The 57,671-nt window shown below is 41.1% G+C and carries 49 protein-coding genes and 2 pseudogenes (1 of these 51 running past the window's edge); 24 read left to right on the top strand and 27 right to left on the bottom strand.

What is annotated here, in order from left to right; genetic code table 11:
• Nucleotides 1-607, bottom strand: a pseudogene (gene nrdJ, locus I8748_RS14010) (ribonucleoside-triphosphate reductase, adenosylcobalamin-dependent); its annotated part reaches 623 nt to the left of the window's first position; the annotation flags it as partial.
• A gap of 754 nt (nucleotides 608-1,361) precedes the next feature.
• Between nrdJ and I8748_RS14005 the strand changes: the two are divergent.
• Entirely contained in the window at nucleotides 1,362-1,508 is a 147-nt protein-coding gene (locus I8748_RS14005; protein ID WP_198125186.1) for a hypothetical protein, read from the top strand.
• 150 nt (nucleotides 1,509-1,658) lie between these two features.
• Here I8748_RS14005 and hrcA read toward each other — a convergent pair whose 3' ends face one another.
• Both hrcA and I8748_RS13995 read right to left on the bottom strand, forming a co-directional pair.
• Nucleotides 1,659-2,744 (bottom strand): heat-inducible transcriptional repressor HrcA, encoded by a 1,086-nt coding sequence (gene hrcA, locus I8748_RS14000; RefSeq protein ID WP_198125185.1) that lies wholly within the window; start codon nucleotides 2,742-2,744, stop codon nucleotides 1,659-1,661.
• Nucleotides 2,745-3,173: 429 nt separating this feature from the next.
• A complete protein-coding gene (locus tag I8748_RS13995) occupies nucleotides 3,174-3,533 on the bottom strand; it encodes a rhodanese-like domain-containing protein (RefSeq protein WP_096558412.1) in 360 nt (119 codons plus the stop codon).
• A 255-nt stretch (nucleotides 3,534-3,788) separates the two neighbouring features.
• On the opposite strand from I8748_RS13995, the gene I8748_RS13990 reads away from it, so the two are divergent.
• From I8748_RS13990 to cysE, 3 genes are all read left to right on the top strand, one after another.
• The gene (locus I8748_RS13990) at nucleotides 3,789-5,450 is read left to right on the top strand and encodes a DUF3352 domain-containing protein (RefSeq protein WP_198125184.1); all 1,662 of its coding nucleotides are present in this window, start codon (nucleotides 3,789-3,791) and stop codon (nucleotides 5,448-5,450) included.
• Between the two features lie 256 nt (nucleotides 5,451-5,706).
• On the top strand, nucleotides 5,707-6,195 hold the full coding sequence (locus I8748_RS13985; RefSeq protein ID WP_198125183.1) for a hypothetical protein: 489 nt from the start codon (nucleotides 5,707-5,709) through the stop codon (nucleotides 6,193-6,195).
• Between the two features lie 363 nt (nucleotides 6,196-6,558).
• Nucleotides 6,559-7,323 (top strand): serine O-acetyltransferase, encoded by a 765-nt coding sequence (cysE, locus tag I8748_RS13980; RefSeq protein WP_198125182.1) that lies wholly within the window; start codon nucleotides 6,559-6,561, stop codon nucleotides 7,321-7,323.
• 271 nt (nucleotides 7,324-7,594) lie between these two features.
• On the opposite strand, the gene I8748_RS13975 is transcribed toward cysE, so the two are convergent.
• Nucleotides 7,595-8,176 (bottom strand): Npun_F5749 family FMN-dependent PPOX-type flavoprotein, encoded by a 582-nt coding sequence (locus I8748_RS13975; RefSeq protein WP_198125181.1) that lies wholly within the window; start codon nucleotides 8,174-8,176, stop codon nucleotides 7,595-7,597.
• Nucleotides 8,177-8,232: 56 nt separating this feature from the next.
• On the bottom strand, nucleotides 8,233-8,442 hold the full coding sequence (locus I8748_RS13970) for a hypothetical protein (protein ID WP_198125180.1): 210 nt from the start codon (nucleotides 8,440-8,442) through the stop codon (nucleotides 8,233-8,235).
• A gap of 315 nt (nucleotides 8,443-8,757) precedes the next feature.
• On the opposite strand from I8748_RS13970, the gene I8748_RS13965 reads away from it, so the two are divergent.
• Nucleotides 8,758-9,435, top strand: a complete 678-nt coding sequence (locus I8748_RS13965) for a DUF2834 domain-containing protein (RefSeq protein WP_198125179.1) — start codon at nucleotides 8,758-8,760, stop codon at nucleotides 9,433-9,435.
• Between the two features lie 92 nt (nucleotides 9,436-9,527).
• Here I8748_RS13965 and I8748_RS13960 read toward each other — a convergent pair whose 3' ends face one another.
• The 3 genes from I8748_RS13960 to I8748_RS13950 form a co-directional block, all read right to left on the bottom strand.
• Entirely contained in the window at nucleotides 9,528-10,229 is a 702-nt protein-coding gene (locus I8748_RS13960; RefSeq protein WP_198125178.1) for a DevA family ABC transporter ATP-binding protein, read from the bottom strand.
• Between the two features lie 88 nt (nucleotides 10,230-10,317).
• Nucleotides 10,318-11,496: an ABC transporter permease DevC gene (gene devC, locus I8748_RS13955; RefSeq protein WP_198125177.1), complete on the bottom strand. Its 1,179-nt coding sequence runs from the start codon at nucleotides 11,494-11,496 to the stop codon at nucleotides 10,318-10,320.
• On the bottom strand, nucleotides 11,493-12,785 hold the full coding sequence (locus tag I8748_RS13950; protein WP_198125176.1) for an ABC exporter membrane fusion protein: 1,293 nt from the start codon (nucleotides 12,783-12,785) through the stop codon (nucleotides 11,493-11,495). The genes devC and I8748_RS13950 overlap by 4 nt, the downstream gene beginning before the upstream one ends.
• Nucleotides 12,786-13,075: 290 nt before the next feature.
• On the opposite strand from I8748_RS13950, the gene I8748_RS13945 reads away from it, so the two are divergent.
• On the top strand, nucleotides 13,076-13,960 hold the full coding sequence (locus I8748_RS13945; protein WP_198125175.1) for a TetR/AcrR family transcriptional regulator: 885 nt from the start codon (nucleotides 13,076-13,078) through the stop codon (nucleotides 13,958-13,960).
• A 382-nt stretch (nucleotides 13,961-14,342) separates the two neighbouring features.
• On the opposite strand, the gene I8748_RS13940 is transcribed toward I8748_RS13945, so the two are convergent.
• Nucleotides 14,343-14,618, bottom strand: coding sequence for a hypothetical protein (locus tag I8748_RS13940; RefSeq protein ID WP_198125174.1), 276 nt, complete (start codon nucleotides 14,616-14,618; stop codon nucleotides 14,343-14,345).
• A 269-nt stretch (nucleotides 14,619-14,887) separates the two neighbouring features.
• Here I8748_RS13940 and fni point away from each other — a divergent pair, with 269 nt between their 5' ends.
• The 3 genes from fni to I8748_RS13925 all read left to right on the top strand — a co-directional run bounded on the left by fni (nucleotide 14,888) and on the right by I8748_RS13925 (nucleotide 18,431).
• On the top strand, nucleotides 14,888-15,934 hold the full coding sequence (gene fni, locus I8748_RS13935; protein WP_198125173.1) for a type 2 isopentenyl-diphosphate Delta-isomerase: 1,047 nt from the start codon (nucleotides 14,888-14,890) through the stop codon (nucleotides 15,932-15,934).
• Between the two features lie 95 nt (nucleotides 15,935-16,029).
• A complete protein-coding gene (gene sppA / locus I8748_RS13930; protein WP_198125172.1) occupies nucleotides 16,030-17,865 on the top strand; it encodes a signal peptide peptidase SppA in 1,836 nt (611 codons plus the stop codon).
• A 326-nt stretch (nucleotides 17,866-18,191) separates the two neighbouring features.
• Nucleotides 18,192-18,431 carry a hypothetical protein gene (locus I8748_RS13925; protein ID WP_198125171.1) on the top strand — a complete coding sequence of 80 codons (240 nt, stop codon included), beginning with the start codon at nucleotides 18,192-18,194 and terminating at the stop codon, nucleotides 18,429-18,431.
• Nucleotides 18,432-18,623: 192 nt separating this feature from the next.
• Here I8748_RS13925 and I8748_RS13920 read toward each other — a convergent pair whose 3' ends face one another.
• Nucleotides 18,624-19,397, bottom strand: coding sequence for a GDYXXLXY domain-containing protein (locus I8748_RS13920; RefSeq protein ID WP_198125170.1), 774 nt, complete (start codon nucleotides 19,395-19,397; stop codon nucleotides 18,624-18,626).
• 87 nt (nucleotides 19,398-19,484) lie between these two features.
• Nucleotides 19,485-20,912, bottom strand: a complete 1,428-nt coding sequence (locus I8748_RS13915; RefSeq protein WP_198125169.1) for a DUF2157 domain-containing protein — start codon at nucleotides 20,910-20,912, stop codon at nucleotides 19,485-19,487.
• Nucleotides 20,913-21,145: 233 nt separating this feature from the next.
• Here I8748_RS13915 and I8748_RS13910 point away from each other — a divergent pair, with 233 nt between their 5' ends.
• Nucleotides 21,146-22,099, top strand: coding sequence for an RsmB/NOP family class I SAM-dependent RNA methyltransferase (locus I8748_RS13910; protein ID WP_198125168.1), 954 nt, complete (start codon nucleotides 21,146-21,148; stop codon nucleotides 22,097-22,099).
• Between the two features lie 227 nt (nucleotides 22,100-22,326).
• Here I8748_RS13910 and I8748_RS13905 read toward each other — a convergent pair whose 3' ends face one another.
• From I8748_RS13905 to I8748_RS13895, 3 genes are all read right to left on the bottom strand, one after another.
• Nucleotides 22,327-23,019: a PEP-CTERM sorting domain-containing protein gene (locus I8748_RS13905; RefSeq protein WP_198125167.1), complete on the bottom strand. Its 693-nt coding sequence runs from the start codon at nucleotides 23,017-23,019 to the stop codon at nucleotides 22,327-22,329.
• A 373-nt stretch (nucleotides 23,020-23,392) separates the two neighbouring features.
• The gene (locus tag I8748_RS13900) at nucleotides 23,393-24,019 is read right to left on the bottom strand and encodes a class I SAM-dependent methyltransferase (protein WP_198125166.1); all 627 of its coding nucleotides are present in this window, start codon (nucleotides 24,017-24,019) and stop codon (nucleotides 23,393-23,395) included.
• A gap of 26 nt (nucleotides 24,020-24,045) precedes the next feature.
• A complete protein-coding gene (locus I8748_RS13895) occupies nucleotides 24,046-24,453 on the bottom strand; it encodes a PPC domain-containing DNA-binding protein (protein WP_198125165.1) in 408 nt (135 codons plus the stop codon).
• A 96-nt stretch (nucleotides 24,454-24,549) separates the two neighbouring features.
• On the opposite strand from I8748_RS13895, the gene I8748_RS13890 reads away from it, so the two are divergent.
• From I8748_RS13890 to I8748_RS13870, 5 genes and pseudogenes are all read left to right on the top strand, one after another.
• Entirely contained in the window at nucleotides 24,550-27,009 is a 2,460-nt protein-coding gene (locus I8748_RS13890; protein WP_198125164.1) for a dynamin-like GTPase family protein, read from the top strand.
• Between the two features lie 243 nt (nucleotides 27,010-27,252).
• Nucleotides 27,253-27,549: pseudogene (locus tag I8748_RS13885) on the top strand (KGK domain-containing protein); the annotation flags it as partial.
• Nucleotides 27,550-28,093: 544 nt separating this feature from the next.
• Nucleotides 28,094-28,393: an RNA recognition motif domain-containing protein gene (locus I8748_RS13880; protein WP_198125163.1), complete on the top strand. Its 300-nt coding sequence runs from the start codon at nucleotides 28,094-28,096 to the stop codon at nucleotides 28,391-28,393.
• Nucleotides 28,394-28,555: 162 nt separating this feature from the next.
• A complete protein-coding gene (locus I8748_RS13875; protein ID WP_198125162.1) occupies nucleotides 28,556-28,861 on the top strand; it encodes a P-II family nitrogen regulator in 306 nt (101 codons plus the stop codon).
• A 180-nt stretch (nucleotides 28,862-29,041) separates the two neighbouring features.
• Nucleotides 29,042-29,332, top strand: a complete 291-nt coding sequence (locus tag I8748_RS13870) for a hypothetical protein (RefSeq protein ID WP_198125161.1) — start codon at nucleotides 29,042-29,044, stop codon at nucleotides 29,330-29,332.
• A 161-nt stretch (nucleotides 29,333-29,493) separates the two neighbouring features.
• Here I8748_RS13870 and trxA read toward each other — a convergent pair whose 3' ends face one another.
• A complete protein-coding gene (gene trxA / locus I8748_RS13865) occupies nucleotides 29,494-29,820 on the bottom strand; it encodes a thioredoxin (RefSeq protein ID WP_198125160.1) in 327 nt (108 codons plus the stop codon).
• Between the two features lie 165 nt (nucleotides 29,821-29,985).
• The gene (gene infC / locus I8748_RS13860) at nucleotides 29,986-30,453 is read right to left on the bottom strand and encodes a translation initiation factor IF-3 (RefSeq protein ID WP_318781221.1); all 468 of its coding nucleotides are present in this window, start codon (nucleotides 30,451-30,453) and stop codon (nucleotides 29,986-29,988) included.
• A 298-nt stretch (nucleotides 30,454-30,751) separates the two neighbouring features.
• Here infC and I8748_RS13855 point away from each other — a divergent pair, with 298 nt between their 5' ends.
• The 3 genes from I8748_RS13855 to I8748_RS13845 all read left to right on the top strand — a co-directional run bounded on the left by I8748_RS13855 (nucleotide 30,752) and on the right by I8748_RS13845 (nucleotide 31,680).
• Entirely contained in the window at nucleotides 30,752-31,015 is a 264-nt protein-coding gene (locus I8748_RS13855) for a hypothetical protein (protein ID WP_198125158.1), read from the top strand.
• Nucleotides 31,016-31,134: 119 nt separating this feature from the next.
• Complete coding sequence (locus tag I8748_RS13850; RefSeq protein ID WP_198125157.1) at nucleotides 31,135-31,380, top strand: HNH endonuclease; 246 nt, start codon at nucleotides 31,135-31,137, stop codon at nucleotides 31,378-31,380.
• 30 nt (nucleotides 31,381-31,410) lie between these two features.
• A complete protein-coding gene (locus tag I8748_RS13845; RefSeq protein ID WP_198125156.1) occupies nucleotides 31,411-31,680 on the top strand; it encodes a hypothetical protein in 270 nt (89 codons plus the stop codon).
• 593 nt (nucleotides 31,681-32,273) lie between these two features.
• Here I8748_RS13845 and I8748_RS13840 read toward each other — a convergent pair.
• Nucleotides 32,274-34,985, bottom strand: coding sequence for a DUF3536 domain-containing protein (locus I8748_RS13840; protein ID WP_198125155.1), 2,712 nt, complete (start codon nucleotides 34,983-34,985; stop codon nucleotides 32,274-32,276).
• A gap of 490 nt (nucleotides 34,986-35,475) precedes the next feature.
• On the opposite strand from I8748_RS13840, the gene cax reads away from it, so the two are divergent.
• Complete coding sequence (cax, locus tag I8748_RS13835) at nucleotides 35,476-36,561, top strand: calcium/proton exchanger (RefSeq protein WP_198125154.1); 1,086 nt, start codon at nucleotides 35,476-35,478, stop codon at nucleotides 36,559-36,561.
• A gap of 506 nt (nucleotides 36,562-37,067) precedes the next feature.
• A complete protein-coding gene (locus I8748_RS13830) occupies nucleotides 37,068-37,742 on the top strand; it encodes a peptidoglycan-binding domain-containing protein (RefSeq protein WP_198125153.1) in 675 nt (224 codons plus the stop codon).
• Nucleotides 37,743-37,908: 166 nt separating this feature from the next.
• On the opposite strand, the gene I8748_RS13825 is transcribed toward I8748_RS13830, so the two are convergent.
• Nucleotides 37,909-40,329, bottom strand: a complete 2,421-nt coding sequence (locus I8748_RS13825) for a sucrose synthase (protein ID WP_198125152.1) — start codon at nucleotides 40,327-40,329, stop codon at nucleotides 37,909-37,911.
• A gap of 513 nt (nucleotides 40,330-40,842) precedes the next feature.
• On the opposite strand from I8748_RS13825, the gene I8748_RS13820 reads away from it, so the two are divergent.
• The gene (locus I8748_RS13820) at nucleotides 40,843-41,064 is read left to right on the top strand and encodes an addiction module protein (protein WP_198125151.1); all 222 of its coding nucleotides are present in this window, start codon (nucleotides 40,843-40,845) and stop codon (nucleotides 41,062-41,064) included.
• Between the two features lie 338 nt (nucleotides 41,065-41,402).
• Here the strand turns inward: I8748_RS13820 and I8748_RS13815 are convergent, their stop codons facing one another.
• Both I8748_RS13815 and dacB read right to left on the bottom strand, forming a co-directional pair.
• On the bottom strand, nucleotides 41,403-41,777 hold the full coding sequence (locus I8748_RS13815; RefSeq protein ID WP_198125150.1) for a hypothetical protein: 375 nt from the start codon (nucleotides 41,775-41,777) through the stop codon (nucleotides 41,403-41,405).
• 1,017 nt (nucleotides 41,778-42,794) lie between these two features.
• Nucleotides 42,795-44,267, bottom strand: a complete 1,473-nt coding sequence (gene dacB, locus I8748_RS13810) for a D-alanyl-D-alanine carboxypeptidase/D-alanyl-D-alanine endopeptidase (protein ID WP_198125149.1) — start codon at nucleotides 44,265-44,267, stop codon at nucleotides 42,795-42,797.
• A 210-nt stretch (nucleotides 44,268-44,477) separates the two neighbouring features.
• On the opposite strand from dacB, the gene I8748_RS13805 reads away from it, so the two are divergent.
• Nucleotides 44,478-45,089 carry a hypothetical protein gene (locus I8748_RS13805; RefSeq protein WP_198125200.1) on the top strand — a complete coding sequence of 204 codons (612 nt, stop codon included), beginning with the start codon at nucleotides 44,478-44,480 and terminating at the stop codon, nucleotides 45,087-45,089.
• A gap of 71 nt (nucleotides 45,090-45,160) precedes the next feature.
• Here I8748_RS13805 and I8748_RS13800 read toward each other — a convergent pair whose 3' ends face one another.
• The 4 genes from I8748_RS13800 to I8748_RS13785 form a co-directional block, all read right to left on the bottom strand.
• A complete protein-coding gene (locus tag I8748_RS13800; protein WP_198125148.1) occupies nucleotides 45,161-45,634 on the bottom strand; it encodes a tellurite resistance TerB family protein in 474 nt (157 codons plus the stop codon).
• A 265-nt stretch (nucleotides 45,635-45,899) separates the two neighbouring features.
• The gene (gene ilvB / locus I8748_RS13795; protein WP_404800308.1) at nucleotides 45,900-47,840 is read right to left on the bottom strand and encodes a biosynthetic-type acetolactate synthase large subunit; all 1,941 of its coding nucleotides are present in this window, start codon (nucleotides 47,838-47,840) and stop codon (nucleotides 45,900-45,902) included.
• A gap of 288 nt (nucleotides 47,841-48,128) precedes the next feature.
• Nucleotides 48,129-49,406, bottom strand: coding sequence for an MFS transporter (locus I8748_RS13790; RefSeq protein ID WP_198125147.1), 1,278 nt, complete (start codon nucleotides 49,404-49,406; stop codon nucleotides 48,129-48,131).
• A 252-nt stretch (nucleotides 49,407-49,658) separates the two neighbouring features.
• Nucleotides 49,659-50,213, bottom strand: coding sequence for a hypothetical protein (locus I8748_RS13785; protein WP_198125198.1), 555 nt, complete (start codon nucleotides 50,211-50,213; stop codon nucleotides 49,659-49,661).
• Between the two features lie 398 nt (nucleotides 50,214-50,611).
• Here I8748_RS13785 and I8748_RS13780 point away from each other — a divergent pair, with 398 nt between their 5' ends.
• A complete protein-coding gene (locus I8748_RS13780) occupies nucleotides 50,612-51,727 on the top strand; it encodes a ferrochelatase (protein WP_198125146.1) in 1,116 nt (371 codons plus the stop codon).
• Nucleotides 51,728-51,829: 102 nt separating this feature from the next.
• Here I8748_RS13780 and I8748_RS13775 read toward each other — a convergent pair whose 3' ends face one another.
• Nucleotides 51,830-52,375: an NADPH-dependent FMN reductase gene (locus tag I8748_RS13775; RefSeq protein WP_198125145.1), complete on the bottom strand. Its 546-nt coding sequence runs from the start codon at nucleotides 52,373-52,375 to the stop codon at nucleotides 51,830-51,832.
• Between the two features lie 539 nt (nucleotides 52,376-52,914).
• Between I8748_RS13775 and ftsH the strand changes: the two genes are divergently transcribed.
• On the top strand, nucleotides 52,915-54,771 hold the full coding sequence (gene ftsH / locus I8748_RS13770) for an ATP-dependent zinc metalloprotease FtsH (protein WP_198125197.1): 1,857 nt from the start codon (nucleotides 52,915-52,917) through the stop codon (nucleotides 54,769-54,771).
• A 299-nt stretch (nucleotides 54,772-55,070) separates the two neighbouring features.
• Here the strand turns inward: ftsH and I8748_RS13765 are convergent, their stop codons facing one another.
• Both I8748_RS13765 and I8748_RS13760 read right to left on the bottom strand, forming a co-directional pair.
• On the bottom strand, nucleotides 55,071-55,766 hold the full coding sequence (locus I8748_RS13765; protein WP_198125144.1) for a M23 family metallopeptidase: 696 nt from the start codon (nucleotides 55,764-55,766) through the stop codon (nucleotides 55,071-55,073).
• 833 nt (nucleotides 55,767-56,599) lie between these two features.
• The gene (locus I8748_RS13760) at nucleotides 56,600-57,481 is read right to left on the bottom strand and encodes an aspartoacylase (protein ID WP_198125143.1); all 882 of its coding nucleotides are present in this window, start codon (nucleotides 57,479-57,481) and stop codon (nucleotides 56,600-56,602) included.
• Nucleotides 57,482-57,671 lie beyond the last annotated feature (190 nt).

Raw genomic sequence — 57,671 nt, 5'->3', positions numbered from 1 at the left:
TAGAAAAGCGTTCATCCGTGGAAAGTTCTAATAAAGTTTGATAGGATTCTACCCAACCTTCACGACTATCTCCAACGTGAATAGTGACACTATTACCTTCTATATGGATTTCAGTATATTCACGCCGCAAGTGCTTAGGAGTACTACCAATTTCACCTTGTACAGTGACATGCAAGTGATTACGTATGGGGGGTAACTGATTAATATATTGTGGTTCTATGACAGCTCCTGTACCACAGCCCATCATTGCTAGATCCATCATTAACCCGAAGGCTTTCCAGTCCTGTAAGTTGGTGGAAGTGCAATTGTAAGCCCCGGAAAAGTTTTTTGGTTTGGCTACCCAATCTGTACCGCCAACCCATAACCAGCGGCCACTGGGCAAAGCTTTCAGGTTTTGTTGCATTTCCTTGAGTATGGCTACTTCATCTGGGCGTAGCTTACCCAACTCTATCAAGCCTTGGAGAGTGCGATCGCATACCTCATCCCATGTTTCTCTCAAGCCTGCCTTTGTACGGCGACTATAAGTTCTAAAAAATACGGGATTAGCAGCAGGTGCAGTTTCTGGAAACTGTGTACTCTGACGTTTTCTTTCAAGCTCTCGAACCATATATCAGGTCTTGTTGCGTGCGAACAGATTATGACTATACGCCAAGTAGATTTAGGATTAAAGATTGTCAAATTGTCCACTTTGCGCTACCTCTACAAAGGTACTAATTGCAACATAACTTTATGATGTATAATATCAGCCACCCTGAGGTAAGCTGATATCTCAAGTTGCAATTAGTACTTTATAAGCGACAGTATAAGGAGTAAATTCTTTTCATGCTCCTATCTGCGGGGGAATTTATAAGTAAATCTTAAGTAAGTAATTTATAATTCCTAATTACTAAATTTAGATTTTATTAAGGTTGCTCAGTTTGAATCTAAAACCGACTTTATCCAAAATTCAGAATTTGGTTGTCCTGATGTGTTAAAACTTAGGTTTTTGACAAAAGCCGGAAATTTTGCCAGCTTAGCTAGCTAATTGCTTTATATTTGTGGAATATTGATGTATTATAGGTAAAAATAACTGAAAATTAAAGCTTAAGTACTAAAACACTAAAGATAAAATTTTTAATTATTAATTTTTATTCATTTTTAGTGAAAGTTGAAATTTAAGTTTTAATTTCTTAGCTTTGCTGATGCACAAATAGGAAAATCAAATCATGGTTAGCGATTTTAAAAAGCGGAAGTTGGCAAATCTATTTAAATTGTAGGATAGAGACAATAGCCAATTTTTAGAAGAAAAAGACTTTACTGAAGGTGCAGCACGCTATGCTCAACGAATAGGAATAGAGCCTGAATCAGATCAAGGTCAAAAATTGCTTGAGATAGAACTAATAATTTGGAATAACATCAAGAGATTTGATACAGATGGCGATGGTAAAGTAAACCTCGATGAATATGCTGAAGGTGATGAAGCTATAATTAACGAAGGAATTTTGGTATCGTTGAATAGGCTGTGGTAGCACGACCTGGCTAAAATAGTGTATTGATAAACCACAGAGGCACAAAGACACAGAGATATTCAGAAAAATTTATGCACTAAATTAGTCCGGTCATGCTGGTTAGTTTCAGCAAACGGCGATCGCGTTGCGAGAAAATGGATTAAGTCTAGCTCAAGGATTGAAGTAACTAAAAGTTTCTGAGAGGTAATCAGCAGCAGCAGCTACAACTGCGATCGCACTTTCGTAGTCTAGACGTGTTGGGCCTAAAACTCCTACACTCCCTACTGGTACAGAACCTCGGCGATAAGTAGAAGAAATTAAGGTGCAGGTACGTATCGGTTCTAATGGGTTTTCTGCGCCAATGCGAACCGTTACCCGTGGCTTACGCGGTTCTTCCACTTCTGGCTCTTCAAAGATTAATCGCCACAGTTGGTCTTGTTCTTCTTCCAATAGCTGGATCAGCGTCTGCACTTGCTGTAATTGAGAAAATTCTGGCTGACGCAAAACTTCTGCTACACCGCGAACCATAATTTGTGTGGCATTCGGCGCAAGGCTACGACGGCTTAATTCTACAACTGAATTTTTCAAGAATTCGCCGTAACGTTGGAACTCCCGATCTAATTGACTCCAGTCCAGATTGGCTATTTCTAACAAACTCCGCCCCCGCAAGTGGCTATTCAAGAAGTTAGAAACAATCTGTAACTCCCTGTCTGTCACATCTTTTTCCAGTTTGTCTTCCTGCCCTGGTGGTAAATCCAGCAACTTGGAATGGGTTTCATAACTATCTGTTACCACAATTAGCATGATCCGCCCTGGTTCAATTTGCACTAATTGCAGATGTCGCAAACTTGCTGTTGTGGTTTGTGGCATGGTAATCAAGCTAATGCACCCGCTCAAGGTTGCTAAGATTTGGGCGGCTCCTTGCAATAGGGCTTCTAAACTCCAATCCTCCCAATGAAGTCGCTGTTGCAGTGTTAGTTCTGCCTCTTTTGCCAATAGTTCTGAAGGTGTAATTAGCTGGTCAACATAAATGCGGTAGCCTGAGTCTGAAGGTACTCGTCCAGCAGAGGTATGCGGTTGGTAGAGTAAGCCAGATTTTTCTAACACGCCCATCACATTACGAATTGTTGCTGAGCTAACACCTAGGTCATACTCCTCGACTAGAGCTTTTGAACCAACAGGCTCAGCCGTAGCGATATAGTGACGTACCGTTGCCCAAAGTATATGCTGTTGTCGATTTGTCAACTGGACTTCCATAGGGTATGCTTTGCTTGATGCAAAATTTAATCAAACTTAAAAAAAATTGAGTTTTTAAACGAAAAAGATTAATATTGGTTAAATAAGATAGCAAGATATTTAGTTATATTCTAGTTTCTAACAAGAAAAATCTGATATTGCTATCTCATCTAATTCAACTGCTGTCAGTAAAGCTACTACTGCAATCTACAATTATTCAGTTTATATAAGTACTATTGCATAAATTTATCTATTAAAGCTGTATTTTAAGATACTGATTTCTACTGCCACTTAGGTGTATTTTAGTGATAGAGACATTCCTTTGCAGAAGATGAGAGCCTTTTGCAAGGTAACCTAAAACTTTTAAGTGTTGTATTAAATATAGCATTGCTCAGACGGAAGAGTCAGTTTTGGATGAGCAATGCTATTTTTGATGGCTGCCCTGATGTACTAATATTTGGGAATCGAAGGGTCTACTAATTGAGAGTAGGCATCAATGCCCCCTGCAATATTTTTAACATTCGTAAATCCTTGAGCAACTAACCACTGACACATCTGGGCAGAGCGCATACCGTGGTGACACAGCACAAGAGTTTCAGCATGGGGATTAAACATGGTTGGGACTTGTTCGCCCCATTCGGCAAATTCACTCAATGGTAGGTTGACAAAGCCCTCAATGCTAGCGATCGCCAACTCTTGTGGTTCTCGCACATCCACTAACTGTATACTCGCATCACCAGTAGCTAGACGTTGTGCTAGCTCCTGTACACTAATCTGAGTAATGGGTTGATCAAAAGAGTTCGCTGTCATGAGGTTTTTGTAGACAATCCGATATTATTTATGGTGACAGAAAATCTGTACCCTGGCATAAGCATTTCTTGAAGATGACTGATGACTAATGGCTGTTGGTCTGGAGTTGATGTGTAATACCAATTGGAAAAATGATTACCACAGATGGATTGACAAAAACCTAACACAAAGGGTGATTCCCAATCCCAAATCTCAAATCCATAATCCAAAATGGTATGAGTTTTCAGAGTGTATCCTTTATACTTTTTTTTGATTATGTCTAATGTCAATAGGCAACGCTCATTATTTGGTTTTATAGTAGCTGGTGCGATCGCGCTGCTAGTGATTGTTATTTTTGGCTTTTATTGGATTTTTGCCAAAAGTCCGGTTAACGTGATCACCTCTAATTCTCAACCTGGTGCTGCCATATTTGTGTCAAAACTTGCTCCGGCGATGGTGTCGTTGCTGGTAAATCCTGACCGTTTACAGACTTTAGATGGTAAAGGAGAATTATCTCAACTTAAAACTAGCTTATTAGCTAAGAGTGGCATAGATTACAAACAAGACATTCAACCCTGGTTAGGTAATGAAATTACATTGGCTGTCACCACTGAAGATATGGATCGCGATTTAGAGAACGGTAAACAACCAGGGTATTTAATGGCACTAGCAACTAATAACTCAAAAGCAAGTCAGGAGTTTGTAGAGTTGTTATTTTCTAAGCGAGTGTTAGCTGGAACTAACTTAGCGGTGGAACAATACGAAGGTGTAAAACTGCTTTACGAAGATTCTCAACCACAGCAAGAAGGACTTGCAGGCGCAGTTGTTAATAACTTTGTGTTATTTGCCAACGATCGCAAAGTGCTGCGAGATGCAATTAATAATGTCCAAGCACCCGATCTGAATTTAACCAGTTCTCCCCGATACCAAAAAGCTACGGAAAAATTGCCTAAAGGATCTGTCGCGGCGGCTTTCCTCAATCTTCCCACAGTGGCACAATGGCAAGGATTAGAATTGCCACAAGCAACTTACGACAGCGAAATTATTGCTTTGTCATTGAACCCTAAAGGCTTGTTAGCAGAAACTAGTTTTCTCAGTTCATCAGCAACTGTTCCGCCATCTCAACTACTAACTAAACCAGTAAAAGCACTGCAATATATTCCAGCATCGGCAGGTTTAGCAATTTCTGCCTCAGATTTGAGTAATTTAAATGACAGCAATTTAGCTCAACTTTGGGCACAAGTGAAAACAGCAATATCTGGTTCCAAAACAGATGTAATTTCCAGATTGGTACAACCTTTAGCAGATATCGAGAAAAGCAAAGGCATCAACTTAAAAGAGGATATCTTTAGCTGGGTAAAAGGAGAATACGCCATTGCATTGTTACCTCGTGAGGGTCAGATAAATCCCGATTGGATTTTTGTAGTAGAAAAAATAGAGGGTGTACCAGAAGGGATTTCTCGTTTAGATGCGATCGCTACAGCAAATGGACTTAGCAGCAGTTCCTTCAATCTCGGTGAACAGAAAATCTTTGCTTGGACAGATTTAATCGCCACTACTAAAAGCGATACCAAAGACCGACCATCATACAACATTGCAGCCAAAGTACAAGCAGTACATACAACCCTAGATAATTATGAAATTTTTGCCTCCAACCTAGAGACAATAGATGAAGTCTTGACAATCAAGAAAAATTCCCTAGTTGACAATCCTAGTTTCCAAAATAGTATCGCTGCCATTCCGCAACCTAACCAAGGCTATGTCTATCTCGATTGGAAAACAAGCCAGCCTTTGTTAGAACGTCAATTACCGATTCTCAAACTCATAGAAATTTTCGGCAAACCGTTTTTCAGCAACTTGCGATCGCTGACAATTAGTACTTACAACAGTGATACAGAATCACTCAAAGGCGGCGTTTTCTTGCAATTCTATGAATAATTGTTGCGCCTGTTGCCTGGTTGCAAGCAGGGAATGGGGTTTCAAAGGCTATCGACCTTTCGGGGAGAGGTTTGGAGAGGGGTTCTTAGTATAGTTTTCGACTTTCCAAACTTCCTCTAAGTAAATGAAGCCTAACCTTACAGGAAATTTGTATAACTAATGAAAAAGGTGGCACATAAATTAAAATTGCCAGATAATTTTTTTACTAAAATATGTATATGTCATTACAATTTTAAAAGCCCGTTGGAGGGCTACTATGAAATATTATCGCCCTCGACTTGATTATCGAAGTGGTTGCTTGTTAGCTGTAATAGCTGCTATAACTGCTACACCTGTGATAGCACAAACAACTAACTTTGGAACTTTTAGCTTGTTACCAGGCTTTGATCAAGCTAAGGGAAAAGTTGCAGGTTATACAGGTGGATCTTACCCATTGTCTGCCATAACTAACCGCGATCGCGCTCAAAACCCCTGTATTGGCTTTGCCGATCCCAAACCAGATCATATTATGATTTTGGAAAAAGACTTTTATCACCTAAAAATATTAGTTAACAGCAGCAACTACGATACGACTTTACTAATTAAAGGGCCAGCAGAAAACATTGTTCGTTGTGGTGATGACACTGGCAAGAAGAAAGATGCTAGCATTGATGACCAAAACTGGAAAAAAGGAACCTATCGAATTTGGGTTGGAACTTTTGCCCCTGGAGTTGAACGGAATTACACTTTGACAGTGCAGCAGTGAAGTGGAGAGTGGGGACTGGAGGTGCAGGGATGCAGAGGAGAATTAAGTAATTCCACATAACTAATTCCACATAACTAATTCCCCATTCCCAATTCCCCATTCCCCTTCGGGTGACGCTCCTGCGTCGCTAACGCTGCGAAGATCGCCAGTCGCTCATGGGGGACTCGGGGCCCCCACGACCGAAAGGGAGGAGCCACTGCGTTGGACGGGTTCCCCGGCTTGAAGCAAGTGGCGTTGGGGATTGGGGGAGAACCCCCAAGACCACGCTGGCTCACCAATTCCCCATTCCCAATTTTTTAGAGTGAACACTTGGGACGATAATATGGGAGAGTAGCTCGTTTTGCTTTCCGAGGGTATTATCTCGTGCTATCTACACTCCGTGCTGACTTTCGTATCATATTTGAACGTGACCCAGCTGCCCGTAACTGGTTGGAGGTCTTGTTTTGTTACCCCGGTTTGCAAGCCCTGGTATTTCATCGGCTAGCTCACTGGCTATATGATGTTGGTCTTCCCTTTATTCCCCGGCTGATTTCTCATATAGCTCGGTTTTTGACTGGAATTGAAATCCACCCAGGTGCAACCATTGGACATGGTGTGTTCATCGACCACGGTATGGGTGTGGTGATTGGGGAAACTGCGATTATTGGTGACTATGCTTTGATTTATCAAGGTGTTACCCTTGGGGGGACTGGTAAAGAAAGCGGCAAACGCCATCCGACTCTAGGTGAAAATGTTGTAGTTGGGGCTGGATCTAAGGTATTAGGAAATATCCAAATTGGTAATAATGTCCGTATCGGTGCAGGTTCAGTTGTTCTGAGAGATGTACCTTCTAATTGCACAGTTGTGGGTGTACCTGGTCGCATTATCTATCGTTCTGGAGTGCGGGTCGCCCCTCTAGAACACAACAACTTACCAGACTCGGAAGCTGAAGTGATTCGCGCTTTAGTTGACCGCATTGAATGGTTGGAAGAACAAATCCAAACTTTACAACGCGTGCATTCTCCTGAAAAAACTCCTGTGTTGGTAGGTGCTGCCAACTCTCACGAAGATCATTTATCCCCAGATGCTCCTGCGTGTAATCTTAGAGATAAAACAATACAGCAGTTTCTAGATGGTGCGGGTATCTAAAATAATTCGTAATTGATAATACCCTACCCTGCGGGAACGCCTGACGGCGAAGGGAAGCCGCTATCGCGTCTACGTAATTCGTAATTGAATTAATAGACATCAAAATACCCAACTAATTCAAGACCACCAATTTAAGAGTTTGATGGGGAACTTAAACCCAGAATTACGAATTAGTAATTAGTTAATCGCTTCTGTTTAGCTGCGACAAATCTGGGTTGATGATCACTGATGACTGATGACTGATAGCTGATGACTATTGACTATTGACTGTTCAAGGATTAACTTCTTTGCTAGACCACTGTTGATTTTCATCACGCTGATAAATTTTTCTATTTTGCGGTTCACCTCGTAATTCCAAATGGTCTACCTGCATTGGGTCAAGTAGCAATAGGCAAAAATTTGCTAGTGGTTGTGTGGGGTTTGGTGGTGGCGGTGCAAAGGCTTCTGGTGTTGCGTCTCTGGGTTTACCAGGATGGGGCCAGGCAAACTGTATACGACCTGCATCACTGAGTTCTTGCCAGCTAGTGATTCTGGCTGGCTGTAAATTAGGGTGATTGTCACTTCCTACTAAAGTTAAGCAGCCATTGATGCGGAATTGTTCTCTTGTATTGGGAAAGTACCAACAAATCTCTGCCCAAGGTTGTTGCTGTATGTGGTCAGCTTTCTCACTGCGGCTATCGGTGACAAATTTTAGCTGGTTGGTATCTTGGAGAAAACCACGAAAGACCACGGTACGATTAGCAGGACGATTGTTTGCCCCTATGGTTGCTAGTTGCAGGTAACGGGCGTAAACAAGACTACGGTTGCGATGAAGGGCATGAGCGATCGCACCTCGCCAAGGAGCAAGAGACATTGTAAAATTTCATTTCGGTGAATACAAACTAGTTATACCATTTTGGATTTGGGATTTTAGATTTTGGTGTGCTGGCTGCTTGATACCGGGAAACCCTTCCACTGTTTGGGTTTAGCAAAATTTATTACCCGCAACAGCCATTTGTTCAAGTTGGGTGCAAGAATTTGATCAACGCGATCGCTCACAATCAAACAATTAGCCTGATTGCTTGCGAGAAACACCAAAATGAGTGCGTGATCTACTGAAATGAGTAAGCATTCAAGCATATTGCTTGCGAGAAACACCAAAATGAGTGCGTGATCTACTGAAATGAGTAAGCATTTATAGTAAATGAGTAAGCATTCAAGCATATTGCCTGCGGAAAACACCAAAATGAGTAAGCAAACAGGCTAAACAAGTAAGCAAACAGGATAAATGCCTACTCATTTCGGTAAAATTAGCAAGCAAACAGGCTAAATAATAAAGTAATATAACTGATTGCTTATTAAAAGCAAATAATTTTCCGTTAATTCGCACAAGCAGGCTACCTTCTGCGGATTTCCCAAAGCAGAATCACCTCTTAAAACTAATTAGATGCAATTATGGTGAGAAAAATTACTTTTGGATTGATATGGATAGGAGTTCTTGCTTATGCGTTCCTGCTTGCTCCTCCCGAACAGCCTGGTACATTTGAGTTGATTAAAAACTTGTCAATTGGTCAGTGGGAAGGCATTAACCCATTAGTCATAGCACTATTTAATATTATGGGCATTTGGCCTTTAATCTACAGCGCAGTAGTTTTTATTGATGGTAAAGGGCAAAAAATACCTGCTTGGCTTTTTGCTACAGTTTCTTTCGGAGTTGGTGCTTTTGCTCTTTTACCTTACCTAGCTTTACGAGAACCAAATCAACAGTTTATTGGTAAAAAGAATGCTTTGTTAAAGCTGCTAGATTCTCGTGTAACTGGCTTTGTGCTAACCATAGCGTCAGTTATTTTAGTTGCCTTTGGATTACAAGGAGATTGGGGAAATTTCGTGCAGCAGTGGCAAACTAACCGTTTCATTCATGTAATGAGTTTAGATTTTTGTCTACTTTGCCTATTATTTTCAGCATTAATTACAGATGATATGGCGCGTCGTGGATGGAAAGATTTGCAGTTATTCCGGTTAATAGCTTTGATTCCACTCTTCGGGCCATTGATTTATTTGTGTGTGCGCCCACCTGTACTAGAGGTAGTTCAAGAGACTATACCTAATCAAGAACAAACAATTACTAAATAATCAAATTTGGGATTAGGGAATTGGGAATTGGGAATTGATTTAGTTATTCTCTCCCTCATCCCCCTCATCTTTCTCATCTCCCTCTGCTATTACTACTCAACAGCTACAGCACCTACACCATCTCTGACGAGATGACCATCTTCCATGTAGACGATGCGGTCGGCAATATCTAAGATGCGGTTGTCATGGGTTACAAGCAATATTGTACAGCCTTGCTCTTTGGCTAGTTTCTGCATTAATTCCACGACATCGCGCCCAGATTGTTTATCAAGTGCGGCTGTGGGTTCATCTGCCAAGACAATTTTAGGTTGACTAACTAGCGCACGAGCGATCGCTACCCGTTGTTTTTGTCCCCCTGACAAGTTATCTGGGTAATAATTCAGGCGTTGTCCCAATCCTACAGCTTCGAGCATGGCTTGCGATCGCCTGAGCATTTCTTGGGGCGAAATTTTTGGTTGCACTTCCAAACCCATTCGCACATTTTGAATTGCTGTCAGGCTACCATGCAGGTTATGGGCTTGGAAAATATAACCGTTGCTTCGTCGTGCTTGTGTCAGTTCTTTGCTACTAGCATGACAAAGTTCTCTGTCTAAAACTTTTAAACTGCCAGACTGGGCAGAACGCAAACCGCCGACTAAGGTCAACAATGTAGTTTTTCCAGAACCCGAAGGCCCAGTCATAATCACAATTTCGCCAGCATTAATTTCCAAATTAATATTAAATAAAACCTGCTTTCGTAGTTGTCCCTTCCCAAAAAAATGATCAAGATTTTCAATAGAAATAACAGCAGCCATAATAATTTTAGATTTTAAATTTTGGATTAAATATTATAAATTCAACCCATTCCCAATTCCCAATTCCCAATTCCCAATTCCCAATTCATTAAAACATATCCGCAGGGTCAGCAGATTGTAATTTGCGAGTTGCTATTGCTCCAGAAATACCGCACATAATAATTGTTAATATTAAAACAGTTAACGCTCTAGCTAAAGTCATATATACAGGTAAATCTGTAGCCTTTCGAGTCAAGCGGTAAAGTCCTAAAGGAATTATCAAACCTGGAATAAACCCCAGCACAGCTAATATAATCGCTTCTTCAAAAACTACACCCAGCAAATATAAATTTCGATATCCCATCGCTTTAAAAGTAGCGTATTCCTTGATGTGGGCATTCACATCTGTAGAGAGGACTTGATAAACAATAATCACACCCACAATAAAGCCCATTGACACACCCAAAGTAAAAATGAAACCAATAGGGCTTTCTGATTTCCAATAATCTACTTCAAAGTTGATAAATTCCTCACGGGTTAGTACTTTTACATCTTCACTTGGGAGATAGGCTTTTAATGATGCTGCAACTTGTTTAAGGTCATAGCCTGGTTGAATATAAACTAAACCCAAATTAATACTTCCTGCTAATTGTCGAGGAAAGATACGTAAATAATTATCCTCGCTAGAAATTAATGTGCCGTCTGCACCAAAAGATGCTCCTAATTTAAATAAGCCATCAATGGTAATGGTGCGTTTATCAACTTCTGTAGTGACAGAATTACCTGCATCAATTTGGGCAAAAGCTTTATCGTATTGTCCTCTGGCTCCCCGGTCAAAGATAAAGGTATCAGGTAGCTTAATCTTATCTAACTGAGCGTTGACTTCTGGTAAATTTAAGGCAGGTTCATCAGGATTAAACCCGATCGCTTGCAGTTGGGTTTTTCGGTGTGTTTGAGGATTTTTCCAAGTTACTAAACCGATATACATGGCTTGTGTTGATTTTACACCCGGTACATCACCAGCTTGAAGCAGTCGCCGCCGTGAAAAAGTAGATAAATTTTGCGTATTACGGCTTTGAGTACTCATTAAAACGATGTCTGCAAGTAAGGCGCTATTGAGCCGGGTGTTACTGTCATACAATGCATTTTGAAACCCCATCTGCATAAACATGAGGACATCGGCAAAAGCAATGCCTGACAAGGCCACTAACAAACGACTTTTATGATGGCTCAATTGCAGCCATCCCAGCGGTGTACGCCGTTGTAGTTCCTGAATAAATCCGATCACAATTCAATTACCGCCTTGACTTGCAAATTAGTAAATTTGGCGGCTTTCTCGCTGGAACGTCGATCTAACCGTACATGAACTTCTACAACTCTCGAATCAATATTTTCACTGGGGTCAGCGTTGATAATATTTTGCCGCTGTATTTTCCAGCCTACTGTATCTACTGTTCCCTGCAATTTCCCTGGTAGAGAATTGCTGGAGATTTTTACTAGTTGTTGCGGGCGGACTTTGTGGACATCACTTTGATAAACTTCGACAACTGCATACATTTGGTCGGTTTGCCCAATTTCAACAATACCTTCATCAGACACCATTTCACCGGAACGTGTATGAATGTCCAAGATTACACCATCTTGGGGCGATCGCACGTATGCTTGTTCTAGGTTTGCCTTTGCTTGCTTAGCAGCTGCTATGGTACGGCTAACCTCTACTTTTGCTGCTTCTACATCTACTGGGCGTACTTCAGCAATTTGATCTAAAGTAGCTTTGGCTGCACTGATTTGCTTGTTACCAGTGGCGTTAAGCCTAGCCAAAACTGTCTTAGCTTCAGTAATTTGCTTGCGTCCAGTACTATCAATGCGGTTAAGATTTGCTCTAGCTTCACTCAACTGTTGCGTTATCGTATCTAAACTCAGGCGCTTGCTGTCAAATACAGACTGAGAAATTGCACCTTGAGAGTAAAGCTGCTGATAGCGTTGAAATTCTACTTGAGCATTTTGGCGTTCTGCTTCTAAGCGATTTATTGTTGCCTGTTGTGCAGTTTTCTCACCTAGCCACTGCGCCTCTAACCTAGCTACTGTATCCTTTTGTGCGGTTTCTTCACCAAATGTTTGTGCTTCGATACGGGCAATCTCAGCTTTTTGGGCATCTATCTCACCTACTTTTGCACCAGCTAGCACTTTTGCTAAATTTACCTGCGCGACTTTTACCGCTTCTTGGGCTTCTTCATAAGCTGCTTGTAAGCGAGTTCGGTTATCTAAAATTGCGATCGCTTGGCCAGCTTTGACTTTAAAGCCCTCCATCACCAAAAGTGTTTCTACGCGGCTGCCTTGACTGGATGCTGGCGCTGATAGTTTAATCACTTTTCCTTGTGGCTCTAGTCTACCCAAGGCTGTCACCGTTTTTGGTTGAGGTATGCTCACTTGTTGGACGGTTGGTTGTGCTTGAACTCGCCAAAATAATCTATATAATCCTGCGATCGCAAAACCTAACGCTAATACCAGCATTAAGAGTTGGCGAAAATTAGGTTTAGGAAATCTGGAACCTTCAGTTGCCGTATGATGCACCATTAGCTCCTTACATAAATAGTAAGTAAACTAGATAGTTTAGTTAATATAGGTATAAACTAAACTGTTCATTACATTTTTGTCAATAGCCCAGTGTTAGATTTCAGGAGATGAGTGGATAAGGGAGATGAGGGGGATGAGGGAGATGAGGGGGATGGAGAGATGAGGGGATGAGGGGGATTATTACTTCCCTATCTTCTCTTCTTTATTGCTAAATACGATTTATGAACATAACAGAGTATCAGTACTGTTTCCAATTCCCAATCCCCAATTCCCAATTCCCAATTCAAAATATGAAAAACAAGAGCAAACAGATAGAAAGCAATAACCCAGACCGTTTGTTGTTAGCCGATAAAGTCGATGCTATTCTTGCTGGAGCGATGCAAGAGTTTTTGGCACATGGCTACGCTGCTACAACTATGGATAAAATCACAGCAGCAGCAGGCGTGTCTAAAACAACGGTCTACAGCTACTTTCAAGATAAGGAAGGATTATTTATCACTCTAGTTGAGCGGCTAGCACAGGAAAATTACCGAGAAGCGTTTAGCCCCCAAGACTCACAATTGTTAGTAGGAGAACCCCAGGTTGTTCTACGCCGTCTAGCATTAAATATTGTGGAGCAAATCAATCCAAAAGAAGAGTTGCTGAGTTTGGTAAGACTGATCATTGGAGAGTCTGGACGTTTTCCATCACTAGCGCAAGTTTTTGTTCGCAACGTAGACAAACCTGTTTTAGAACTTTTGTGTCAATATTTTGCAGATCATCCTGAACTGCAACTACCTGATCCAGAAGTGACTGCACGTATTTTTCTTGGTACTCTAGTACATTTTGTAATTCTTCAACATATACTGCATTGTCAGCAGATATTGCCAATGGAACGCGATCGCCTGATTGACAACCTGATTCAGTTGATAACTATTAATCAAACCCCTAAAATTGCAACTGCGGATCAGTATTCAGGAACAAGGCAGAAATCACCCAGGCGAAAGCGCACCTCGTCAGGTAAGTTTGAGATGGACTACGGTTCTGAACCAAAACATTTAAGGTCAATCAGATTGACAGATACAGCTTGGGAAAAGCTAGCAGCATTAGCAGCAGAAAATGATCTAACCAGAAGTGAAATGATTGAAATCTTTGCCCGCCAGGGCTGTTTTGATAGTCAGGAGGTAGAAAGTTAAGAGATGGAGGGATGGGGAGCAGGGGAACTCGGGGCCCCCACGACCGGAGGGAGTGGGGATTAGGGGCACAGGGGAGATGGGGAGTAGAGGACAAATAACTAATACTCAATTCCCAATGCATAATACCCAATTTCCATTTTTTGTATATACATGGTAAATTTAGGAAATTAGTTAGGCAGCTTTCTAATTTCAGTGTGATACTTCAAATTCTCCTTTTGGCAAAACTGTATATACATGGAAAAGAAAACTAATGCCATGACTTTAATTAATGGGGTAAATCTTAGCTAGCAAGTAAATAATTACTCTGTCTGGAATCATTTTACGAGTCTGTATTCTTGCACTACCCTACACCCCACACCCCACACCCCGTTCATAGCTGGAATCATTTTACGAGTCTGTATTCTTCTACATCACCCTGATAAACAAACCAGGTTTGTATAGGATTACCGCCCTCTCTAGGCTGAAGTTTTTTCTCGAAGGTTACTTTCCAGTGATCACCGCCATATTTCTTAACATCACGATCAATGGAGGTGACGAAATATAGCTCGCCTGCTCTAGCTACGTACGTTGGATCAGATTTTTTTAGGTCATCTGATTGTTGTGTACTTTGCTTAAAAATAGTAGTGCCAATATCTTTGATACGTAAAATGCTGGACATAGATGCATCTCCTGTAATTACAGTTTGCAGCTTCTGCTACTTAGCAATTTATTTTGCCAAATCATTTAGACTAATAACCAATGTTAAATCTAGCACAACAAATTTTAGCCAAAATTAAATTTAAACAGGACTTTTGACTTTGAACAATTTTTGCAAAAAAATATGACAATGCGCGTAAGTCCTATTAAATTGATTGCTGATTATGCTTTCTAGTCTGTAAGACTGTAACAATAGTCGGTAATTACAACTGCTTTGAGCCATATCAACCAGTGAACGCTCCCACCAACTCAACACAAACCCAGTCGCGCAAAGCAGATCACATCCGTATCTGCTTGGAAGAAGATGTTCAGTTTCACCAAACTACCAATGGACTAGAACGCTATCGCTTTACCCATTGTTGTCTACCCGAACTCGATCGCAATGACATCGATATCAGCACGACTTTTTTAGGCAAACATCTATTAGCACCGTTATTAATCTCTTCCATGACTGGAGGAACAGAACAAGCAGGAATTATTAACCAACGTTTAGCAGAAATTGCCCAACACTATAAAATTGCAATGGGTGTGGGTTCCCAGCGGGTAGCGGTGGAAAAACCCCAGGTGGCTGCAACCTTTGCCATTCGCAAGTATGCTCCTGATGTGCTGTTGTTTGCCAATGTGGGGGCTGTACAACTTAACTATAAATATGGCTTAGATCAATGTCTGCAAATTATCGATATGTTAGAGGCTGATGCCTTAATTTTGCACATTAATCCCCTACAAGAGTTTATTCAACCTAGAGGTGATACTAATTTTCGTGGTTTACTTGACAAAATATCTAAGTTATGTGGTCAATTAAACGTGCCTGTAATTGCTAAAGAAGTAGGCAATGGAATTTCAGCAGCGATCGCAGAGAAATTGATAGCAGCTGGGGTGACAGCTATTGATGTGGCAGGTGCGGGAGGTACTTCTTGGGCAAAAGTAGAAGGTGAAAGGGCAGAAAATGCCTTGCAACGCAGGTTGGGCAATACTTTTGCGGATTGGGGTTTACCGACAGCAGAGTGTATTACAAATATTAGAGCGATCGCTCCTAATATACCCTTAATAGCTTCTGGAGGATTGCGTCACGGACTCGATGTCGCCAAAGCGATCGCATTAGGAGCAGATATAGCTGGCTTGGCAATGCCATTCTTGCAAGCAGCAGTAGTATCAGAAGCAGCACTCCACGATTTAGCTGAGGTATTAATTGCCGAAATTACTACCGTGTTATTTTGTACTGGTAATGCTACCTTGCATCAGTTAAAACATTCTGGAAGCTTACAACGCATAGAATAAGTTAGTTGTCAGTTGTTAGTTGTTAGTTGCTATTGACCACTGACCATTGACCACTGACCACTAACCACTGACCACTAACCACTGACTCTTGAATTATGAATAACTTTATTAAACAAACTTTTGCCAGTTTATTAGGCAGCTTACTAGGACTGTTTATTTTTTGCGGTATCAGTACCACAGGACTAATCTTGCTGATATTTGCAGCTGCTACTTCTAAAGATCCTGGGCCAGAAGTGAAAGATAAGTCAGTAGTAGTTTTCGATTTGTCCATGAACATAACTGACAGGGAACCTGCCTCTAGTGAACTGCTTCAGAAGACTCTATCAGGGGAACAAGAAGATAGAATGACACTGCGTAGCGTTCTGGATGCCTTAGAAAAGGCGCGGAGCGATCGCAGAATTGTGGCTATTTACCTAGATGCAACACGCACCAGTGGAGCTAGTAATTTAGGTTTTGCTTCACTTAAGGAAATCCGTAAAGCTTTAGAGGAATGCCGTGCTGCTGGGAAAAAAGTTGTCGCCTATGGTATGGAATGGGGAAAACGGGAATATTATCTGAGTTCGGTGGCGGATACCATCGTACTTAATCCCTTGGGTATGATGGAAATCAATGGGTTAAGTAGCCAACCAATGTTCTTAGCAGGAGCATTGCAGAAGTATGGTATTGGTGTTCAAGTGGTGCGGGTAGGAAAATTTAAAGGAGCAGTAGAACCTTTTATCCTGACAAAACTAAGTCCTGAAAACCGCGAACAAACGCAGCAATTATTAGATGATGTTTGGGGAGAGTGGCGCAGTACAGTAGGAGCAAGCCGGAAAATTAACCCCCAAAAGTTACAAGCGATCGCAGATAATCAAGCAATACTACAAGCTACAGAAGCTAAATCCAATGGTTTAGTAGATCAGGTGGCTTACGCCGATCAGGTAGTTGCCGACCTGAAGAAATTAACAGCCAGCGGCAATGATGATAAAACATTTCGGCAAATTGACCTGGCTAAATACGCCCAAGTTCCTAATAAATCCATCAGTGTAGAACGCGACTCCAAAAATAAAATAGCTGTGGTTTATGCTGAGGGCGATATTGTCGATGGTAAAGGCGACAGTGGACAAGTAGGAGGCGATCGCTTTGCAAAAATCTTCAATAAACTGCGACAAGATGAACATGTTAAGGCAGTTGTACTCAGGATTAATAGTCCTGGTGGTAGTGCTACAGCAGCCGAGGTGATGCAGCGAGAAGTACGATTAACTCGTGAGGTGAAACCTGTTGTAGTATCTATGGGTGATGTCGCCGCCTCTGGTGGTTACTGGATTGCTAGCGACTCCAATCGCATTTTTGCTGAACCCAATACAATCACAGGTTCAATTGGTGTATTTGGAGTGTTATTTAATGGGCAAAAGTTAGCAAATAATAATGGTATCACTTGGGATTCAGTTAAAACTGCACGCTATGCTGATAGTCAGACAGTTGCTCGTCCAAAATCGCCTCAAGAGTTAGAACTTTACCAGCGGAGTGTTAACCGTATTTATAATATATTTATTAATAAAGTTGCCCAAGGTCGGAAAATCCCAGAACAAAAAGTGGCAGAGATTGCCCAAGGAAGAGTTTGGTCAGGTGAAGCAGCCAAACAAATTGGTTTAGTGGATGAAATTGGTGGTATGAGTGCTGCCATTGAATATGCTGCCAAGCAAGCGAATCTGGGCAAAGATTGGCAACTACAAGAATATCCCAAAGAAAGCAACTTTGAAGAACGCCTTTTCGGACATGCAGTTGAAGAGACAGGTACCGCTTTAGGAATTCAACGAGGGGAAATTAAAGCAACCGATCCGCTAACGGCTGAATTCCAAAAACTGCAACAGGAAATAGGAATTTGGCAAAAGATGAATGATCCACAGGGGATTTATGCTCGTTTACCCTTCAATTTAAAAATTGAGTAATGGGCATGGGGCATGGGGCATAGGGCATTGGTAATTTTCCTTGTCTTAGCCAGTAGGTGTGTTGTAGCGCAGCGCAACGCACCATCACTTGATTGTGTCGGTGTGTTAGGACGTTGTGTCCAGAATGCACCCTACTGGTGTGATTCTAAGTTGCATTTTGACGTAGTACAATTTCTTCGCCTCTGCTCCCCTGCTCCTCTGCTCCGAAAGCTCTCTAAGCTAGTACCTCTGAATGCAACTTGGCATGACTACCAAGCTTTCCACAATTTTATGGTGTAAAGTAGTTGAAGATTAACTACTGACTCTAATTTTTGATGCATCCATCTATGGATAGAAAAACCAAACGCCTTTTACTGCTTGTTGTTTCCTGTAGTGTAGCTGGTGTGATTCTAGGAGGTACAACCAGTTGGGCAGAGAGCAATCTTTGCTTGCGTGCTGATCAGGTTACGAGCGATTGCTTGACTCAAGACCCTATTGAAAAAACTATACAAGGAATGAGTACCGGCTTAGTAGCTGGGGCAGGGGCAGCTTTTGGTGTAGCATGGAATGCACGCCACCAAGACTAGTGGTTTGGCAACCCAAAATTTCCAGGTGTAGGCAAGCAGGGGAGCAGGGGAGCAGGGGAGAAAAAATTACATCGATAATCTTAATAGTGGGCAGGGAGTAGGTAAAAGTTAAGAGTTAAGAACTGGGAGTTATTTCTCCCTCATCTCCCTCATCTCCCTCATCTTCCCCATCTCCCCTACCTAAGCTCAGTGCTAGAAACGATAATTGCGATCGCGCACCCAAAGGCTCATCGGTACGGCGTTACCTTGTTGGTCTACTTTGACTTTCACTACTATGGGTCGTTGCTGTCCGTTTCTGGTTTGTCGGACAGTACGAGCTATATCGTTACTCATTTGCGATCGCATTTCTTCTGCAATATTATATGTTTCCACACCGTAGTTGACTAAACCATCCTGATACACACCTCTCAAGGCTACTTGATTGCTTGGCAGGTACGTAGGCATAGTGCTACTGACACGCACTGGTCGCCAAGCCCTAGGAACCCCATCACTAAAGGATTGTTGCTCTTGCAAAATTACGTACAAGTTAGTTCCTGGTAGCAATTGTCTGTTATTTCCCCGATTTTCCCTAATTAAATTTTCCCAACCAGGAAGTCTTCTTAAGGTTGAAACACGGGAAATATTGTAGTCGAGGGTTAGGGAGTCATCTTGCAGTACATTATTGGAGTTTACAGGCACTGTTTGTAAAATTACCTCTTTGCCTGTGAGGTTAGTGTACATTGCTTGGGTGGGAACTGCCAAAATAATTCCTGTTTGAACTAGCAAAGGAACCAACAGCCGCCAAAAAGGTAAAGGCTGGTTCGCTTTTTGTTCAGTAGCAATTAGATAATCCCGAAAAGTCAGCTTTTTAGAAAATTCCGCTTCGGGAGACAATGATTTATTTTTACTAGATTCAGAGGATTCAATTTTTTTGGTAGATTCAGCAGAATCACCTTTCTTGCTAGATTCAGAGGATTCACTTTTCATGAGCGTAGTCCTAAAAAATATCAGGGAAATCAAAACCACAATTAGGACTCACGCAGAGACAACAGTCATCAGTCATCAATCAACATACTACTTCTTCGTTACAGGAGCCAAGCGACGTTCAAACCAAAGTCCAGCGCTAATTAATACAGAACCGCACATAATAAACACCAGCGACCTGAAAAGTAGGTCAGTGTCATACTCTAGCATCCGACTAATGATTTGCAGCGTTAATAATAGCATACCGCCCCAAAAGGCACGCCTGTCACTTAACTTCAATCCTTCTTGAATGAGTCCCCAAGCCAAAACTGCCAAAAGTACATTGAAAATAAAACTGCCCAAGTCACCTATACGGGTGATAGCCTGATGCCAGAAAGGTACTATGGCGATGAAACCAAGAAAGGTGGTAATAATCGCAGTCGAGAAAACTGCTTCTCGGCGGGGAGGGTTACTTCTATGACGCAGCAAAAACAACCATTGCAATACTGCTAAACCGCTGAGAATTCCCAAATCAATAATGGGAAGAGACATAAACACACTGGTAGTCGTTGGCGGATAGGAACTATAGGATTGACCTTGCCATTGCCAACGAAACGATAGAATGTAAAAGACAAGCCCAAAAGCCACCAAAGCTAAATCACGGGCTAGGGGTTGAAATAACCTGTAGTTGATGGTGGGAAACAGTAAATCGTCATAACTCCAGAATAATGCGGGTGGGAGTGCAAAAGCGAAAGATGCCACCCAAGGAGCTACATTTGCAAAATTCAGAAGTGGTAAAGGATCGAGGTTAGATACCAAAGAACTAGCAAAGCTGAAGGCGGCGAGGGCAAAAATCCAACGCGATCGACAAAAGTAGGCTAAAGGTACAAACAACAGCCATGATAATAAGGGCATATGTTGTAATGCTAACTTTGCCCAAGACCAGTTACCTGAATAGCCAAACGTATAAGATAAGTCTCCTATGCCTGCCCAATATCCTATTTGTACTAGGATAATTGCCATAATTCCCAAGGAATTTAACGACAGACTATAGGCCATGAGCAAAACACCAAAGCCCCAAGCAAAAAACAGTTCGGTAGTGGAACCGTTAATATTGAAAATCTGGGCCATCAGTACTATGTTTGCGCCTAAGATAAAAGCGCCAAAAATTAGCAATGCTTCTCCTAGTAAGCGTTTGCTGCGTTGCGATTTCTTTCCTTCATTTTTGCCGAATGTAGCTTGTCTTGTGTAAAAACCAATGATACTTACTGAGAAAAACAAACTCATCATCAGGATGAATTTAACTTCTCGTGGCCATGCTTCCCAGTTTGCAACTACAAACGTAATCACACCTAAACATAGAAGGACACCGCCTGTAGCGATCGCAATCATTGTAGAGCGATCGCGTGCAGCTGCTTCTAAGTTTTTAAATTGATAACGGTCTGAGATTTGTTCGTATTGCGAAGCACTAATTATTCCTTCATCTCGCCACAGTTGTGCTTCTTGGCGTAATTTTCGCTGAAAATTATCTAATACCATGACCATCTCCGGTGCAGTGGGGTTGTTCTGATTTTTCACGTCATGTGGAAAGTGCAGCAGAGAAGGGTGTAAGCAGGTATGAAGAAAGGTGAAGGCAAAGAAATATCTTTACCCCTTATCTACAAAACTGATTCTTACACGCCTATTTATTCCCCATTAAAATGGCGGTCATTATATTTTCAGTATGAAGCCAAGCCACTTCATAGCATTGTTCTTCTGTAACAGTTTTACTAATGGAAAAGCCATCAAATTTATTACTTAAACTCTCCCGGCGTTTATTTGAAAACCCTGATAATCAAGAAAAATTTATCGAAGCATTAATTCATCCCCAACCTTTCCAGCCATGTATTCTTTGGTGTCAACAAAAGCCTGAAACCTTACCTTTTTCAGTAGAAACACCAACAAGTTGGCAACCACAATTTTTAGACCGTTTACACCTAGGAGAAAAACCAGGTCAACATCCCCTTCATAACCAAGGATATTTCTATTGTTTAGATTTTTCTTCTGTATTTGCGGCTGCAACTTTCTTAGCAATTTCTCAGCCAGTGCATTTAGTTTTTGACATGTGTGCCTCTCCGGGAGGTAAAAGTATTTTTGCTTATCAAGCTTTACAACCTGACTTACTCATAAGTAATGAAGTGATTGGTAAACGTTTGGGGATGCTAATTTCTAATTTAAGGCGTTGCCATATTAAACCTTGCACTGTTGTGAGTAGAGATTCTAGCATTTTTGCAGAAAACATCCCACTATCAAGTAATTTAGTGATGGTAGATGCTCCTTGTACTGGGCAATCTTTATTAGCTAAAGGTGAAAAAGCTGTGGGATGTTTCCACCCCACAGCTATCAATAAAAGTGCAAATCGGCAAAAAAGGATTATAGCTAACTCTGCTCAACTAGTTGCCCCACAAGGTTATCTTGCTTATATGACTTGCACCTATTCCCCAGAAGAAAATGAGGAAGTTTGTGAATGGTTTTTGTCACGCTTTCCGCAGTTTAAAGCAGTTAAGATTAGCTATTTACAAGACTACCAATCGCATTTAACTACTATGCCTTGCTATCGGATGTTTCCACAAGATAGGTTAGGTGCTGGTGCTTTTACGGTACTTTTTCAAAATACTGAGAAGGGTGAGGCTAAAGAATTAGATTTAGATGTATTGCATAGTTTAGGGATTATACAAATGTTGTAGATGTAAAGGTATAGTTTAAGCTGGTCTCAGCTTTGTAAGGAAGTTGCAAAATTTTGGCTTCAATTTGATGATATAACCACAGTTAATATTGAGTTGGATCGAGGGGTAAATAATACTTTACCTTAATCCTTAATCCAACTCAAGTTTATTGATTATCTAAACAGCTAACAGTGCAGACTGAGTTATTAAGAATAATCTCATCTGCTCCGGCTGGAGATAATTTAGCTCTAAATTTTAACTAATTGCTTCTTCTTAGAAGCTTTTCTTTGCATTAAAACACCCATTCCTAAAACCGTAGCTAAACCAAGAATAGCTTGTGGTTCGGGAACAGATGTAGCTGGTGTGGGCGTGTTGAAATTTAGGTCATTTAGAGCGTAGCCAAACTCACCTGTAAAGTCTACCTCTATGCGATTAATTCCCGGTAAAGAGAACGAAACCGGGAAAGCCGCTTCCTTGGCAAAGTTCTGTGTTTGGAGTAGCGTATTGTTAAAATCAAAGGCACGAATTTCAAATACATCGACATCGCCACCGCCGTTGCCTATGGAAAACGATACAAAGTCGGTTTGTCCAGGTTGTAACGTATTAGGTACAACAAAGCTGAAGAAAATGTCACCAGTAACAATATTTGGAATATTCCCAAATTGATCTAGCCCAACTACAGTGTTGCCTGCACCTGGATCTAGCCCAAAACCATTCTCGACAACTGCAACCCCTGCACTTACACCAGTCTTGCCAAATAGCACTCCATCGGATATTAAGTCGTCAGTTAGTACTGATTCTGGTACAGGTGTGCTACTCGGAAGTGGTGTGGTAGGAAGCCCTTCAAAATCAAGTAATACTGCTTGCGCTGTGTTAATTTGTCCTAAAAATACACCGCTGACTATTGCAAACATACTCCAAGTCTGTTTGAGAAAAGGCATATTTTTCCTCTTTCATTTGGATGGTTTACTTGAATACATCTGCTGCTTTACCTTGTCTGCTTTTCCAGCATAGATGTAATTACTTAAGTAAGTATACGGTTAATTCAATAAACCCTCTGATATCAAGTTTTATCTTCATCTAATCTTTACAGAGATTAAATATTCTAGACATTGACATTCAGAAATTATTTAGCCCTGATTTGCAAGAATTTTGCGAAGTCATGCCTAGCAAAAGCCTTGATATATCTTGATTCTGGCAATCAAAGTCAGAAACTACAGCCAGAAATTTCTGATGAGCGAGCTTGATTCAAGCATTTTTACTATCTGCTGTGAAATGCGATCGCACTACATTAGTATCACAGCAACCGTAATATTACTCCTTTAAGCTTGCTGTAGCTACCATTAATCCCCACACAACACCAAAACGAATTCTGGTTGTACGAGAAACCGCAAGATTTCCATCTTCAAGCAAGCGGTGAAATTCATTTTGGGTATAACACTGCTGATGAGCTGAATCAAAAGCCTTCAATAGAATGTCACATATTTGACAAAGTAAATAATCTCTACACCAATCCAGGATAATGACTTTACCATCAGGTTTAAGGACACGTCTCATCTCCTTTAATGCAGTAAGTGGGTGATTAAAGTGGTGAAACGAATTAGCAGATACAATTACATCGAAACTATTACTGTCAAATGGCAAACTTGAGGCACTTGCGGTCTCAAATGATACTTGAGGATAAGCACTACATTTCTTTTGGGCGATCGCCAACATCTTATCTGAAATGTCTACCCCAACAATTTGTTGCGATGAATACTCTGCCAGTAGTAAACGTTCAAACTCACCAGTGCCACAGGCAACATCAAGTACAATATCTGTTGATGATATCTCTGCCCAGGTTTTGAGAAAAGATAATGTGTTAGCTATATAACTTTTCCAACGTAGATCATAAACGGCTGCTAACTCGTTGTATTGTTTGCGAACTATGGTTTCAATCATTTGGGTGATCGCACAATTTATCAACTCTACTCTGAATTAATTTCTTTTACAATTTCTAATTCTAAATAACCTGTTTGTTCATCCAAAGTTCTATTAAAGATAAATTCTTCACTAGCACCAATGACTATTTCAGCAGTTGTGTAAATGATACTACCATCAACAAGATGTCCACCAATAGTTTTGCCTTGTTTATCAGAAATAGCAATATGTAAGTGTACACCTGTGGTTGCTATCGTACCGTTGAGAGTAAGAATTTCAAATTTCTCTTTTAGTACTGTAATATTGTCTTGATTAGCAAACCGAATTGTCGCTTGTTTTAAGCTGCCGATCGCACTTAAAATAAATCCTGCTTTAATATCTTGTTGAATGGCAAAGTTCTTTAAGCTTTGCCTTAAATCTTCGTTGGGTTTTAGTCTGATAGCAAAAACTTTCATAAAAGGCAATAAAATAAAATTACCTCAGTAATAACACTGAAGCGCTAGCATTTAAACATTAATAAAATATACATAAATATTTATTGGTGCTTAATAATGTCAAACCTGCCTCCTCAGTGTCAAAATTTGAAAGAGCAAGTAGAGTCTATATTACAACTTTTACAGCAAGAATCATCTTTACGTTCCCAAGATATTACACCTGTACAAACTTCTCTAAGTAAAGCGATTTCTCCCAAGTTTGAAATTGTGTTTGCAGGTGCATTTAGTGCAGGAAAATCGATGCTAATTAATGCACTGCTGGAACGGGAATTGCTCTACAGCGCTGAGGGACACGCCACAGGAACAGAATGCAAGATTGAGTATGCACAAACAGATAAAGAACGGGTTGTTTTGACATTTTTAAGTGAAGCAGAGATTCGAGAACAAGCAAGTTCTTTATGTCAACAATTGGGATTTAAAACAGCAGCCAATATCAATCAAGCCGAAGTAGTTAGCCTTTTATGCGAAGGATGCCAAGTTATAATTCAGCAAGAGGGTGGTGAAAGTAAATCGGAACGTGCAAAGCAAGCCAAAGCATTATTATTGTTGCTGGAAGGATATCAAGCAAACCGTCAATATATTAATACGGTAAATAATGCTACATATTCTATGGAGCAATTTAATTTTGCTAATCTGAAAGAAGCTGCTGGATATGCTCGTCGTGGTAGCAATAGTGCAGTTTTAAAGCGGATTGAATATTACTGTAATCATCCCCTTTTGGAAGATGGAAATGTCATTATTGACACGCCAGGAATTGATGCACCAGTAGAGAAAGATGCACAGCTAACTTACACCAAAATTCAACATCCTGAGACTTCAGCGGTGGTGTGTGTGCTAAAACCTGCATCTGCGGGCGATATGACAAAGGAAGAAACAGAACTTTTAGAAACCATGCGTTCAAATGCGGGAATACGCGATCGCGTTTTTTATGTCTTCAACCGCATCGATGAAACTTGGTACAATACCCAGCTAAGGCAGCGATTGGATAATTTAATTACTGCACAGTTTCATGATACCAGCAGAGTTTATAAGACCAGTGGGTTACTCGGCTTTTACGGCAGTCAAATTAAACAGACAAATATACAAGATAGATTTGGTTTAGATTCTATTTTTGCAGAAAGTGTCAAAAATTTGAATGGTAGCGAGGAAACTCCACAATTTGTTTATGCATTTAACAATTATTGTGTGAGTTCTGGTAAACTTTCAGCTAGCAATTTTCGGATTTCTCTGAATGGCTTTGAAACTCCCAATGAAAATTATGTGCGGATTTTATCTGAACAAGGAACGCCTCTAATTAAACAGCTAATTCAAGATAGTGGTATAGAAGAATTCCGCACAGCTATTACTCGTTATTTGACTGAAGAAAAACGCCCACAAATTTTTCAAAATCTGGCTGATGACTTGGAAGATGTATGTATTAAGCTGAAAAAATCTTATCAGTCTGTGCAACGAGATTTAGAAAGTCAGCCGCAAGAAATTAAAGCCATGAAAGCACAAGAGTTGCAACGTCTTAACCAGCAACTACAGCAAGTTGGTAAAGAATTTAGTTTGCATATCACAGAAGAAGTAAATTTATTAATTACTAATGCCTGTGATGCTTTTGAAGCAGATTTTCGGCAACTACAATCACGTATGATTCGTCGTTTAGATGAGTTACTAGATACTTTTTCTGTGGCTGATGCTTATCGACGTGCAACTCTCAGTCATCCGCGTAACGCAACAGCGCCATTAATTGCCATTTTAGTAGAGGCATTTTATTATTTATCCAATCAATTAGAAGATATTTTAGTCGATTCTTCCCAGCAAGTTGTTGCTAATTTGTTTCAGCGGTTGATAGAAAAGGTTCGTAAATCCGAGTATTATCGTCAATTGTATCGCTTGTTAGGTAATGATAGCGGCATTGAACAAGAGTTAAAAATTGTAGAAAAACAAGTTTCTTTAGCTTTGGTGAGTGCTGCTGGTGTAGAATGCGATCGCTTCGTGCGAGAAAGTCCTAGATTTTATGATGAAGGCACTTTTTCCATATATCAATTCCGCCAGACTTTACAGCAAACTTCCCAAGGATATGATGCTGAAAGTGTCATAGAAGCAGAACCAGCAATTAGGCAATTATTGAAGTTAGATTTTGAGCCAAAAGTTTCTCAAACTATTCGCAAATCTTTTCGCCAAACCATCAACCAAACCCTCAAAACTCATTTGTTACCAATAGCAGACAAGCAAGCAGATGAGATTTTACAGCAGTATCCACAGGCGCGTGCTTATTTAGAACAAACGCTGCAACAAGAAGCCGAAGAGAAGATTTTCAATAATGGGCGTTTATTAAGTGCTGTTGAGCAAAAAATAGTAGCTTATAATTCAGCAGTTTCTAGTATCAATAGTTGTTTGCAAGCAATGCAGTTATATGAGCATTTGTTGCCTATAATTAGTGATGCTGATTCAGAAGTTGTTGACAAGATTGCTGCTAACAACGGTATTGTTGTTTCAGATGGTTTACTGGATGGAGTAGCACAGATTTAGTATCTTTTTTTTATAGCTTTAGGCTTTTAGCACTAGTCATTACCCGCATTTTTGCAACAGTTAAACACATTAGCTGATACCATTTCCAAAAATATTTGCAACACATGAATTCGCTGTAGGGTACTACAGATGTACGCCCCTACTATTTGTTAATGAATTTTCTGAATTGAGGTTAATATGGAAAGTGAATTTAAAGCCTTAATTTGTAATGAAGATGATGTTTTATGATTTAGAGACTATCTATATAGAATTAGGAAATTTCAACAAGCATTGGATCAATCATCTAATGATTCTCTAGCATATGCATTGCGGCAAGAATTAAAATCTAATGGAATATTTATAGCAGAACAAAATTTTAAAACTTGGTTTAATGAAGGAATAGATTGTGAAATTTTAACTCTAGGTTCTCAAAGCTGGAAAAAAGGAAAAGTGAAATTTCAAGTCAGCTTTGAAGTTTATATTGAAGAGGATGTGGAAATAACTGAACCTGAATCGCCTCTTGATGATCTACGTCGCATAATTAACGAGGAAAACTCATGAGTAAAAATCTTCGTATTTGCATCTATCCTGAAGTAGATATTAAGTAGTGTGTTATGGCTTTGCTATCACGCACCATACCACAGCAGTGTATTAGGTGCTTTTCACAAAAAAATGAGTCTAATAGATATCTATAGGACTTACGCACTCGTGACGAAAAACTAAGCTTTTACGGTAACTTTGCTTGGCTCGTAATGACGTAAAATCGTAGTCTGTGGGTAAGTCCTGATTTCAACTGAAAAACGTATAAAAAGCTGTAAATTCATCTATAGACCCTTACTGTATCTACGTTTCAAAGATTCAATACACCAAATTATTCATAGTTGCCAACCATTATCTATACTTAGCTATCAGTTGTTCTCATAACTTTATATAACAGTTTTTGCAACTTTCCCCCTAATAATTGCGTGGTGTGTCATGGTGGTAAGTGAGAGTTAATTCGGCGACAGCGTTTGTTTTTAGTATTGACAGGCTTATTCCTTTTGGTATTCACAGACTTTTCTCCGAAATTTAAATCTCTACACATTTATGATTTCGGAGACAATTTATGTCAGTTTATGTAGGCAATCTTTCTTATGATGTTACAGAAGACAGCCTCAATGCTGTGTTTGCAGAATATGGTTCTGTAAAACGGGTTCAGCTTCCCACTGACCGTGAAACAGGTCGTTTGCGCGGCTTTGGTTTTGTGGAAATGGGAACTGATGCTGAAGAAACAGCTGCCATTGATGCACTTAATGGTGCTGAGTGGATGGGACGTGACCTCAAAGTTAATAAAGCTAAACCCAGAGAAGAAAGAGGTTCATTTGGTGGTAATCGTGGAAACTATGGCGGACGGAACCGCTATTAAGTTTCATAGATTTACCTTTTTAAACAAACCTGTTAATTCAGGAAATTAATTGCATTTGGAAAAGGCTCAGGCAAGAATGCTTGAGCCTTTTTAAGGTAAAATTTGGACGGCGTGACCAAAACTTAAGCTCTACCAGGCACAATTCAATCTCTGGAATTCTCCATGTCAAACTCAGCCAGTCCCATCAAACCCGCTGTCCTCATCACCATCATTGGTGAAACGGTGTTGAAAGACCGTATTGTCAAGCTGCTGAAAAGCCATAATGTCAGTGGTTACACCATTAGTCAAGTTCAAGGTGAAGGCGGACACGGAAGACGCTTGTCGGACTTAGCAGGCTACAACACTAATATAGAAATCAAGACCATTGTTTCATTAGAAGTATCTGATGCGATCCTTTCGGGACTGAAAGAGGAGCAAGGTAACCACGCCTTAATTGCTTTCCGACACAATGTAGAAGCCTTCTATTAATTAATATTTGTGACTAAAGTGATCTTGCCAAATAAAGTTGCTATAGTGAGTTTCATCAACTGCCAAATAGCTGAAAACTTTGATATTACTAACTTGAGTCTCAGGTAGCTAGAGTTTCATCCTTAGTAACCTCAAAAGATAATGTTTGCCCTAGTAACACGTTTTAACGTGTAGTCAAGTATGAATATTACTTCAAATATAATTCCAGAATTTGAGAAATTATTTAGACAAAAATTGCAACTAAATAATTGTAGACTCAAAAAGAAAAAACAAGAGAATAATTATGAAATTACTACTCCTGCGAAAGACATCTTTTTGATGTACTGGTGCGAATTTCCTAAAATTCAGTTGATCTATCAAAATGTAGGAATACGTACAGAGCAAACTGTAGTTTATGAGCGAGCTATCCGCTCCCATATCAATTTTTGTGTGACTAGTATCCAGAAAAGCATGATGATTGCTGAAAAATAGGCTCATAAGTAGCGAGTCTGTCACCACTCGCTACATAAAGGTTGAAAGTTTTGCTACCAGAGGGTTAGAAAAATAAAATTCATTGTCGATTCGTAAATTCCCAAAAAATTTTGTTTCTTATGAATTTAGCAGAACTTTTATGATCACTCCTCTTTGACAATCTAAAGAAGCTTCTCAACAGCGCTGCTGAACTGCTCATAAGGAGAAACTCCTATGATTGTTTCTGCTAATTTACCATCTTTAAAAATTAACACTGCTGGGATACTGCGAAGTCCGAATTTTTTGAATATCGGCTTGTTGTTGTCCACGTCTACCTTGACAACCTTAAGGCGATCTTTGTATTCATTAGCAAGTTGATCCATTAACGGACTCACAAGACGACAGGGGCCACACCAAGTAGCAGTAAAGTCAACAACTAGAACTTTTTCTTTACTTAAAAGAGTATCAAATTCACTTTCTTGAACGTAAGCAACTATGTCAGTAGACATTATTTATTTTCCTGTATCATGAAATTGCAGTCAACAGATAACTATTCATATTCCAAGGTTTTGATCCCCAGTTACAAGAATTGAAAGAGTTAGCTGTTCATTAAAGATACTCTCATAAAGCAAGCAGTAAGCGCTATATGCTTTGCATATAGCGCTTAGATTATGTTAAGCAGGCATAATTTGAACAATCAGTGAGCGTTTATCAAGGGACTGGACTTTACCTACTTTACTGAGATCAGTGATGATGCGCTCTAGCATTTCTCCAGCTTGTTCACGATATTGATGTTCTCGGCCTCGTAAACGAATAGCAAATTTCACTGAATCGCCTTTATTTAACCACCCAAGCGCTTGATCAATGCGTAAATTATAATCAGCTAGACCCACGTTGGGACGGAACCTGACTTCTTTGACTGTGGGTCTAGCACTTTGTCCTTGGCGTTTTTTCTTTTGATACTGAAACTTGCCATAGTTGAGAATCTTTGCTACTGGAGCTTCTTTACCTTCGGAGACTACAACTAGGTCAAGGTCTACGCTTTGGGCTAACTGTAGAGCTTCATAGGTGTCGATTAGACCCCGATTATTATTTTCATGATCAATCAAGAAGACTTGAGGTGACTTGATTTGCGAGTTAATTTGTTGCTTTTGGACTACGATAGTTATTTCCTCTCAATAATTCAACACTTTGCCTTGCAAGTATTACTAAGATAACATAGCGTTATCATTAGCTCCCCGACTTTTTGAGGAAGACGGGAGCTGAGTAGCAAGTTTTGCTGGCATACTTTATTAGTTTGTTTTAGTCATTTACCAAAAGACTGATTTTTTTAAGTGTAAGATAACTTGTCTTTCTGATGAAATCTTTATTAACAGTTACCTTGAGTTTTTATTGATTGTGATCGTTAAAATTTAGGTAAGGCAATGCAAGGACAAATTTATGGTTACGAAGGATTTTGATAAAACATTAGCTGCTATCGAGTTAAATGCAGCAAGAAAATTAAACTGGGATTATCAGCAATTCAAAGACTGTTTCAAGTTTCAAGTAAATCAGGAAGCTATTGAGATAGAACCTCAGAGAAATCTTCTCAAAGAATCTGAATTGCAAACTTTAAAGCAAGCTTTGTTAGATTATGGTTTTCAGTACAAAAAAACTGTCAATGATTTTATCTTAGTTTTTGAGCAAGATGTGGAATTAAGATAGAGCAAAATAAAGGAAGTGGGCTTTTAGTAGCCATTTCTGCTGCGTTAGGGAATTATTTTTCTGGTGATGGTGTTGCTATAACTGAAGTTAGTGGCTAAGCTTGACATCTAGATAAACTCATGACTAAAACTCCTCGGATTCGCATCCCTCCCGAAGTAAGGAAATATGTATTTCAACGCGATAAATATCAATGCCAAAGCTGTGGTAAAACAACTTTAGAAACTGACCTTACCATCGACCATATCATCCCCCTCGCCCGTGGCGGTCAAAACGATATCAGCAACTTGCATACTCTCTGCTTCACCTGCAACCAAGAGAAGACAGATAAAACTGACCCTCGCTTCCGGCGATATTTTCAGAGTTAGGGTAACATTTACTGTTAGTCTGTAAGCTCTATGTCTCAAAACGTCAACAGCAATTCCCGAAGATTAGCCAAACTCAGAACCATAGTACTGTACCTCTTCTTCGCAATGACTGTTTTAGTAGCAGCTTTTCCCTGGTTGTATGAAATCAAAACTAAAGCCGGGATCAACATATTGCCTAACCACCACGCTGGCACTTTTTTAGAGAAGCATACTCATGGGCTTTTTAAATGTGAGTGGCTTTATCCTTATCATTGCGTAGATGCAACGCGGCTTGTCGATAGACATCATCGTCATGGTTGAATAATAGACTTATATCATTTTGGATTTTGGATTTTGGTTCGGCAGCCCCCGTCTTGGTGAGGCAGTGCGGTGAGTCCAGTGCGGTCTTGGGCTTTGCCCAAGTGGAGCAACTAGCGTTAGCGTAGCGTTAGCGACGCAGGAGCGTCACCCGAAGGGTCTTGGGGTTTCACGCCACTCCTCTCAAGTCGGGAGACCCGCCCACGGGGGTGGCTCCCCAAGTGGAGCAACTGCCGTTAGCAAGAGCGTTAGCGAGCTTGCGAGCGTCACCTGTAAAGGCGGTTTCCGTCGTTAGCACAGCGTTAGCGACGTTCGCGTAGCGTCTCCCCTTGGGAGAAGGAGCTCTGGGGGACTGCCGTTAGCGCAGCGGTAGCGAGCTTGCGAGCGTCACCCGAAGGGATTGGGAATTGCCTTCTGTATTTAGGTTCTGTAAATCCATCTGTCGTTATCATTTTTCAAATTGGTTTATTACAAAAGTCATTTTTTGTGCCTTTGCGACAGCCGCCGCAAAAGCTGTCTGAGGTCGATTCCCCCCAATACCCGCAAGGGCGGGGAGAACCAGCACACGTAAGTGTCTTCATGTTGGTGAGACACTCCTAATTCAACTTACTCAGAATTGCACTAACATCAATAGCTAACTTTTGCCCCAACTTTAACAACTGACGACACTGATTAGTATCTCCGTCATTGCTAAGGGTTGTTAGACACAAAGGCAGAATTTGAGTGTGCAGACAACTGAAGTATAGCTCTTGGGATCGCTCTAGAGAGATGCCCAGATTTAGCTGATATCCCACATCAATTAACCGATCCAACAGTTGGATATCTGCGTGAAAACTCCCATTAGCATCGTACAACAATTGCCAGAGCGATCGCAAAATCAACTGTTCTAACATCTGCTTGCCTTCAGGAATATTCAGCCGACAATGCAAATGTTTCGCTTCAGTAGCGATCGCCTCTAATTCTACAATGTGATTCCAACACAGTTGTAGTTCGCCGATGTCTTGCTCAAGCGATCGCAATATTGTCATGCAACGATAACCTAAAGCAATTTCCGCTGCAACCTGCAACTCTTGGGGTACTGCTAGCCCATCTCGATGGAATGCCATCAGCACACCGTAGTTCTCGCGGTACGCTTGAGTATACAGTTGGTCTAATCGTGTCAGTGTTTCCTGACTGATCAACCGCATAATTCGGTGGCGTTCCTCAGCAAACAGATTTTGCAAGCTGAAATTTTCTTCTCCAAATAGCTGTGTCATCACCAAGATAGAATGTGATGCACTCGCCTGTTGCAGTGCCCCAAACAGCTTTTCTTTCAATTGGCTATAGTCACGCCGTCCTGTAAATTGTTGAATGCAGCAGTGGAAATCCCAACCACCCAAATGCAGCACAGCAAACACTAAATGTTCACTTTCCCAGGTAATCTCTGACACCAGCTTGAGATGCCCGACAACCAAAGTCAGCGATCCCATGCGTTGCAGTTGATAATCTAACTCATTGACGCTGTAGCAATAAACTCGTTTTTGGTAAGGCTGGGGATGCTTGTTCTTAGTATCTACAGATAGGAAGTTGCGCGTTTCTGCTGGCTTGTGATTGTTAAACAGGGAAGTAATGGCATAATGGGCTGCAACTTGCTTAAAGCCTACTTGGGCAGTCAACACCAGTTGTTTATAAATTTCCCCGCCATGCTTGTAGCTATCAATATTACTGGGAGCTAAACCCAGACGTTTGAGGAAGCCTTTTTCCAACTGTACACCCGCCACATCTCCCGCCAATTCCAAAGCACGGGCGGCGTAGCGGAGAATCTGCGTTCCTTCTGGACGAGAAAGTTCTTCAAAAAACCACCCGCAACTAGTGAACATCAGCAAACCGTGACGTTGCATTTCCAATAGACGCAAAGCATCTACTTGTTCGGCCGCCGTCAGTTTGTGAGTTTGATGGCGGGAGAGGAAACGGCTAACATTGGTAGAAGAGCGATCGCGCATTACTTGGATATATTCATCTCGTGCTAGCCAGGGATCGCGGAAATACTGCTTACCATATTCCTCATACACCTCAATTAGCTGATCCCGCAACCAATTTAAGGCAGCCCGCAGCGGACGACGCCATTTTTGATGCCAAACACTGCCTTCACCACCGCAGCCGCAGTCATCTTGCCATCTATCAACACCATGGGCGCAACTCCAAGCTGTGATTGGCTTTAATTCTACTTCCCAACTGGGAGGGTTCAAGCTGAGGTAATGAGCAAAGTTGGTAACTGTCCAACCGTGGCGGGGAAATTCCTGTGTAAAGGCGTAGGCTAAAGTTTTTTCGGTGCCTTTTTTATGGTGTCCAAAGGTTTCGCCATCTGTCGCCACAGATATCAACTGTGCAGGACGATGATCCCCACGCACTGCTGAACCTATGCGTCCTGCAAAATGACTGGAACTATAAACAACATCACTAAAACCCATATCCCGCGAGATGGGGCCATCGTAAAAGAATATATCAATATAAGGACGAGAATCGTTAACATCCCCACTTCCTTCTTTAATCGAACTCAGAGGTGAAGATGCAGTACTAAGAGTTGGCTGCAAATAGCAACGATAGGGGCGGGTGGGATCAATCTGTGCGCCGCCGACTTCGTGCCATTGTGGCTGGGGATCATTTTTACTAGGGAAAGGACGACAACGTTGTGCTTGAGATGGTGCAAGGATAATAAAGCGAATTCCTTCGGCAACCAGAGCTTCTAAGGTTGCATAGTCCACACCAGTTTCAGCTAGCCACATGCCTTCGGGATCGCGCCCAAAGCGGGAACGAAAGTCTTCTTTACCCCAGCGAATTTGGGTGTATTTGTCCCGTTCGTTAGCCAGCGGCATGATGATGTGATTGTATACTTGCGCGATCGCGTTACCGTGACCATGCAAGCGTTGGCAACTTTTGGTATCTGCCTCTAAAATTCGCTGATATACCTCCAAATCGTGACGTTCTAGCCACGACATCAGCGTTGGGCCAATATTAAAGCTGAAATATTCGTAATTATTCACGATCCCTACGACTTCACCCCGGTCATTTAAGATCCTGGCAAAGGCATTCGGACGATAGCATTCCCAGTGAATCCGCTCATTCCAATCGTGGAAAGGTGCAGCACTCGGTTGACGTTCAATAGCGTCCAGATAAGGGTTTTCCCGTGGCGGCTGGTAAAAGTGTCCATGTACCGTCACATACACACCTGTAGCTGTCTTTAGGGGATCGCTAGTGTGAGTATCTTTAGCAATATGTGATGTAAGCGTTGAGCCAGAACTAGCTGGCAGTTCAGCAGCAGAAGTCATGTATATTTATCCAAACAAAAAAACTTAAGTGGTGCCTAAAGCACCGTATTTAAACCTTTCTACAGAAGTTTAAACACAATTTCCGGTATATACGAAAACTATGGGTATAGGATACAACCAAATCTTCGAGAAATTTGTCTTACCAGAGTGGGAAATCTGCGTTATCGCACAGCCGTTTCCTAAAAGGCACGAGATGATTAGCCATTGAACAACGTCTCAGTTAGGGGTTTTCTCGTTGGCAGCGCCAATCAAAAATTTAATTGTCTTTTAATATATTAAACCCCATTTTTGGTGTAATATTTTTACTCCAATTGATAGTTTTGCTACGAAAGATTACAAAGGCGACTTAATTCGCAATGTTACTTCACATATATAGTAGCGTTCAATTAACAGTGTAATCTCTCAATTGATTATTGGACAGTTGAGAATATTCTATTGAAGTGCTAAAACCTAAGCACTCCGCTAGAATATCCTCAACTCAAGGTCATAAATGTCTGGTAAAAACATTCTTTTCCTTTTTCTACTGCTTTTTATCCCTGTTTCCCTCGCAGCGCACTTTTTGGAATGGGGAGACTTGGTAGTTTTCATTACAGCCGGCTTAGCAATTTTGCCTTTAGCAGCTTGGATGGGTACAGCTACAGAAGAAATTGCTGTAGTCGTTGGCCCGACGTTGGGGGGGTTGTTAAACGCCACTTTTGGGAATGCTACAGAGCTAATTATAGCTTTAGTTGCTTTGAACGCCGGATTGGTGGATGTAGTCAAAGCCAGCATCACGGGTTCAATTATCGGTAACTTACTCTTAGTCATGGGTCTTTCCATGCTTTTGGGCGGACTGCGTTACAAGGAACAAAAATTTGAGTCTATTGTGGCGCGAGTCAATGCTTCATCCATGAATTTGGCGGTCATTGCTATTTTGTTACCCACGGCGATGAACTATACTTCCATAGGAATTAGTGAACAAATCCTACAAAATTTGTCCGTTGCTGTAGCGGTGGTGTTAATCCTGGTCTACGCCCTGACACTACTATTTTCGATGAAAACCCACGCCTATTTGTATGAGGTGGGTGTAGCAGACGCAGACGAAACCTCTTACAAGAAACCAAATCTTTGGTTATGGTGTGGTGTACTGCTAGTGTGTACCCTCTTGGTAGCGCTGGAGTCAGAAATGTTAGTCGATTCTTTGGAAGTAGCCACATCCCAACTTGGTTTAACTTCATTGTTTACAGGGGTGATTTTAGTTCCCATCGTTGGTAACGCCGCAGAACACGCCACAGCAGTCACCGTCGCCATGAAAGACAAGATGGATTTATCGCTTTCTGTGGCTGTAGGATCAAGTATGCAAATTGCTTTATTTGTTGGCCCGGTTTTAGTGATAGCGGGGTGGGTGTTGGGTAAGCCGATGGATTTAGATTTCAAACCTTTTGAATTAGTAGCTGTGGCTGTGTCAGTGTTGATTGCCAACAGCATTAGTTCTGATGGTAAATCCAATTGGTTAGAAGGCACTTTACTTTTAGCCGCTTATGTAGTGATTGGGTTAGCTTTTTACTTCCAACCAGTTACCCCTGGTATTGGGTAGGGGGCGCAAAGTCTTGCGCTACCATCGATATTTTATTGCACGAGCGATCGCTTTTGAGTTTAACCGACTGCGATCGCTTTTGTTTTGGTTAACTGATGACTGATATAAATCACATCAAGTTCGGCTAATTACTTACGATATAGTCGGTTTGCCTGGTAATAGGTAATAGGTAATGGGGATGGGTAATGGGCCAGATGTGATGACTAATAGTAAAATCCAATTCCCAATTCCCGACCTCCACAGGTAGCATAAGTGTTTAAGTGGACATGATATCACATCTACATCTATAGATATACTGCTTAGGGTAGAATAAATTTTTATTTAACTAGAGTTTATTAGTGTTAACAGCTTAAGCAGGGTAAATAGAGAGGAAATTGTCCACCTTTAGCAATCACTTGTGATTGCCATATGTTGTGGCAGTTTCTTAACTTGTAAGCACACACCATTCCGGAATCAAAAAAATTTCTCTGTCAAAGGAAATATGGGTTTTAGTAATATCAAATACAATGAACGATATTGTCCTGCTGATGACGGGTGTGTTAATAACAAAACAGCCATTTCCGTTTCATTTACCCAAGCAACCAGTAATTCAGCTAGACAATGGCGTGCAAAAGTTAACACGAAATCAATTATATCAGGTAGTTTCATCTGCAAAAATCACGCCACCTGAATTTGCACGGCTAAATGAGAGTTTTCCAGCCACTCCATTAGAACCTAAGCCTGAGTATCGAAACACTCTGATGAATAAAACAGAGAAGTTTATTGCTAAAGATTTATACAGCTTGGCTGAGTTCAAGCATTTCCAAGCTGTCAGGTTGAAGTTTTCTGATGAACAACGCTTGATTGCAAAACAAAGCCGTGAAGAAAATGTTGTTAAAAAACCTCATCAAGTAAATTTTTCTGAAAACAAACGGTTCATAGCCCAAGAAATTAGTGAAGAAAACTTTGCTGCCAAATCTCAAAGAGTAAACAGCACAAATCTGCCAAATTTACGTTTTAATAGTTCAGGTCTTGCTGTGAGAGTGTTGCAACGATTATTAGTAGCTAATGGCTATGCCATTCGAGTTGATGGAGTTTTTGGGGCATTGACAGAGAGTGCTGTTAAAGCCTTTCAAAACCAGCACAATTTAATCGTGGATGGTGTAGTAGGCCAGAACACTTGGTACTTTTTGACAAAATAGTTAGTTGTCAGTTGTCAGTTGTCAGTTGTGAGGCAGTCGCTCAAAGGGGGTCTCCTCCATGAGTAACTGCCGATTTCAAGAGCGCTAGCGAGCTTGCGAGGGTCACCCGAAGGTCAGTTGTTGGTTATTAGTTACCACTGACTACTGACCACTGACTAATAACTAACTATCGATATTTATGTTGTTCTAAAAGTTGTTGCGCTCTTGGTTTATAAATTAAATAGAACAAAGCTTCAATGTAACGCAACAAATCTTCTCGGTTTTCTTTTGAGGTAAAGTTCCAAAAGCCGTAAATCCGCGCTAATGATAACAGCTTATTAGTGTGAATTTTCCAGGTGTATGTGCTGTAAACTCGGTCAATTGCTTTTTGGGAAATTGTATCCCAATAATTGGGATTTTGTTCACACTTACTGACGAATTCCAGAATTTTTGTCGCAGTTTCTTCTAAATGAGTCGGGTTAATGTAAAAGCCGTTAACCTTATCTTGAATAATTTCTAATGGGCCACCGAATTGTGTAGCAAAAGTTGGTAATCCTGAAATCATTGCCTCTAAAATTGTCAAACCAAAAGCTTCAAATAAAGCTGGTTGGACAAAGATTCCTTTGTGGTCGGCAATTACTCGGTAAATTTCACCAGAATCAGTTTTTGACAGGCGTACACCCAGCCAGCGAATTTTTCCATGAAGATTGTACTCGTCAATGATGTGGTAAAGTTTGACAATTTCATCACGTTCTTCATTATCGCCTGATTCTTCTACACGTAACTTACCCGCTACTAAAATTAAGTTACAATGCTCTTGCAATTCTTTACTTTGACCAAAGCATTCAGCTAAACCTGTGAGGTTTTTAATCCGGTCAAGACGCGCCATTGAAAAGATAGGTCGTTTGTTGGGATCGTCGAGTTTGCCAAAGATTTGGGAAGAGTCTTCCAGAGTAAAAAGCATTTCGGAAATACGATCGCGATCGCTTTCTACTCGGTCTTGAGTCCGGGTGTAGGGAAAATAAGAGTTTTCGTTAACTCCAGGCGGTACAACATTAAACTTGGGGCTAAATAGTTCAATACCATTGGTTACATGATATAACTCTGGCATTGTGAAGCACTTGTAGGACTCATATTGTCCCACACTATCCGGTGTGCCGACAATTTCTTGGTAAGTGCTGCTAATGATAAAATTAGCAGCATTCATGGCAATCAAATCAGCAGTGAATTGCAAGGAAAAGTGATATTTTTCTTCCAAATCTTGCCAGTAGAGGTTACTGAATAAATATTTGGATTTTTCCAAAGCATGGGCAATGTTGCACTGAGTAACTTTCATCCGCCGTGCTAACAGAAACGCCACTAAATTACCATCGGTGTAGTTACCAACAATTAAGTCTGGTCTACCATGAAATTCTGCTATCAGTTCTCTTTCTGAGTCAAGTGCAAAGGTTTCTAAATAAGGCCAAAACTCAAACCGGGAAATCCAGTTTTGAGTCATGTTGGGATTGAAATCGCGTAAAGGTACTCGCAAAATCCAAGCATTTTCGGTGCCGTGGACTTTTTCTAAACGTTGATTACAAAGAGTACCATCGCTATTAGGAATCAAGCGGGTGAGAATAATTACCTTTGGCTGGACATTCAGTTTTTCTAAACCAGCTAACTGGGCATCTTCTTGCAGTTGCTTTTCTAAATTCTTCGCTTGGTCAAGGACGTAAACCACCTGACCGCCAGTATCAGGACGCCCCAAAACTCCCTCTTGCCCAAACCAACCGTGGGCTGATACTAGGACGATTCTAAAAATCATCGGCACGCGAGAGATGAAGGCTTCTAGAGTCTGAGGGTCGGGAGAATCAATTAATTCATCTAAAACATTAAGAGTTTCTTGGACTCGCTGGGCTGTGTTTCCCCAACCTGGTTCAAAACCCATCGCTTGCAATTGAAAGCGGAATTCATCGCAGGGTTCATCACTGGGGCGTCCACTTACAAATGCTATAGCTTTTTTAACTTGTTCGGAAAGTTGCTGTTGTGTTTTAATGCGATCGTTGAGTAACAGTTGGATGCCGTTGTATTGGTGCAGGCGTAAGAAATTTAACAAGCTATCTAGCAATTGTTTGGAGTCTTGAAAGATTTTGCTGGATAGATAGCGGTTGAGAAACTGTACACCCTTACCAATATTTTTGGGGTCGCGGATGACTGGCGTGTAGTCATAGAACGGGCCGAAGTCTAATTCTAACAGATCACCTTCATTGGGATGGAATTTGTTCACCAAGCGATCGCGTAGATCTAGCAATTCCTGTACCGTCATAGGTTCAAAAGTCAGGTCTGCCGTCAGTCGATAAACTTCTTGACTAGCAATTTTGGGACGGATGATGAAACAAAGGTTTGAGTCTTCTTGAATAATTTCTTGAGTGTAGTAAATTAGTTTGCCCAACTGAGAAGAAGCGTAAAAATTTTCTGGCTTCTGGGACTTAGCACAATATTCACTAAATACATTCAGTATCTCGTTACGCAACAAGTACTTTTGTTCTTGCTGGCGTAATTCACTGGCAAATGAACGCAAATCACTTTTTTCTTCACTATCTAAGATTGCTTGGATCAATTCAGACATGTTAACTCCTAAAGATGATTTTGCATTATTGACTTCCAGGCAAAATATAAGTTCTCACCTTTTCGTCTAATCGCACAGAAACGCAAATAAACACAGATGAATTTTTCTCTGTGTTTCTCTGCCGCAGTCGCTTTCTGTAACGCGATCGCGTGTTTCTCTTTACTTAAAGTATCTGTTACTCAGTATTTTAGGCTCTAACTAAAGAGGTACAATTGTCTATGCTTTTGAGTAATGCAGTGTCTATAATGCTTTTACTGCAAAGGTTTAGAAGTATTTATTTTTTATAAAAAAAGCGTTGAGTTTTACTATGAATCATCTGATACTTCAGTTTTTATTTTATGATTGAGGGGATCTTTGACCGAGAAGCTAGTTGGAGAAGGAATTATGGCAGGCTGATGTCAAAATTTTTAGATGGCTGTATTTTGAATTGCCAAGTCAAGTTTGATTCACAAAATCCAGTTCGCTATATTTAAGATGTACACCGACACCTGTGTTTCAATACATGCTAGTTGCATGGACATTACAGCGACTTTGAAGGAAATTACATCCTCAAGCGTTGCAGTTCGAATTCGTATTGTGCAAGTCATTGTAGATAGTATTGCATCAGAGCAAGTTAATCCAGAGCTTACAGAAGCGCAACAGCAGGAACTTGATCGACGAATTTCTGATTATGATGCTAATCCTGACGACGTATTAACTTGGGAAGAAATTAAAGCCTCAATTAAAGGACAATAATTGTACAGTGACTTTTGATTTGTCGTTGTGCCAAATTAATGTTATCGAAGGTGTGAAGCTTGAACTTAAAGAGCGTTAAGCTTAGAAGCAGTATAGAGAAATTACAAGCTGTACCAATACAAATTGTTGCAAGCCTAAATTAGGTAAGGCTTAACTTGATGGGACAAATTTGTCTCAACGCCATTGAATTTATTACTCTACATCCCCAAACCAAAATTATCCGCATAAAGTCTACTTTCAGTATAAGCAGAGCCTTTTGCAGCAACTTTGGACGAAGAGGCAATCAACGATGTGATGGTATAATTACCAAGTCATACGCGATCACCTACTCCAGTTCCTTACTTCAATTCTGACTGTGCTTTACTCTTGAGTTTGTCACTTTCAAAAGTAGCGGTGATTTTAGAGCCATCGGGATTTTCCCATACAAAGGTTGCCATTGTTGGAGAGCGGCTAATCTCAACACCTGGGCCTAAGATTGCCCGCACATCCGTTAAAGACATTCCTATTCTCAACTGTTCATACCCTATGCGACCAAAAGGGCGTAGTTGAACTTGGGTAGATTGTTCAGGCTGCTTTGCATTCTCAGCAGCTTGAGGAGCATAGAGTTTTACTACTACTGGTAGTACTACTTGTAGTAATACTAATACACCAGCTCCAGTATAATATATTTTTACATCTACCTTCGCTAATAAACTGATAACAGTTTTCATCATTTTTTCCTATAAGGACTATCAAGAGATTATCCAAAAGCAAAGTCCTAACCCAAAAATCTCTAATATAGAGATGTTCCAGCCAATAAGATTGACTACATAACCTTCGCCAAAGTCGAAACCAACGGGCTTCAGGCTGACAATGCTGATATTGCAGTAACTCAAAAAAGTAGGTGATTATCTGCGATCGCAGCAGGAAAATAAATGTCTCACGCGTGCAACATTTGGTGGCAATATTCATTAACCTCTCTGCACTTCTTTGCAACTTGTTACCCTTATATCTGGCGGATTCCGCTAGATAGCTTTTGCCTCTCTAGCTGTAGCTAAGAATATAAAGGAAGCCATTTTCTAAGTCACCTCCACAAACTAGGACATTGAAGGTGATCGCAGTTTGGGGGTGCGATCGCTTTTTCATCAGTTATTTGTCTGGTAGTGTACAAACCCCCTTCTTTAGTTGAACGTCAAGTGAAAGTGAAAGTTTAAGGTTCAATGATCCGCAGTTAGACGAACCAATAACCCAGAGTGATGCTAGAGCAACTAAACCACCAACGATGATGAAAGCAGTTGATCTATAGTGAGAGTTTTGAGGTTTTTGCATTATATTTACCTGTAGGTTTTGTGAATTGCTGGATTGGTGGCCTCGGAAACTGCCAAGCCAGCTTTAAATGATGTAGATGGCTACTACTAGACTTCCTAGCTAAAAATTGTTTGAGATCCAAAATGAAGCCAATTGGCATAAGTAGCGGCCTAGTTGTTTACTAAACCGCTACTCATACTAATTCTCTGTAACAATGCGCTTAATATAGCTGTCGCCAGTAGTGTAGGACATCAACAGATGATAAAACCTAGACACAAAAAGACTTTTCACCCAGTCACCAGCGATGGACTGAGCTTGTCGAAGTGTCCCTAGTCCCTAGGTATAATTACCCCCCTTAATCCCCCCTTTCCAAGGGGGGAAATCAAGAAATTAAGTTCCCTCCCCTTTACAAGGGGAGGGTTAGGGAGGGGTAAAAACCAGTCTCAACAACGCTGTAACTGCGCTAAAAATACAACAATTTCATCCATCGCTTGCCGGATCACACTTGCAGGTTGTTCAGATTGATTGACAATAATACTAAAAACCAACGGCTCATATTTAGGCGCATTCACATAGCCAGATAGAGAAACAACACCCGTCAACGTGCCTGTTTTTGCTTGTACAATTCCTTCAGCAGGCGTACCACGAAAGCGACTTATTAAAGTACCACTTTTGCCTGCTACAGGTAAAGACGCGCGATACACTGATGCTGCTGGTGTTTTTGCCATTAAGCGTAAAGTTTGTACAAAAGCCTCTGGAGTTACTAAATCACGACGTGATAATCCTGAACCATCCACTAAAACATAATTTGCTGAATTAACTCCTAATTTAGTCAAACTTGCTTTTAGCGCTTCCAAGCCAATATCAACAGTACTCTTATTTTGAACTCTAGGTTGTTGAAAAGCTAATGCCCTCAGTAATGCCTCAGCATAAAGATTATTACTATTTTGATTAGTTTCCATCAATAATTCAGACAAAGGTGGCGATTCTACAGCAGCTAATTCTTGTTGATTTGTACCACCAGTAAATACCAACGTCTGTCCTAAACTAATTTTTTCTGTGGCTAATGCAGTGCGGAAACGCCGCAAAAAGTAATTACTAGGATCAACCACAGGTAAATTCACTAAATATGGTTGGGAATTTGCTGCTACTTGTCCTTGTATTCGTAATACTCTTCCTGTTAAATCACGGGTGACATTAATGTAGCTTGGTTGGTTTTCAGCAACTGTAATTGATTGATTAATTGTCAGCCAACGTTGAGCTTCGTTACCATCATCCCACATTATTTGTGAAATTTTACCTACAGCTTGTGGTACAAATTTTAAGCTAAAAACATTTTCATTAAGAATAAAACTATTAACTGGTGCGCCATAGTCTGATTGCACATCTTCCCATTCCCAAGTGGGATTTATAATATCCCCTTGAATATAACTATCATCAGCAATCAAACGTTTAATTTGGGTAATACCTTTTTGTTGCAACTGTTTAGCTAATGCTTGCAATTGAGTATCATTGAAACTAGGATCACCCCTCCCAACTACACGCAATATACCATTAGCATCTTGATAAATAGAGGTGCGAATCCGAAAATTTGCACCCAATTGTTGTAATGCTGCTGCTGTTGTTAAAAGTTTGGCATTAGAAGCCGGAGTAAAGTATTTTTGAGCTTCTCGTGCGTAAAGAGTTTGCCCAGATGATAAAGGTTGTACTAAAATCCCCCAGCGTACCCGACTGAATATAGGACGATTAATTACAGTATCTATAGATGTCCCCAGTTGGGCAGGGCAAATTAATTTTGTGGTGGTTGTTGGTGAGACTTGTGTTTGTGCTTGAGCAAGTTTATTACTAAATGCTGTCTGGCTACTCAAAAGTAGGAGCAAAAAACTTAATGATTTACTGAATGCTTTAAGTCTCACCGATATTCCTCATCCTTAAGATAGGTCTTATCACCGTTGCTTTAAACTTCTTTCCACAGAGAGAAGCAGGCTACTATGCCTTAGTGATTAGTATATGAGAAATGCTGACATATTTAATACACACTGGTTAATTAAAAATCAATTATGGCATTTCAAAATCGCCAGGTTAACCAACCTGCATATACAGAAATACGGAATCGAGGTAAAGGTGTGAGTACATTCCTTTCTGGTGTGGCTGTATTACTTTCTACTTTGGCTTTAGCTTGTAGCGGCTATACAGCTTACGAACTTTTCACGCTGCGGCAAACATTAAACACTAAAACGGCGAGTAATACTGTTCCTGCACAAGTACCAAGTGCAATAGCGACAGCCTCTACTGCGCCACAACCCACAGCATCACCATTATCGGCAAGTACACAAGTTCCCACTACTTCAACTATTCAGCCTGGTCAATTTGTCCAGCCTGCTTTTGGCAATAAGGCAGAAGTGGAATTACTTGCAGCAAAGCGAATTAAAGATCCAGAAACCGCCAACCGTGATGTGGTGAATGTGCAAATGCGTATCCGTCGCCTTGCCACAGAAGGAGTTGGTGGTGGTGATATTATATCGGTTGCTAGTACAACAGCCCGTAATCCTGATACCAGCGTTACCTACAAAGGTGTTGCCCTAGACCGTTCAACAGGAAGCGTTTCTTTGGCACAGCTACGTCCTAAAGCTTCGGCTGATGCCTATGTTTGGGTAAGAGTTCCCCAAGGTGTGGATTCTCTGGACATTTATGTGCCAGATACAGCTGCGTTTAAAAATGTACCAATTTCTAATTAGTGGAGACGCGCAATAGCGCGTCTCTAATTTTCTTGGAAACCTAAATTGAATCTGAATTTATTAATTACAAATTATTCTTCTTCCTCTTCCTCTTCTTCTTCCTCCTCTTCTCCAAACACTCCGTCTATGAGTTCTTGCGCTCGTTCATTTGAAATATTCAAGCTTTCTTGAAGTTCTGAGATATAATCCTGTTCATCTTCGGGTACTTCTTCATCAATCCCTACTACTAAGATAGCGGTGATGTATGCAGCTTCTCGATAAGCCCGATTCGGTAAAGATTCGATCGCCTGGGCAATTAAATTTTCTGGTTCTTCTTCTTCAATCAAGCTGACTACTTTTTCTGTCAACTCTTCAAAGTCTTCGTCGGAGTAATCTTCAAATAAACCAACCCGACCGAGAAATTCACTCAAAGCATATTCTTCAACAGAAGAAATACCTTCCCCATCAGCAGCAGCGGAAAACAGTCCAATGATGGCGATCGCAACTTCTGGTTCTAAAGCAACTGAACTGCTACTACGGCCTTTGGGCAACTTGCGTTGAGACATAATTATCCTGCAAAAGTATTTTTATGGTTTAAGAAGCAATCTGTTACGGTTTCCACTGCTTCTTATGGTTTAGCTTTCCCAAAAAAATCCGTAAATTCTCAAACCTTAGTACTTTTGGTATAAATTTTTGATACAAAAATGCAGAGGATATACTCCTCTGCATTTAAATAGTGTGAAAAGGGAAAAGGGATAAATTACCTTTCCCCTTCCCCTTAGTCTTTTCCTTCCCCTTCCCCTTCCCCTTCCGCTTCCTTAGTAATCATACTTACAACTTCGTGCCACATTCCGAACAGAAGTTATGGCTGGGTTGATTGCTTGTACCACAATGGCTGCAATACACTGGTTCTGTGGCGGTTTTTGGCGGTTGCTTGGGTAAGCCGACCATTTGAGCGTTATTTTTGCCAGGGGCTACCATTGGATAGCAGTTTTCGTCTCTGGTGACGCGCACATCCACAATTACCGGGCCTTGATGTGCCAGCATTTCGGCGATCCCATCTTTTAACTGGGTGCGATCGCTAATTACCATGCCCTTAATTCCATAGGCTTTTGCCAATAACTCAATGTCTGGCATTCCTACTTCCATATTCGAGCATGAGTAGCGCTCACCGTGGAAAGCTTGCTGCCACTGGCGTACCATCCCCTGCCAACCGTTATTAATAATCACAGTCTTGACATTAATACCATACTGTGCTATTGTCCCTAGTTCTTGCAAACACATTTGGAAGCTGGCATCACCGCTGATACAGATAACTTCTTCATCAGGAAATGCCACTTTTGCACCCATAGCCGCAGGTAAACCAAAACCCATTGTTCCCAAACCTGCACTAGAAATCCAGCGCCTTGGCCCGTTCTTGAGGAACTGTGCAGACCACATTTGATGTTGTCCGACATCTGTGGTGTAGAAAGCGTGGGGTGCTTGGCTACCGACTTCTACAATTACTTCTTGGGGCGAGATGCTGTCAGGATGCTGAGGCACCACCAATGGATATTCTTCTCGCCAGCGGTTAACTAAATTCAACCACTCTTGGGTTTGTTTAGGTGTATCCTTGATGCCTAATTGCTTGCAGCGACGCAACAAGTCAACTAATACATGCCGCACATCACCGACGATGGGAACTTCGGGAACGCGGTTTTTACCAACTTCAGCGGGGTCGATGTCGATGTGAATGACTTTAGCGTGGGAGGCGAATTCGTCTAATTTGCCAGTGACGCGATCGTCGAATCTGGCGCCGACGCAAATCAGCAAGTCACAATCGGTAACGGCAAAGTTAGCGTAGGCGGTGCCATGCATTCCTAACATTCCCAATGACAGGGGATGATGTTCATCAAAAGCACCGATACCCATCAACGTTGTGGTGACGGGGATATTGAATAATTCTGCCAGTTCTTTGACTTCTTGGTGGGCATTAGAAGCGATCGCACCTCCACCCACATACAGCAATGGACGGCGGCTTTCCCGGATTAACTTGATGGCTGCGTTAATTTGCCGGGGATTTCCCTTAACTGTGGGGCGATATCCATGTAACTTGACTGCACCTGGTTCTACAGGTGTGTAATCAAATTCTTCAAATGCCACATCTTTGGGAACATCGATCAAAACTGGCCCTGGACGCCCAGTACTAGCGATGTGGAACGCTTCAGCAACAATCCGGGCCATGTCAGCCGGATCGCGCACTACATAGGAATGCTTGACTATCGGTAGCGTAATTCCATAGATATCGGTTTCTTGGAACGCATCTGTACCAATCATTTTCCGAGGTACTTGTCCGGTGACTATAATCATTGGAATCGAATCCATGTAGGCTGTAGCGATGCCTGTCACCAAATTAGTTGCCCCAGGGCCAGAAGTACCAAAGCATACTCCTACCTTTCCTGTGGCGCGGGCGTAACCATCAGCGGCGTGGGCTGCACCTTGTTCGTGCCTCACCAAGATATGCTTAATTGCTCCAGTTGCTTCCACCTTGTATAGGTCATCGTAAATAGGTAGAATTGCCCCGCCAGGATAACCAAAAATATATTCGACCCCGTGGCGCATAAGACTGTCTAGCAGAGCAAAACCACCAGTTGCACGCTTCGGTGTGGCAACTGGCACAGAAGTAGCAGACTGGGCAAGCACGGCGTTGCTCTGGTTGCCAGAGTTGTCGCCAGTGCCATTATGATTCTCGGTTTGTGGGATACTGATAGAGGAAGGCAAGCGCACGGTCACAGTCAAACCTCAGATAATAGCTAAGTTAACGCTTAAAGTCTGTAGTTAATACTTCATTTTAATGTAAAAGTTCAATCTAATTCTGATTATCTAATTCTTAATTTGTAATTGCTGGGTTTCATACCCCCGCTATAAGTGCAGTCTTCAATCAAAATTGGTCAGAATCTCCCTCCTGCATGTAATTCCTATAATTAGAGACTTACAAATCAAAAATATCCCACTGTTTGCAGCCATCAGTCATCAGCTATCAACTTCAACCAGAATAATTTATTTCTTGGAGTTCCCTAATTAAATTACGTCTTGCAAGACTCTACGGGTATTTTGCCAAGCCCAAACACCAACAATTGCAACTATCAAGCTCATAGCTATCAGTACAGTTCGTAAGCCAAACTCTTGATTTAACCAGCCTGTAATGGCTAGTGGTGCGGAAAGGGCTATGTTTACAGCATGATTTTGAAAGCCAAAGACTTTACCATGCATAATCAGTGGAGTCTGCTGTTGGATGAGAGTTTGCATGGGTACACCAATGAGGGAACCACTTACACCTAGTAAAATACAAAAGCCGAGTGCTATTACTTGGGTATTGGTAAAGGGAACTAAAGCCAAAATCAACGCCATACCCAAAAAGCCCATCAGAGGCAAGGGTTTGTGATGTGTTTTGTCAGCCCAATGACCCAAAATACCTGCACCTATAACTATACCGATTCCCACTGCGGCTATGAAGCGTCCAGATTGTTTTCCTTGTAAACCAAACTTTTCTGCTAAGGGCAGCGCAAGTACCATCAAAGCTGCAAATACACAGTATAAAACTGTAATTTGCAACATTGCATTTAACACCAGACGGTTTTTCTTAAGATAGCGTAAACCTTCTTTAAAGTCAGCCCAAAGGTCAATGCGATCGCTTAAAACTTCGCTAGGCGATTTTTTGTCGCGAAAGTGAATAGGTAGCATCATTACAGCCGACAACATGTATAGTAACGCCACTACTAACTCTCGACCATATTCTTTAGCCATACCAGTTTCAGCCAAACTCAGCAGTGGGTCTCCTAATAAAAAACCGACAATTAAAGCACTCATCATCGTGCTAGTAAACAGTGCATTGGCTGCTATTAAATTTTCTCGCCGCACCAGTAAAGGAATTGCAGCTTGTTCGGCTGGGGCAAAAAATTGGGTAACGCTGGAAACCCCAAAGGTGATTAAAAAAAGTATATAAAAATCTCTCGGTAAAAAAGCAAGTCCTATAGTCAATAGTCCGCGTAAGATATCAGACCCTACCATAATCAGCTTTTTCGGCAGGCGATCAACAAATACACCCCCTGCTGAACCAAATAAAACCGCTGGTATAGTAAACGCCACCATCAATATGGAGTACATCGATTCTTTTGCTACTCCCAAAGGAGGTAAGTAGCTACTGTTTTTGTCTACTACTAGATCAACCAGCATCAAAAAGAAAACCTTATCTGCTAACTGGGAGACTAATTGCCCAATCCACAGGAGTATGAAACCACGGTTTTTTAGCAGTGCGCCAAACCCATTATTGACAGCAGCAGGTTCAGTTGGAAACATTAGGTGTTTAAGAATAGTGACTAAGGTAGATGGAAATCAAAGGGCAAAGGGAGGAAGTAAGTGATACAAATTCGGGATTTTGGATTAACAGTCTTGACAACAAGGCTGTCACAGGAATCTCAAATAATATTAACTATTCCAATTTTGGTATGAGTAGGTAGGGAAAATCTCACCCTATCACTCATTACCTCATGACCCCACAGTAAAAACCCCCCTATTTCTCACTCCTGCTGACATATTCGGTTTTCCGGACTATTTTTCCTCATAGCGTTTCACCAGTGAATGTAAAAATTCAGCTGCTGTGAGGCGAACTTGCTTAGAAGAAGCCTCAACGGATGGATCTACCCACCAGCCCTGAACTGTTTGGGGCGATCGCCACATGGTTAAATGGTCAACTGATGGTTCTGCGTAAAAGTTATTATCCCCCTTACCCAGTAACCCTGAACTCCAATGAGTAAAATAATCATGGCTCATGCGATGAATGGGAAAGTTACCCAATAACGGCACTCCCCATCCATCTATAGCAATAAAAGCTTTAATCTGACCACCTAATAGCTGCCACTGCCAAGCCGCAGTTATCGCCCCCACTACACCAGCACTAAAGCTAATGATGATAATTGGTGTTTCTAGGTGATTGCCCAAGCGATCGCGTAAAAACTGGAAAATATGAAGTGATGATAAAGCCAATAATCCTTCAGCAGGAAACACTAGAATATCCACTGTTTTTTCATCAACTGAACTCCACCCTGATATGAAACTTTCTGTTAAAGCTGGCTCATGAATTCCAGGGCAGATGATTACACTCATTGGTTGGGAATTGGGAATTGGGAATTGGGCATGGGGCATAGGGCATTGGGAATTGGGCATGGGGCATTGGGAATTGGGCATGGGGCATTGGGAATTGGGCATTGGGAATTGAGAATTGTTATTAATTATTTCTCCCCTGCACCCTTGCACCCCTGCTCCCCTTCTTCCCATTCCCCATTCCCCATTCCCTAATCCCCAATTCAATAAGGATACTGAACAAACTCTTTTTCACTACTCGGTATGTAGTAATAACCGTAGTCAGCCTTTTGGTATATTGTTGTTACTTTTATAGTTATCCTATCCCCCCGGATGGGATAATAGATTACGAGTAAGGGAAAGAGTCAAGTTATTCCCTAGCTCGTTTTGCTCTCCACTCAGGTTATATTGAGGAATTTATTGTGGTAGCCACGCCGGAAAAACTGCACGCCACCCACGAGCATCTATCAGGTCAAGACCGTGTAGCTGTATTGCTCATGGGCTACGGCGAAGTCGAAAGCTACGAAGATTTCGCTAATTATAACGAACAAGCTTTAAATCTACTGACAGCAAAATTTGCACCAGTCCCAACTTGGATTTATCCACCCTTAGCTAGGTTATTAGCATTATTTGACCGCCACGAATGGGGACACCAACACCACGATTTTATCTCCCCACACAACGCTATCTTTGAAAAGCAACGCGCTGGTATTGAAAAAGAGTTGCAAGCAAAGTGGGGTGATAGTGTTCAAGTTTTTAAAGCTTTTAACTTTTGCGCTCCCTTTTTACCTAAACAGGTTTTGGCAGAAATCCAAAGCCTTGGCTTTGAGAAACTGCTAATTTACCCATTGCTGGTTGTTGATTCTATATTTACTAGCGGAATTGCGATCGAGCAAGTCAACAACGCTTTAGCCGAAATAGCTAATGGTGAGGAACATTGGGTAAGAGGACTACGTTACATTCCCTCTTTTTACAATGAACCAGCCTACATCGATTTGATGGCTCATCTGGTTGAGGAGAAAATTAACGCTGACTTAGCAGCAGCTTACTTACCTTCTCAAATCGGCATTGTGTTAATGAATCACGGTTGTCCCCACAAAGCTAAAGGTTTTACCTCTGGGATTACCGAAAGTCAAGCACTGTACGATTTGGTACGCGATAAATTGATTAATCGCTATCCTTTAATTTCAGTGGGTTGGCTGAACCACGACACACCTTTAATTGAATGGACACTACCAAATGCAGAACAAGCTGCTAATAACCTGATTCAATTGGGTGCAAAAGTTGTGCTGTTTATGCCAATTGGTTTCGCAACAGAAAACCACGAAACCTTATTGGACGTACATCACATCATCCATGCTTTAGAGAAGAAGCATCCTGATGTAGACTACGTGCAAATGGCTTGTGTCAATGACCATCCAGAGTTTTTAGCGATGGCGGCCCAGTGGGCAAATGCTCATATTGCTGAGCTGAAAAACGAGCAAGGAGCCACAATTAATCCGCAATTAGCTGGGCATCATCATCACCACCACCATTGAGGGGAGTGGTGAGTAGTGAGTGGGCAGTAGGGTTAATAGAAATAAAACTCTCCCTATTCCCTATTCCCTATTCCCTATTCCCTACTCCCTACTCCCTACTCCCTAATTAACTCCTCGCAGTTTGCGTGTGTTGTCAACTAAACTTTGAGCAAACTGATCAAATCTTTGGGAAAGTTTCTCATCTACTAGCTTCCCTTCAGGACTGAAAGCACTCCAAGCTTGTCCAATAGCAATTTGTTCGGGAATTACCCAACCATGAACCCACCGGACAATTAGACGAAGGTCATTGAGAGCATTACTATTAGATTGACCTCCTAACACGCTAATTAGCCCAGTGACTTTACCGGACAGTTCGTCAAAACTCATCAAATCCAAAGCATTTTTCAGAACACCACTGACACCACCATGATATTCAGGTGTTGCCAAAATTAAGCCATCAGCGTTGCGAACTGTATCGCGTAAACGCTGAACATCTGAGTATTCTAGATACTCTTTTGCACCATCACAAAATGGTAACTGCAACTGTCGTAAATCCAGGATTTCTACTTCTGCTCCTAAAGCTTCTACCCGTTGCACTGCTACTTGTAATGCCAGCTGGGTATAGGAGTTGGTTCTTAAACTACCACCAATGCCGATAATTTTTACCATAATTCACAATTTGCCCATCAACTAGATAATTAGCTGCTATACTTGAGTTTTTGAAAGTCGAAGTCATTATGACTATGTTTATCATAGCGATTTATCTTCTCAGAGTCAAATGACAATCCAAGTGAGGTGTTATTTGTCATTTGTCAGTTGTTAATTTTTATTCACCACTGACTACTGACTACTGACAGTCTTAATCAAAGAATGTGGAATTTGAACACAGATCAAGTTATGCATTCCTTGATGAGGATAGCAAGAACGACTGGGGGATCATTTTGTGTAGAAGTTAGACTAGATTAGAAAACAGTGATTTCCAGTTATTGGGATTTTGGCTAGAAGAATAGGCATAAAACCAGCGCTCAGCTGATGCCATCAGACAAAGGGTAATTATTATGAAAAATTTGGCAAAACAAGCATTGATAAAACAGCAAAATCTAGGGACAAGTTCCCACTCTTCACCTCAAGAACAACTAACTAATGGGAATGATAAGGGCGAAAGTCCCACGAGAAAGGTTTTACAGTATGGAGCTACAGCAAAGCGCATGGCTTGGACTGGTGTACTAGCAGCTAGTTTGATGCTATTACCTGGTGTTTTTGGAGGTACTCCTGTCTTAGCGCAGCAAAAAACAGAGCGCAACTCTCTAACTTATGGTGAGTTGATCCAAAAAACTGAAAAAGGGGAAGTTAAAAGAGTAGAGTTAGACGAAACCGAACAAGTAGCAAAAGTGTATCTTAGGGGACAAAAGCCAGATACGCCACCGCTACAAGTAAGGCTTTTAAATCAAAACACAGAATTGATTAACAAACTCAAAGCCAAAAATGTTGATTTTGGTGAGATTTCCTCTGCTAATAGTAGAGCTGCTGTTGGGCTTTTAATCAACCTGATGTGGATTTTGCCATTGGTAGCTTTAATGCTGTTGTTCCTCCGTCGCTCTACCAATGCTTCTAATCAAGCAATGAACTTTGGCAAATCTAGAGCTCGCTTTCAAATGGAAGCAAAAACAGGTGTGAAATTTGACGATGTAGCAGGTATTGAAGAAGCAAAAGAAGAACTGCAAGAAGTCGTTACTTTCCTCAAACAGCCAGAAAGATTTACTGCTGTAGGCGCACGTATTCCCAAAGGAGTATTGTTAATTGGCCCACCTGGGACTGGTAAAACTTTATTAGCAAAAGCGATCGCAGGGGAAGCTGGTGTCCCATTCTTTAGTATTTCCGGTTCGGAATTTGTAGAAATGTTCGTGGGTGTGGGTGCATCCCGCGTCCGGGATTTGTTTAAGAAAGCTAAAGATAATGCCCCTTGCTTAATATTTATTGATGAAATCGACGCCGTAGGAAGACAACGCGGTGCCGGTATCGGTGGCGGTAACGACGAGAGAGAGCAAACCCTTAACCAGCTGCTTACCGAAATGGACGGTTTTGAAGGGAACACAGGCATCATTATTATTGCTGCTACCAACCGTCCAGATGTCCTTGATGCGGCTTTATTGCGTCCTGGACGTTTTGATAGACAAGTGATTGTGGATGCACCGGATCTCAAAGGACGATTGGAAATTTTAAAAGTCCATGCGCGGAATAAGAAAATTGACCCTAGCGTATCATTAGATGCGATCGCTCGCCGCACACCTGGATTCACTGGTGCAGATTTAGCCAACTTACTCAATGAAGCTGCTATTCTCACCGCCAGAAGACGTAAAGAAGCTATCACCATTCTAGAAATTGATGATGCCGTGGATCGAGTGGTAGCAGGGATGGAAGGTACAGCCTTGGTAGACAGCAAGAGCAAGCGCTTAATTGCCTACCATGAAGTTGGACACGCCTTAATAGGCACTTTACTCAAAGACCATGACCCTGTACAGAAAGTCACACTCATCCCACGGGGACAAGCGTTAGGATTAACTTGGTTTACTCCTAACGAAGAACAAGGATTAATTTCTCGCTCCCAACTCAAAGCGCGAATTACTGCCACTTTAGGGGGTCGTGCTGCCGAGGAAATTGTTTTTGGTAAGCCGGAAGTAACCACAGGTGCAGGTAATGACTTGCAACAGGTGACAGGAATGGCACGGCAGATGGTGACACGATTTGGAATGTCTGAATTAGGGCCACTCTCCCTTGAAAATCAAAGTGGAGAGGTATTTTTAGGGCGTGACTGGATGAATAAATCAGAATACTCTGAGGAAATTGCTGCCAAGATAGATTCGCAAGTGCGCGAAATTATTAATAATTGCTACATCAAAGCAAAAGAACTGTTACAAGAAAACCGCATCGCCTTAGAGCGTTTGGTGGATTTGTTAGCAGATGAAGAGACAATTGATGGTGAACTATTCCGCAAAATTGTTGCGGAACATACTCAGGTGAAAGATACGTACATAGCAGAGGAAATAGTGCCTGTGTCTTATTAAATTAGTGATAACTGATGACTGATGGCTGATGACTGATGACTGATAACTGTTTTAGGTTTAGGGACTGACAAATAAAATGTATTCCATTTAATTGTTTGTTATTGACCGTTGACGGTTGATAAGCTGTTCTACATTTAAGTTGCATATGGTGGTCATCTTGCCTGCCCACCCCAGAAGAGTTGAATGAAATTTAGTTATGCAAACTAAATGTGTTTTAGCTCAATCAAAAGTCATCAGTCATCAGTCAACAGTCATCAGTCATCAACTTCAAACAGTTGTTTTTTTGGAGTTCTCAATAACTAATAGCCAGAATCAGTAGTGTATTTTGACTCTTGAATGATGACTTGTGACTGTTGATAATTAACTGTTGAGTTGCCTCTAGCAATTTGCTGCTGGGAAAACATTTCTCGAAGAACTAGTGCAGGATCTACATAGTTATTGGCATATTTCAACCCCCAATGGAGGTGTGGCCCGGTAGTACGTCCGGTCATGCCTACGCTACCTATTCTGGCTCCTGTTGGTATTTGCTGACCTTCCCAAATTTGGATTCCGCCTGCACGGTCAATGAGATAACGATGACCTTGTGCCGTTTCTACGTGTCCTTCCATGTGGCAATATGTGTGTTCCCATTCTCCTGATCTAATTACTATATGGGTTCCGCAGGCATCGCGATCGCCAACTTTAATCACTGTACCTGCCCACCAATTGCGAATATAACTACCTTGTGGTGCAGCCATGTCTAAGCCGCCGTGAAATTCCCAATTAGCGCCACCAGTAGCAGAACGTCTATAACCAAATGCAGATGTGTAAGCTTGAAAGTTTTCTACAGGAAAAGAAGCTGCCAGCCAACTATTGTTTTTTGTTACTTTGTGCGGTTGCACTTCTCCTCTAACAATTTTTGGCTCACTCAACAGAGTGCCTAAACTGACAATTCCTATTCCTAATATCAATAATGAGGCTCCAGAAAATGCTACTCTGTGTCGCCGATTACTCATTATTTTTTCCTTCAGATGCAAATATGAAGTTAATGTAAATTAATTGATGCTTGTTAGTCAGAATTACTTTTAAATCCATACTAATAGTTTAAGTTTAATACACTAAAACAGTGTATTTTTTTTACTTTATTTATTGGTAATGTACCTTTGTGCTTTCTAAAATTGCTATCTTAAGTTATGTAGCTTACGATATTGTGCTTAACTTTGTCAAACTGATATTTTCATTTTTTCACTGTTGTAAATATCGTATTAAGTAATAATTTTAAATATATTTAAAGTAACTAAATATACTTTTTATAAAATAGTATTGTTTGATAGCAATTAAGCAGAAGTATTAAGGTTATAATATTGTCATTAACCAGCAACTAAGGTTTTTAACATTAAATGTATGGATATTAACTAAGATTATTACTGAGGTACTTAGTTATAAAAGCATTGAATTAATAGATTAAAAGAATTGTTTTTTCAGTACCTACATACACATCCCAAAAAATTAATCATTTTTGTCATAGCTTGCAGCAAGTTTTTATCCCGCCAAGAAATTTATTTCTTGACTAATGGCAAAAGTCAGATTTATCTGACTAGTGGGACTTAGACAAAAAGTAGCCTGAAAAAACCATCAAACGTATATACAGCTGTCATGGAGATTTTTGTAGTGACCTATGCTATAAAGCGGCCTAATATGACCTAGGATGCGACGGTCTACTACTTCTTCTAAGATACAAGGGTGCCTTATCGGCAAGAGTCCAGCATCACCAGAGATTTGCGGGTTCCGTCGATAACGCACCCTACGATATTAAAGGTTAGAGTGAAACAAATCCAAAATCCAAAATTTAAAATCTAAAATCGATTTGCTTCTCAGTTAAACACATAGCAATACCCTTTTCATAGTAAGCAGCTTCGTTAATGAAAATTGGATAAACAGTTGATGTTCCTTCATAGCTGATTGTCTTACCATCCAAGGTTAAAAATATAGGATCGCCAGGAGTGAGAGGTTCATAATCCCGAAACTGAAGCTGAGGATGAATCATTGCTTGAATCTCTCCATATTCGTTTCTAGGAAAATCTATTGTTCCTATAAATTGATAGAATGTCAATGTATTTTCACTCTCTGGAATTGAACCTTGATTACACCTTTCTAGATAGTCCAAAACAGTGTAAATTAGTTTTTCTGTTTTTTGAAACCATTCTGCATTCAAGACACCTTGGGCTACAGGCCCAACTTCAATGACAAAACCTAATTCGCACAGTGAACGCAGAAAATTACTGCCTTTTTCAGCTTGTGTATAACAAACCTTCACTTCAGGGTTTACTGAACTGAGATAACTTGCTAATTGCAGCAGAAAAGGATGATAGCTACCTAGCATCAAACTCAGACCCATGTTTGCAGTGGTACTATGTAAATCAATAATGACATCTACCTGAGATTGATTTTTATCTCCTAATATTTGATATATAGCTTTTGCCCGAATATCTTCATAGCTAGAGAGTGTAGAATTTTGTAAGTCTTCACTGAAGAAAGCACGATTTAAGTCTTTGTCGATATAACGCTTCCCTGCTGCAAAAGCTTGAGGATTGCCTAATAATGTAATCGTTTCAAAACTAGGTCGCTGAATCAAATCGGGAAGCTGTTCAAACTTTTTAATTAAGAATGCTCCCGTAAATTCATTTCCGTGAGTTCCACCAACAATGGTAACTCGATTGATTTTGTGCATAAAGGGGACTGGGGATTGGGGACTGAGGGCTGGGGACTAGGAAATTGGGAATTGGGAATTGGGAATTGGGAATTGGTGAGCCAGCGCGGTCTTGGGGGTTTCCCCCATGAGCGACTGGCGAACCCGAAGGGGAATTGGGAATTGGGACTGGGGAAAGAATTTCTCCCTCATCCCCCCTGCTCCCCTGCTC

This window comes from Amazonocrinis nigriterrae CENA67 (assembly GCF_016056305.1).
Taxonomy (GTDB): domain Bacteria; phylum Cyanobacteriota; class Cyanobacteriia; order Cyanobacteriales; family Nostocaceae; genus Amazonocrinis; species Amazonocrinis nigriterrae.
Note: the sequence above shows the minus strand (reverse complement) of the source record. Positions and strands in the feature narration are given on the sequence as shown.

Excerpts from the sequence above, each read along its gene's own strand:
- I8748_RS13840 (WP_198125155.1), bottom strand. The coding sequence starts at position 34,985 with ATGACTTCTGCTGCTGAACTGCCAGCTAGTTCTGGCTCAACGCTTACA.
- trxA (WP_198125160.1), bottom strand. The coding sequence starts at position 29,820 with ATGTCTACTGACATAGTTGCTTACGTTCAAGAAAGTGAATTTGATACT.
- I8748_RS13965 (WP_198125179.1), top strand. The coding sequence starts at position 8,758 with ATGGTGAGAAAAATTACTTTTGGATTGATATGGATAGGAGTTCTTGCT.
- I8748_RS13990 (WP_198125184.1), top strand. The coding sequence starts at position 3,789 with ATGTCTAATGTCAATAGGCAACGCTCATTATTTGGTTTTATAGTAGCT.
- I8748_RS13760 (WP_198125143.1), bottom strand. The coding sequence starts at position 57,481 with ATGCACAAAATCAATCGAGTTACCATTGTTGGTGGAACTCACGGAAAT.
- hrcA (WP_198125185.1), bottom strand. The coding sequence starts at position 2,744 with ATGGAAGTCCAGTTGACAAATCGACAACAGCATATACTTTGGGCAACG.
- I8748_RS13785 (WP_198125198.1), bottom strand. The coding sequence starts at position 50,213 with ATGAGTGTAATCATCTGCCCTGGAATTCATGAGCCAGCTTTAACAGAA.
- I8748_RS13775 (WP_198125145.1), bottom strand. The coding sequence starts at position 52,375 with ATGGTAAAAATTATCGGCATTGGTGGTAGTTTAAGAACCAACTCCTAT.
- I8748_RS13920 (WP_198125170.1), bottom strand. The coding sequence starts at position 19,397 with ATGAAAAGTGAATCCTCTGAATCTAGCAAGAAAGGTGATTCTGCTGAA.
- I8748_RS13870 (WP_198125161.1), top strand. The coding sequence starts at position 29,042 with ATGAATATTACTTCAAATATAATTCCAGAATTTGAGAAATTATTTAGA.
- sppA (WP_198125172.1), top strand. The coding sequence starts at position 16,030 with ATGAATAACTTTATTAAACAAACTTTTGCCAGTTTATTAGGCAGCTTA.
- I8748_RS13850 (WP_198125157.1), top strand. The coding sequence starts at position 31,135 with ATGACTAAAACTCCTCGGATTCGCATCCCTCCCGAAGTAAGGAAATAT.
- I8748_RS13845 (WP_198125156.1), top strand. The coding sequence starts at position 31,411 with ATGTCTCAAAACGTCAACAGCAATTCCCGAAGATTAGCCAAACTCAGA.
- I8748_RS13825 (WP_198125152.1), bottom strand. The coding sequence starts at position 40,329 with ATGTCTGAATTGATCCAAGCAATCTTAGATAGTGAAGAAAAAAGTGAT.
- I8748_RS13830 (WP_198125153.1), top strand. The coding sequence starts at position 37,068 with ATGAACGATATTGTCCTGCTGATGACGGGTGTGTTAATAACAAAACAG.
- I8748_RS13905 (WP_198125167.1), bottom strand. The coding sequence starts at position 23,019 with ATGCCTTTTCTCAAACAGACTTGGAGTATGTTTGCAATAGTCAGCGGT.
- I8748_RS13820 (WP_198125151.1), top strand. The coding sequence starts at position 40,843 with ATGGACATTACAGCGACTTTGAAGGAAATTACATCCTCAAGCGTTGCA.
- ftsH (WP_198125197.1), top strand. The coding sequence starts at position 52,915 with ATGGCTTGGACTGGTGTACTAGCAGCTAGTTTGATGCTATTACCTGGT.
- I8748_RS13790 (WP_198125147.1), bottom strand. The coding sequence starts at position 49,406 with ATGTTTCCAACTGAACCTGCTGCTGTCAATAATGGGTTTGGCGCACTG.
- I8748_RS13945 (WP_198125175.1), top strand. The coding sequence starts at position 13,076 with ATGAAAAACAAGAGCAAACAGATAGAAAGCAATAACCCAGACCGTTTG.
- I8748_RS13875 (WP_198125162.1), top strand. The coding sequence starts at position 28,556 with ATGTCAAACTCAGCCAGTCCCATCAAACCCGCTGTCCTCATCACCATC.
- I8748_RS13895 (WP_198125165.1), bottom strand. The coding sequence starts at position 24,453 with ATGAAAGTTTTTGCTATCAGACTAAAACCCAACGAAGATTTAAGGCAA.
- cax (WP_198125154.1), top strand. The coding sequence starts at position 35,476 with ATGTCTGGTAAAAACATTCTTTTCCTTTTTCTACTGCTTTTTATCCCT.
- I8748_RS13910 (WP_198125168.1), top strand. The coding sequence starts at position 21,146 with ATGGAAAAGCCATCAAATTTATTACTTAAACTCTCCCGGCGTTTATTT.
- I8748_RS13950 (WP_198125176.1), bottom strand. The coding sequence starts at position 12,785 with ATGGTGCATCATACGGCAACTGAAGGTTCCAGATTTCCTAAACCTAAT.
- I8748_RS13890 (WP_198125164.1), top strand. The coding sequence starts at position 24,550 with ATGTCAAACCTGCCTCCTCAGTGTCAAAATTTGAAAGAGCAAGTAGAG.
- I8748_RS13970 (WP_198125180.1), bottom strand. The coding sequence starts at position 8,442 with ATGCTTGAATGCTTACTCATTTCAGTAGATCACGCACTCATTTTGGTG.
- I8748_RS13985 (WP_198125183.1), top strand. The coding sequence starts at position 5,707 with ATGAAATATTATCGCCCTCGACTTGATTATCGAAGTGGTTGCTTGTTA.
- I8748_RS13940 (WP_198125174.1), bottom strand. The coding sequence starts at position 14,618 with ATGTCCAGCATTTTACGTATCAAAGATATTGGCACTACTATTTTTAAG.
- I8748_RS13880 (WP_198125163.1), top strand. The coding sequence starts at position 28,094 with ATGTCAGTTTATGTAGGCAATCTTTCTTATGATGTTACAGAAGACAGC.
- I8748_RS13960 (WP_198125178.1), bottom strand. The coding sequence starts at position 10,229 with ATGGCTGCTGTTATTTCTATTGAAAATCTTGATCATTTTTTTGGGAAG.
- I8748_RS13915 (WP_198125169.1), bottom strand. The coding sequence starts at position 20,912 with ATGGTATTAGATAATTTTCAGCGAAAATTACGCCAAGAAGCACAACTG.
- I8748_RS13800 (WP_198125148.1), bottom strand. The coding sequence starts at position 45,634 with ATGTCTCAACGCAAGTTGCCCAAAGGCCGTAGTAGCAGTTCAGTTGCT.
- I8748_RS13815 (WP_198125150.1), bottom strand. The coding sequence starts at position 41,777 with ATGATGAAAACTGTTATCAGTTTATTAGCGAAGGTAGATGTAAAAATA.
- I8748_RS13765 (WP_198125144.1), bottom strand. The coding sequence starts at position 55,766 with ATGAGTAATCGGCGACACAGAGTAGCATTTTCTGGAGCCTCATTATTG.
- I8748_RS13855 (WP_198125158.1), top strand. The coding sequence starts at position 30,752 with ATGGTTACGAAGGATTTTGATAAAACATTAGCTGCTATCGAGTTAAAT.
- I8748_RS13995 (WP_096558412.1), bottom strand. The coding sequence starts at position 3,533 with ATGACAGCGAACTCTTTTGATCAACCCATTACTCAGATTAGTGTACAG.
- I8748_RS13975 (WP_198125181.1), bottom strand. The coding sequence starts at position 8,176 with ATGTCTCTTGCTCCTTGGCGAGGTGCGATCGCTCATGCCCTTCATCGC.
- I8748_RS13925 (WP_198125171.1), top strand. The coding sequence starts at position 18,192 with ATGGATAGAAAAACCAAACGCCTTTTACTGCTTGTTGTTTCCTGTAGT.
- I8748_RS13900 (WP_198125166.1), bottom strand. The coding sequence starts at position 24,019 with ATGATTGAAACCATAGTTCGCAAACAATACAACGAGTTAGCAGCCGTT.